Origin of the sequence: Sphingomonas sp. (genome assembly GCF_019746665.1) — a bacterium.
Classification (GTDB): domain Bacteria; phylum Pseudomonadota; class Alphaproteobacteria; order Sphingomonadales; family Sphingomonadaceae; genus Sphingomonas.
Genome location: NZ_JAIERS010000012.1, coordinates 1 through 57,082, shown reverse-complemented (window position 1 = coordinate 57,082; position 57,082 = coordinate 1). Strand labels below are relative to the sequence as shown.

50 protein-coding genes and 1 pseudogene (1 of these 51 cut by a window edge) are annotated in these 57,082 nt (G+C 67.7%); 29 read left to right on the top strand and 22 right to left on the bottom strand.

Features of this window, described 5'->3' with window-relative positions:
• Positions 1–426, top strand: the 3' portion of a protein-coding gene (gene truA / locus K2X73_RS08590) for a tRNA pseudouridine(38-40) synthase TruA (protein WP_294109983.1). Its footprint begins 321 nt before the window's first position; only the last 426 of its 747 coding nucleotides appear in the window; its start codon lies off the left edge, out of view; its stop codon occupies positions 424–426.
• Positions 427–429: 3 nt separating this feature from the next.
• Here the strand turns inward: truA and K2X73_RS08585 are convergent, their stop codons facing one another.
• From K2X73_RS08585 to K2X73_RS08570, 4 genes are all read right to left on the bottom strand, one after another.
• Positions 430–1,833 (bottom strand): nitronate monooxygenase, encoded by a 1,404-nt coding sequence (locus tag K2X73_RS08585; protein WP_294109981.1) that lies wholly within the window; start codon positions 1,831–1,833, stop codon positions 430–432.
• Between the two features lie 79 nt (positions 1,834–1,912).
• A complete protein-coding gene (locus K2X73_RS08580) occupies positions 1,913–3,046 on the bottom strand; it encodes a glycosyltransferase family 4 protein (protein WP_294109979.1) in 1,134 nt (377 codons plus the stop codon).
• A 61-nt stretch (positions 3,047–3,107) separates the two neighbouring features.
• Positions 3,108–4,220 (bottom strand): glycosidase, encoded by a 1,113-nt coding sequence (locus K2X73_RS08575; RefSeq protein WP_294109978.1) that lies wholly within the window; start codon positions 4,218–4,220, stop codon positions 3,108–3,110.
• 82 nt (positions 4,221–4,302) lie between these two features.
• Positions 4,303–5,208 carry an alpha/beta hydrolase gene (locus K2X73_RS08570; protein ID WP_294109977.1) on the bottom strand — a complete coding sequence of 302 codons (906 nt, stop codon included), beginning with the start codon at positions 5,206–5,208 and terminating at the stop codon, positions 4,303–4,305.
• A 37-nt stretch (positions 5,209–5,245) separates the two neighbouring features.
• On the opposite strand from K2X73_RS08570, the gene K2X73_RS08565 reads away from it, so the two are divergent.
• From K2X73_RS08565 to K2X73_RS08535, 7 genes are all read left to right on the top strand, one after another.
• A complete protein-coding gene (locus tag K2X73_RS08565) occupies positions 5,246–6,598 on the top strand; it encodes a protein adenylyltransferase SelO family protein (protein WP_294109976.1) in 1,353 nt (450 codons plus the stop codon).
• A 60-nt stretch (positions 6,599–6,658) separates the two neighbouring features.
• The gene (gene astD, locus K2X73_RS08560; protein WP_294110345.1) at positions 6,659–8,068 is read left to right on the top strand and encodes a succinylglutamate-semialdehyde dehydrogenase; all 1,410 of its coding nucleotides are present in this window, start codon (positions 6,659–6,661) and stop codon (positions 8,066–8,068) included.
• A gap of 104 nt (positions 8,069–8,172) precedes the next feature.
• Entirely contained in the window at positions 8,173–8,961 is a 789-nt protein-coding gene (cobA, locus tag K2X73_RS08555) for a uroporphyrinogen-III C-methyltransferase (protein WP_294109975.1), read from the top strand.
• Positions 8,958–9,257 carry a DUF2849 domain-containing protein gene (locus K2X73_RS08550; RefSeq protein WP_294109974.1) on the top strand — a complete coding sequence of 100 codons (300 nt, stop codon included), beginning with the start codon at positions 8,958–8,960 and terminating at the stop codon, positions 9,255–9,257. Before cobA ends, K2X73_RS08550 begins: the two co-directional genes overlap by 4 nt.
• Positions 9,254–9,730, top strand: a complete 477-nt coding sequence (locus K2X73_RS08545; RefSeq protein ID WP_294109973.1) for a hypothetical protein — start codon at positions 9,254–9,256, stop codon at positions 9,728–9,730. The genes K2X73_RS08550 and K2X73_RS08545 overlap by 4 nt, the downstream gene beginning before the upstream one ends.
• 15 nt (positions 9,731–9,745) lie before the next feature.
• Positions 9,746–11,377, top strand: coding sequence for a nitrite/sulfite reductase (locus K2X73_RS08540; RefSeq protein WP_294109972.1), 1,632 nt, complete (start codon positions 9,746–9,748; stop codon positions 11,375–11,377).
• Complete coding sequence (locus K2X73_RS08535) at positions 11,370–11,810, top strand: DUF934 domain-containing protein (RefSeq protein WP_294109971.1); 441 nt, start codon at positions 11,370–11,372, stop codon at positions 11,808–11,810. Before K2X73_RS08540 ends, K2X73_RS08535 begins: the two co-directional genes overlap by 8 nt.
• Positions 11,811–11,893: 83 nt before the next feature.
• Here K2X73_RS08535 and K2X73_RS08530 read toward each other — a convergent pair whose 3' ends face one another.
• The 4 genes from K2X73_RS08530 to K2X73_RS08515 form a co-directional block, all read right to left on the bottom strand.
• Positions 11,894–12,826 carry an acetyl-CoA carboxylase carboxyltransferase subunit alpha gene (locus K2X73_RS08530; protein WP_294109969.1) on the bottom strand — a complete coding sequence of 311 codons (933 nt, stop codon included), beginning with the start codon at positions 12,824–12,826 and terminating at the stop codon, positions 11,894–11,896.
• Positions 12,823–16,548: an SDR family oxidoreductase gene (locus K2X73_RS08525; RefSeq protein WP_294109968.1), complete on the bottom strand. Its 3,726-nt coding sequence runs from the start codon at positions 16,546–16,548 to the stop codon at positions 12,823–12,825. The genes K2X73_RS08530 and K2X73_RS08525 overlap by 4 nt, the downstream gene beginning before the upstream one ends.
• A gap of 42 nt (positions 16,549–16,590) precedes the next feature.
• Positions 16,591–22,086 carry an AMP-binding protein gene (locus K2X73_RS08520; protein ID WP_294109966.1) on the bottom strand — a complete coding sequence of 1,832 codons (5,496 nt, stop codon included), beginning with the start codon at positions 22,084–22,086 and terminating at the stop codon, positions 16,591–16,593.
• 192 nt (positions 22,087–22,278) lie between these two features.
• Positions 22,279–23,760 (bottom strand): replicative DNA helicase, encoded by a 1,482-nt coding sequence (locus K2X73_RS08515; RefSeq protein WP_294109965.1) that lies wholly within the window; start codon positions 23,758–23,760, stop codon positions 22,279–22,281.
• A 103-nt stretch (positions 23,761–23,863) separates the two neighbouring features.
• On the opposite strand from K2X73_RS08515, the gene K2X73_RS08510 reads away from it, so the two are divergent.
• From K2X73_RS08510 to dcd, 4 genes are read left to right on the top strand one after another with little or no spacing between them, the layout of a single operon-like run.
• Positions 23,864–24,346 (top strand): UPF0262 family protein, encoded by a 483-nt coding sequence (locus K2X73_RS08510; RefSeq protein WP_294109963.1) that lies wholly within the window; start codon positions 23,864–23,866, stop codon positions 24,344–24,346.
• Positions 24,343–25,017, top strand: a complete 675-nt coding sequence (locus K2X73_RS08505; RefSeq protein ID WP_294109961.1) for a GH25 family lysozyme — start codon at positions 24,343–24,345, stop codon at positions 25,015–25,017. Before K2X73_RS08510 ends, K2X73_RS08505 begins: the two co-directional genes overlap by 4 nt.
• On the top strand, positions 25,014–25,448 hold the full coding sequence (cdd, locus tag K2X73_RS08500; protein WP_294109959.1) for a cytidine deaminase: 435 nt from the start codon (positions 25,014–25,016) through the stop codon (positions 25,446–25,448). Before K2X73_RS08505 ends, cdd begins: the two co-directional genes overlap by 4 nt.
• Positions 25,445–25,996: a dCTP deaminase gene (gene dcd / locus K2X73_RS08495; RefSeq protein WP_294109957.1), complete on the top strand. Its 552-nt coding sequence runs from the start codon at positions 25,445–25,447 to the stop codon at positions 25,994–25,996. Before cdd ends, dcd begins: the two co-directional genes overlap by 4 nt.
• 249 nt (positions 25,997–26,245) lie before the next feature.
• On the opposite strand, the gene K2X73_RS08490 is transcribed toward dcd, so the two are convergent.
• From K2X73_RS08490 to K2X73_RS08475, 4 genes are all read right to left on the bottom strand, one after another.
• The gene (locus tag K2X73_RS08490; RefSeq protein WP_294109955.1) at positions 26,246–26,665 is read right to left on the bottom strand and encodes a biopolymer transporter ExbD; all 420 of its coding nucleotides are present in this window, start codon (positions 26,663–26,665) and stop codon (positions 26,246–26,248) included.
• A gap of 16 nt (positions 26,666–26,681) precedes the next feature.
• Positions 26,682–27,167 carry a biopolymer transporter ExbD gene (locus K2X73_RS08485; RefSeq protein ID WP_294109952.1) on the bottom strand — a complete coding sequence of 162 codons (486 nt, stop codon included), beginning with the start codon at positions 27,165–27,167 and terminating at the stop codon, positions 26,682–26,684.
• 58 nt (positions 27,168–27,225) lie between these two features.
• Positions 27,226–28,002, bottom strand: coding sequence for a MotA/TolQ/ExbB proton channel family protein (locus tag K2X73_RS08480; protein ID WP_294109950.1), 777 nt, complete (start codon positions 28,000–28,002; stop codon positions 27,226–27,228).
• 75 nt (positions 28,003–28,077) lie between these two features.
• Complete coding sequence (locus K2X73_RS08475) at positions 28,078–28,776, bottom strand: energy transducer TonB (protein ID WP_294109948.1); 699 nt, start codon at positions 28,774–28,776, stop codon at positions 28,078–28,080.
• A 328-nt stretch (positions 28,777–29,104) separates the two neighbouring features.
• Between K2X73_RS08475 and K2X73_RS08470 the strand changes: the two genes are divergently transcribed.
• Entirely contained in the window at positions 29,105–29,845 is a 741-nt protein-coding gene (locus K2X73_RS08470; protein WP_294109946.1) for a hypothetical protein, read from the top strand.
• On the opposite strand, the gene K2X73_RS08465 is transcribed toward K2X73_RS08470, so the two are convergent.
• From K2X73_RS08465 to K2X73_RS08455, 3 genes are all read right to left on the bottom strand, one after another.
• Positions 29,817–30,113 carry a Rossmann fold domain-containing protein gene (locus K2X73_RS08465; RefSeq protein WP_294109945.1) on the bottom strand — a complete coding sequence of 99 codons (297 nt, stop codon included), beginning with the start codon at positions 30,111–30,113 and terminating at the stop codon, positions 29,817–29,819. The genes K2X73_RS08470 and K2X73_RS08465 overlap by 29 nt on opposite strands.
• The gene (locus tag K2X73_RS08460; protein WP_294109943.1) at positions 30,110–30,478 is read right to left on the bottom strand and encodes a dihydroneopterin aldolase; all 369 of its coding nucleotides are present in this window, start codon (positions 30,476–30,478) and stop codon (positions 30,110–30,112) included. Before K2X73_RS08460 ends, K2X73_RS08465 begins: the two co-directional genes overlap by 4 nt.
• A 62-nt stretch (positions 30,479–30,540) precedes the next feature.
• Positions 30,541–31,173, bottom strand: coding sequence for a glutathione S-transferase N-terminal domain-containing protein (locus K2X73_RS08455; RefSeq protein ID WP_294109942.1), 633 nt, complete (start codon positions 31,171–31,173; stop codon positions 30,541–30,543).
• Between the two features lie 118 nt (positions 31,174–31,291).
• Here K2X73_RS08455 and K2X73_RS08450 point away from each other — a divergent pair, with 118 nt between their 5' ends.
• The 4 genes from K2X73_RS08450 to K2X73_RS08435 are packed head-to-tail and all read left to right on the top strand — an operon-like array spanning position 31,292 to position 34,124.
• On the top strand, positions 31,292–31,744 hold the full coding sequence (locus K2X73_RS08450; RefSeq protein ID WP_294109940.1) for an N-acetyltransferase: 453 nt from the start codon (positions 31,292–31,294) through the stop codon (positions 31,742–31,744).
• 39 nt (positions 31,745–31,783) lie between these two features.
• Positions 31,784–32,338: a DUF1285 domain-containing protein gene (locus K2X73_RS08445; protein ID WP_294109938.1), complete on the top strand. Its 555-nt coding sequence runs from the start codon at positions 31,784–31,786 to the stop codon at positions 32,336–32,338.
• Positions 32,335–32,919: a CoA pyrophosphatase gene (locus K2X73_RS08440; protein ID WP_294109937.1), complete on the top strand. Its 585-nt coding sequence runs from the start codon at positions 32,335–32,337 to the stop codon at positions 32,917–32,919. Before K2X73_RS08445 ends, K2X73_RS08440 begins: the two co-directional genes overlap by 4 nt.
• Complete coding sequence (locus tag K2X73_RS08435) at positions 32,916–34,124, top strand: CCA tRNA nucleotidyltransferase (protein ID WP_294109935.1); 1,209 nt, start codon at positions 32,916–32,918, stop codon at positions 34,122–34,124. The genes K2X73_RS08440 and K2X73_RS08435 overlap by 4 nt, the downstream gene beginning before the upstream one ends.
• Here K2X73_RS08435 and K2X73_RS08430 read toward each other — a convergent pair.
• The 3 genes from K2X73_RS08430 to K2X73_RS08420 form a co-directional block, all read right to left on the bottom strand.
• The gene (locus K2X73_RS08430; protein ID WP_294109933.1) at positions 34,094–35,821 is read right to left on the bottom strand and encodes an EAL domain-containing protein; all 1,728 of its coding nucleotides are present in this window, start codon (positions 35,819–35,821) and stop codon (positions 34,094–34,096) included. The two genes, K2X73_RS08435 and K2X73_RS08430, sit on opposite strands and share 31 nt — an antisense overlap.
• 64 nt (positions 35,822–35,885) lie before the next feature.
• A complete protein-coding gene (parC, locus tag K2X73_RS08425) occupies positions 35,886–38,126 on the bottom strand; it encodes a DNA topoisomerase IV subunit A (protein WP_294109931.1) in 2,241 nt (746 codons plus the stop codon).
• Between the two features lie 34 nt (positions 38,127–38,160).
• Entirely contained in the window at positions 38,161–39,069 is a 909-nt protein-coding gene (locus K2X73_RS08420; RefSeq protein WP_294109929.1) for a LysR substrate-binding domain-containing protein, read from the bottom strand.
• Between the two features lie 321 nt (positions 39,070–39,390).
• Here K2X73_RS08420 and K2X73_RS08415 point away from each other — a divergent pair, with 321 nt between their 5' ends.
• From K2X73_RS08415 to K2X73_RS08385, 7 genes and pseudogenes are all read left to right on the top strand, one after another.
• Positions 39,391–40,206: a hypothetical protein gene (locus K2X73_RS08415; protein WP_294109927.1), complete on the top strand. Its 816-nt coding sequence runs from the start codon at positions 39,391–39,393 to the stop codon at positions 40,204–40,206.
• Between the two features lie 38 nt (positions 40,207–40,244).
• A complete protein-coding gene (locus K2X73_RS08410) occupies positions 40,245–41,117 on the top strand; it encodes an alpha/beta hydrolase (protein ID WP_294109925.1) in 873 nt (290 codons plus the stop codon).
• Complete coding sequence (locus tag K2X73_RS08405; protein ID WP_294109923.1) at positions 41,114–42,322, top strand: aminotransferase class V-fold PLP-dependent enzyme; 1,209 nt, start codon at positions 41,114–41,116, stop codon at positions 42,320–42,322. The genes K2X73_RS08410 and K2X73_RS08405 overlap by 4 nt, the downstream gene beginning before the upstream one ends.
• A 104-nt stretch (positions 42,323–42,426) precedes the next feature.
• Complete coding sequence (purC, locus tag K2X73_RS08400; RefSeq protein ID WP_294109920.1) at positions 42,427–43,206, top strand: phosphoribosylaminoimidazolesuccinocarboxamide synthase; 780 nt, start codon at positions 42,427–42,429, stop codon at positions 43,204–43,206.
• Positions 43,207–43,244: 38 nt separating this feature from the next.
• Entirely contained in the window at positions 43,245–43,475 is a 231-nt protein-coding gene (gene purS, locus K2X73_RS08395) for a phosphoribosylformylglycinamidine synthase subunit PurS (RefSeq protein ID WP_294109918.1), read from the top strand.
• A complete protein-coding gene (gene purQ / locus K2X73_RS08390; RefSeq protein ID WP_294109916.1) occupies positions 43,472–44,140 on the top strand; it encodes a phosphoribosylformylglycinamidine synthase subunit PurQ in 669 nt (222 codons plus the stop codon). Before purS ends, purQ begins: the two co-directional genes overlap by 4 nt.
• Before the next feature lie 69 nt (positions 44,141–44,209).
• Positions 44,210–44,671 (top strand): annotated as a pseudogene (locus K2X73_RS08385) (LysR substrate-binding domain-containing protein); the annotation flags it as partial.
• 255 nt (positions 44,672–44,926) lie between these two features.
• On the opposite strand, the gene K2X73_RS08380 reads toward K2X73_RS08385, so the two are convergent.
• Positions 44,927–45,568 carry a TetR/AcrR family transcriptional regulator gene (locus tag K2X73_RS08380; RefSeq protein WP_294109915.1) on the bottom strand — a complete coding sequence of 214 codons (642 nt, stop codon included), beginning with the start codon at positions 45,566–45,568 and terminating at the stop codon, positions 44,927–44,929.
• A 166-nt stretch (positions 45,569–45,734) separates the two neighbouring features.
• Here K2X73_RS08380 and K2X73_RS08375 point away from each other — a divergent pair, with 166 nt between their 5' ends.
• The 4 genes from K2X73_RS08375 (at position 45,735) to K2X73_RS08360 (ending at position 50,171) form a co-directional block, all read left to right on the top strand.
• On the top strand, positions 45,735–47,567 hold the full coding sequence (locus K2X73_RS08375) for an acyl-CoA dehydrogenase C-terminal domain-containing protein (RefSeq protein WP_294109913.1): 1,833 nt from the start codon (positions 45,735–45,737) through the stop codon (positions 47,565–47,567).
• A gap of 43 nt (positions 47,568–47,610) precedes the next feature.
• Positions 47,611–48,381, top strand: coding sequence for an SDR family oxidoreductase (locus K2X73_RS08370; protein WP_294109911.1), 771 nt, complete (start codon positions 47,611–47,613; stop codon positions 48,379–48,381).
• 43 nt (positions 48,382–48,424) lie between these two features.
• The gene (locus K2X73_RS08365) at positions 48,425–49,210 is read left to right on the top strand and encodes a crotonase/enoyl-CoA hydratase family protein (RefSeq protein WP_294109909.1); all 786 of its coding nucleotides are present in this window, start codon (positions 48,425–48,427) and stop codon (positions 49,208–49,210) included.
• Positions 49,211–49,277: 67 nt separating this feature from the next.
• A complete protein-coding gene (locus tag K2X73_RS08360; RefSeq protein WP_294109907.1) occupies positions 49,278–50,171 on the top strand; it encodes a haloalkane dehalogenase in 894 nt (297 codons plus the stop codon).
• A 131-nt stretch (positions 50,172–50,302) separates the two neighbouring features.
• Here the strand turns inward: K2X73_RS08360 and K2X73_RS08355 are convergent, their stop codons facing one another.
• Genes K2X73_RS08355 through K2X73_RS08345 form a run of 3 tightly spaced genes read right to left on the bottom strand, consistent with a single transcriptional unit; the run spans position 50,303 to position 55,628 of the window.
• The gene (locus K2X73_RS08355) at positions 50,303–51,712 is read right to left on the bottom strand and encodes an HlyD family type I secretion periplasmic adaptor subunit (protein WP_294109905.1); all 1,410 of its coding nucleotides are present in this window, start codon (positions 51,710–51,712) and stop codon (positions 50,303–50,305) included.
• Positions 51,709–53,946, bottom strand: a complete 2,238-nt coding sequence (locus tag K2X73_RS08350; protein WP_294109903.1) for a peptidase domain-containing ABC transporter — start codon at positions 53,944–53,946, stop codon at positions 51,709–51,711. The genes K2X73_RS08355 and K2X73_RS08350 overlap by 4 nt, the downstream gene beginning before the upstream one ends.
• Positions 53,943–55,628 carry an ABC transporter transmembrane domain-containing protein gene (locus tag K2X73_RS08345; protein WP_294109902.1) on the bottom strand — a complete coding sequence of 562 codons (1,686 nt, stop codon included), beginning with the start codon at positions 55,626–55,628 and terminating at the stop codon, positions 53,943–53,945. The genes K2X73_RS08350 and K2X73_RS08345 overlap by 4 nt, the downstream gene beginning before the upstream one ends.
• A gap of 291 nt (positions 55,629–55,919) precedes the next feature.
• On the opposite strand from K2X73_RS08345, the gene K2X73_RS08340 reads away from it, so the two are divergent.
• Positions 55,920–57,082 (top strand): cadherin repeat domain-containing protein (locus K2X73_RS08340; protein WP_294109900.1); only part of this gene is annotated, 1,163 nt, incomplete at its 3' end.

Below are 57,082 nucleotides of genomic sequence, written 5' to 3'. Positions count from 1 at the left end.
GCGCGGCATTACGAGTACCGCATCGTCAACCGCCGCGCGCCGCTCACCTTCGAACGGGGGCTGGCGTGGCGGGTGCCGGTGCCGCTCGACGAAGCGCTGATGGCGCAAGGTGCGGCGGTGCTGGTCGGGCGGCATGACTTCACCACCTTCCGCTCGGTTCACTGCCAGGCCGACAGCCCGGTTGGCACGCTCGACCGGCTGGAGGTGGTGCGCGAGGGCGAGGTGATCCGCGTCTTCGCCTCGGCGCGCTCGTTCCTCCACCATCAGGTGCGCTCGATGGTCGGCTGCCTCGCGCTGGTGGGCCAAGGGAAGTGGACGCCCGACGATCTCCGCGCCGCGCTCGACGCGCGCGACCGCGCCGCGCTCGGCCTCAACGCGCCGCCGGACGGGCTGTTCTTCGTCAGGGCGGACTACCCCGAAAGCTAGGGCTCAATCGCCGCTCAAAATCCGGTCGACCAACTGCTTCACCGTCGGCACGAACCCGTTCGAATAGAACGGGTCCTGCTTGAACTTGTACGCCGCGTGCCCCGCGAACATCAGGTTCTGCTCGGGATCGCCGCCATGGGCGATTTCCTGCAGCGTCTTCTGGATGCAGAAGCTGCGTGGATCGGCCAAGCGCCCGGTCGAGTTCGTCTCGCTATCTGCCCAGGATGAGAATTGGCACTGGCTGAGGCAGCCCATGCAGTCCGCCTGATCCTTGCGGATTTCAGCCTTTTCGGCCGCCGTCACGAACACCAGCGTGTTGTCAGGCGTCTTGAGCGCTTCGGTGAAGCCATGACCGTGCCATTCGCGCGCGCGCTGCAGGTCGTTCAGCGTCACCCAGAAATTCTTACCCTTCACGCCGACATCGAGCTGATACTGATGATCGCCCGCCTGCTCGGTCGAATAGGCGATCTGCCGTTCGGACCGGGCCTCGAGCGCGCGCAGGAAGGGGTTGCGCACCGCGCTCGAATAGAAGCCTGTCGGCGAGAAGCGGTGGAGCAGCACCTCGCCGGGCTCGATCTGGGTGAGCTTTTCCTTCCACGCCTGGGGGATCGGGCTCTCCTGCGTGAGCAGCGGGCGGGTGCCGAATTGGAAGGCGATCGCGCCGAGCTCGGGATTGTCGATCCAATGCTCCCAGTCGCGCAGATACCAGACACCGCCCGCCATCACGATCGGCACGCTGTCCGGAATGCCGCCCTCGCGCATCGTCTCGCGCAGCGCCTTCACCCGCGGATAGGGGTCTTCGGGCGCGCGCGGGTCTTCGGCGTTGGAAAGGCCGTTATGCCCGCCCGCCAGCCAGGGGTCTTCATAGACCACCGCCGCGAGCCATTCGGCGGCCTTCGAATAAGCGCGCTTCCAAAGCGCGCGGAAGGCCCGCGCAGAACTCACGATCGGCAGGTACGACACGCCGTAATGCGAGGCGATTTCGGAAAGCTTGTACGGCATCCCCGCGCCGCAGGTAACGCCCGAGACCATGCCGCGCGTCCGCTCCAGCACGCCGTGGAGCACGCGCTGCGCGCCGCCCATCTCCCACAGTACGTTGATGTTGATCGCGCCCTTGCCGCCGGCGATTTCCCACGCGCGCCGCACCTGCTGCACGGCGCCGTCGATCGCGTATTGGATCAGCTCTTCATGGCGTTCGCGACGGGTGAGCGCGCGATAGATTTGCGGGATGATCTTGCCTTCGGCGTCATAGCTATCGGCATTCACCGCCGAAACCGTGCCGATGCCGCCCGCCGCCGCCCAGGCGCCCGCGCTCGCATGATTGGTCGCCGATACGCCTTTACCGCCTTCGATCAGCGGCCACACTTCCTGGCCGCCATAAAGGATCGGCCGCAAACCCTTGAACACACAGGTCTCCAGTTGGCGCGGTCGCCGCGCCCTGCCACATTTCTAGCACAATTCAGCCGGAAATCGACCCCCAATGCGCTCAGCCAAGCGCGCCCGGCCGTCGCGCCGCCGTGGCGTAAAGCTGGGCATAGGCGGCGATCATTCGATCCTCATCGAATTCCGCCGCCGCCCGCGCCTGGTTCGCCGCACCAACGCGCGCGCGCAATTCGGGGTCCAGAGCCAGCAGTTGGAACGCGTCGCGCAGATGCACTTCGTCGCGGTGGCGGGCGATGAAGGGCAGGTTCTCGGGGGCGACCATCACCGGCACGTCCCCCACCGGCGGCGCGACCACCGGCTTGCCCGCCGCCATCGCCTCGACGATCGAGATCGGGAACTGCTCGCTGGAGGAGGAGAGCGCGACGATATCGAACAGCCCGACATAGCGGTGCGGTTCGGGCAGGAAGCCGGGTAGATGAACACGGTCCGCCATTCCCATCGCGCGCGCGGTTGCCTCGATCCGGGCACGCTCCGGCCCCTCGCCCACGATCACCAGCCGCACCCGGCCCGGCATCCCGCCCACCGCGCGCACGAGCAGCGGCAGGTCCTTTACCTCACGCAGGCCGGCGATCGCGCCGACCAGCAGCTCGCCCTCGCGCCGCTTGATGCCCGCCAGCGCGCGCGGATCGGGCTTGGCGTAGCGCGCCACCTCGATCCCGTTGCTGATCCGGTGGACACGCCCGCGTGGCTGTTTCCAGGTGCCGAGCGCGATATCCTCCAGCACCAGCGATGGCACGACGAGCGCGTGCGCGGCGCCCAGCGCGAAGCGGCGATAAAGGTTGCGCTCACGCTTCAACCCGGTCGCTTCGTCGGCGTTGAAGCCGTCCTCATGATGGACGAGCCCCGGCTGCCCCTTGCCGAACACGCGGCGCGCCATCACCCCGTCGATCGCGCCCCAATTATACGTCAGCACCAGATCGAAGCGCAGCATGTACCGCGCGATCGCCTGATAGCGATCGACCGATGGGCGCCCGGTGAGCGGCAGTTGCTGCTGCGCGATTTCATATTTGATGCCCTTGGCGATCGCGTCGCGCGCGCCGAGCGCTCCGGGGACGCCCGAGATGATCGTGTGCCGCGCACGGTCGCCAAACGCGTTCATCAGCCGCACCGCGCGCGCTTCCTTGCCGCCGAGATCGAAGCTGGAGTGGAGGTGAAGGATATGGAGGGGTTGCGACATGCGCGGGGTTCTTAGCCGGGTGATCCGCGCGCGTCATCTCTTGGCTGAGTGACGTCAATGCTCAGCCGAACGCCCGTTTGTCGATCCACGTCATCCGGCACGCCAGGTCCGCCTCGCCGCTCGCCACCAGATAATGGTCGCCCGCATCGACGATGCCGGTCGTGAAGACGATGTTCTCCAGATACATCCGGTCCTTCAGCGGCTCGGTGAGCGCCGGATTGGGCGTGATGAGCGGGTCATGCTCGGTCCGCAGCACCCGCCAGGGCTCGGCGGCGTCGAGCAGCGACCAATAGGTGCGGTAGATGCCGGCCACGCCCGCGGGCTCGACGCCGTGCCACAGACTCAGCCAGCCCTGGTCGGTCAGCACTGGAGGCGCGCCGCCGCCCATGCGCGCGGTATGGAGCGTCGCCGCGTGCGGGCGCAAACCGGGATGATCGCACGGCTTCCAGTGCAGCGCGTCGGGCGACGACGCGAGGTTGATCGCCGGCCCCGCGCGCCACGTGCTATCCGGCGGATAGGCGAAATACAGGTCGCCGAGCGGCCGGGTCTGCGCCCAGAACCGGCCCTCGATCAGTCCCTCGAACAGCAGCATGTCCTTGTTCTGGTGATCGAGCACGATGCCTTGCCGCTGCCAGTGCAGCGCATCGTCGCTGGTGTAGAGCACCGTGCAGTGCCGCTCGGGGCTCACCGCGCAGACGGTCATGTACCAAAGGTTGCCAATACGGCTGATCCGCGCGTCCTCGATGCCGTAGCATTCATAAGGCGCGCCCGGCGCGAGGGCGTGCGCATAATGTACCGCCTCCACCCGGCGCCCATCGGGCGAAAGCTCGACCGGCAGCAACCAGGAAAGCGATGTGAGCGCCATCACCCGCCATCCCGCCTGGCGCATCGTGAATTTGCGCGGATCGCTGGGATCGACCTGGCCGATCGGCCAAGGATCGAGCCGATAGCGCCCCGCTTCCCAACGGATCGCGTGGATATGCTGATCGCGGACCGGGTGCTTCAACGCCTCCGCCACGCGCACCATCAGCAGCAAATTGCCACTCGGTAGCCGGGTGAGACCCGGGTTGAACGCGCCCAGCACATAGGTCTCGGCATCGATCCGCCCGGCGAGCGGCGACCGCGCGAGATCGACGTCATCGGGGGTGAAGATCAGGGCATCGTGCAGGATCATGCGGGGTTCCAGAGCGCCGAGCCCGCTCCCCTGATGCAGGAGCGGGCTTCAGCGCACGAAACGCCCCGCCGGCCGTTTCGCCTCACGCCACCGCCGCTACCCGGTCTTCACCCGCCGCCACGCGCGCGAGCAGGCGCTCGATTGCCGCCACCGCCTCTGGCTCATCGAGCGTGGGCGCGTGGCCGACGCGCGGCACTGTCACCAGCTCGGCGCCAGCAAGCTCGGCGGCCATGCGCGTGGCGGTATCGGTGGAGAGGATATCCGATCGCTCGCCACGCACGATCGCGACCGGCACGCCTTTCAGCTGATCGAGCGCGCGCCACATATCCGGCCCCGCCTCGTTCCCCGGCAGGCGGAAGGGCTCGGCGATCTTCATGTCGTAATCGAGCACGATCCGGCCGCTGTTGCTCACCCGGTAGAGCCGCTTGGCCATCGCGATCCAGTCGGTAAGGCCGTAATCGGGATAGACGCCCGCGTTCGCCTCCGCGAGCGCGCGCGCGGCATGGACCCAGGTCGGCCAGCTGCTGCTGCGCCCGACATAGCCGCGAATGCGCGCAAGGCCCGCCGGCTCAAGCTCCGGCCCGACATCGTTGAGCACCACGCCCGCCAGCTGCTCATGCGCGGCCCCCGCGAGGAGCATCGCGACGATCCCGCCGAGCGAGGTGCCGATCGCGACGTAGCTCGGCACCGCGAGCTGCTCGAGCAGCGCCTCGACATCCTGCACATAAGTGAGCGGCACATAGCTCATCGGATCGCGCGCATAGCTGCTCTCGCCGCGCCCGCGCAGATCGAGCGCGAGCACCCGCCAGCCCGCATCGCTCAAATGGCGCGCGAGGCGATCGAAATCGCGGGCGTTGCGGGTCAGGCCCGGCAGGCAGAGGATCGGCGGGCGCGCGGCGGCGTTCCGCCCCTCGGGCGGTGCATAATCGCGCGCGTGCAGTCGCAGATTGTCGCGCGACCACCAGTAGAGGTGTTCAAACCGCTCCATGGTTGCGTCTCCATCGCCTCCCGCCCCATATCGCCGCATGAGCAGCCCGCCGCAAGCATTCGCACCCGCCCAAACCATTCTGGAATTGGGCGAGGCTTTTTTCGATCCGGTTTCCCCGGCCAGCTTTCCGCAAGCTACCCTGCGCTTCCGCAACGATCGCTGGGCGGCGCGGGTCAGCTTGGCGCACCTGGATGACGCCGCGTGGATCGATTATTTCGCGCGCTTCACGCCGCTGCCGGGCTCGCTGCCCCAGCCTTTGGCGCTGCGCTATCACGGCCATCAGTTCCGTGTTTACAATCCCGATATCGGCGACGGACGCGGCTTTCTGTTCGCGCAGCTGCGTGACGATCAACGCCGGCTGCTTGATCTGGGCACCAAGGGATCGGGGCAGACGCCCTATAGCCGCTTTGGCGATGGGCGGCTGACGTTGAAGGGCGGGGTGCGCGAAATCCTGGCGACCGAGATGCTGGAGGCGCTGGGGGTCGAAACCTCGAAGACCTTCTCACTGATTGAAACTGGCGAAGCGCTCGATCGCGGGGACGAGCCCTCCCCCACCCGCTCCTCGGTGCTGGTACGCCTGAGCCACGGCCATATTCGTATCGGCACCTTCCAGCGGCTCGCCTATTTCGGCGATACCGACAATCTTGGGCGGCTGACCGATTACGTGCTGCGTCATTATTACGGCGACACCAGCGGCGATCCGGTGCGGCTGCTCGATCTGGTGGTCGATCGCACCGCGCGGCTCGCCGGGCAATATATGGGGGCGGGCTTCGTGCACGGCGTGCTCAACAGCGATAACATCAATGTGACCGGGGAAAGTTTCGATTACGGCCCCTGGCGCTTCGTGCCGCGTTGGGACGCGGGCTTCACCGCCGCCTATTTCGATCATGCCGGGCTCTACGCCTTCGGGCGGCAGGCCGAGGCGATCCACTGGGACGTGTACCAGCTCGCCACCTGCCTTCGCCTGCTGGTCGAGGCCGAGCCATTGATCGAGGTGATGGAGCGGTTCGCGCCGCGCTATCGCGAGGCGCTCACGGCCGCGATACTGTGGCGGCTCGGGGTGAAACCCGGCGCCGACGACGTCGCGCTCGCGGAGGCGATCGAGCGCGGGCTGGCGGCGAGCCAGGTCGATGTTGCGGGCTTTTTCCATCAAAGCTTTGGCGGTGAGATCCCCGAAGCGCTCGGCCCCGCCTTCGCCGAGGCGCGCGGGCTGCTGCTCGGCTATCGCCCGCGCAAGGCGCGCGACGCGTTCTGGCAAGGCCCCACCTGCTCGCTGCTGATCGAGGAGGTCGAAAGCTTGTGGTCGGCGATCGCCGAGCGGGATGATTGGGATCCCTTCAATGCCAAGGTCGAGCAAATTCGGGCGCTTGGCGCGGCGCTCGCCGATTGAGCGCTCTTGGCAAGCCCCCCTGCGCTGGGGCAAAGCGCGTTGCCTGAGAGGACGGGGATGCTGGGACAGGAAATCGTATCGACCGAACCGGCGACGGGGGCGCTGGTGTGGCGCGGGCTGCCGGGCAATGTCGATGAGGAAATAGGTCGTGCTCGGGCAAGCTGGGCCGGCTGGGCCGCGCAACCCCTCGCTTACCGGCTCGAGGCGCTGCGCCGCTTCGCTAATGTCGTGCGCAGCCATTACGATGCCTTCGCCGAACTTATCGCGCGTGAGGCGGGCAAGCCGCTGTGGGAGGCCAAGACCGAAGTCGACGCGGTTATGGCGAAGGTCAATATCTCTGCCACCGCCTATGCCGAACGCACCCCGCAACGGCGGATGGACAGCCAGGCGGGCCGCGTCGCGCTGCGCCACAAGCCGCATGGCGTGCTCGCGGTGCTGGGGCCATACAATTTCCCCGCCCATCTGCCCAACGGCCATATCGTCCCTGCCTTGCTCGCCGGCAACGCGGTGGTGTTCAAGCCGTCGGAGAAGACCCCGGCAGTTGGCGCCTTCCTCGTCAAATGCTTTCACGAGGCGGGCGTGCCCGAAGGCGTGCTGCGTGTGCTGATCGGCGGGCCGGCCGAGGGCAAGGCGCTCGCTGCGCATCCCGATATCGACGGGCTGCTGTTCACCGGCTCGGCGCGCACCGGCATCGCGCTCAACCGCGCCTTCGCCGACAAGCCCGAGAAGATCCTGGCGCTGGAGATGGGCGGCAACAACCCGATCGTGGTTTGGGACGCGCCCGATCTTGCCTCGGCGGCGGTGCTGATCGTGCAATCTGCCTTCACCACCGCCGGCCAGCGCTGCACCGCCGCGCGGCGGCTGATCGTCGACGAACGTCTCCACCAGCCCTTGCTGGGCGAACTGACCAAGCTGCTCGACCGGATGATTATCGGCGCGCCGCTCGATAATCCGCAGCCCTTCATGGGCCCGGTGATCGACAACGAGGCGGCCGACCTGCTGCAGGAAAGCTTTCTCGAGCTCATGTCGCGCGGCGGGCGGCCGCTGCGCCACATGCTGCGGCCAGACGACAACCTCCCCTTCCTCACCCCCGGGCTGATCGACGTGAGCGAGATGAATGATCGCCCCGATGTCGAGCTGTTCGGCCCGGTGCTCCAGATCACCCGGGTGAACGCGTTCGAGGACGCGATCGTCGAGGCAAACAATACCCGCTACGGCCTATCCGCCTCGCTCATCAGCCAAGACCCGGCGCTGTACGACCAGTTCTGGGCCAATGCCCGCGCCGGGATCGTCAACTGGAACAAGCCGACCAATGGCGCGGCGTCGAACGCGCCGTTCGGTGGGGTTGGCTGGTCGGGCAATCACCGGCCAAGCGCCTATTACGCGGCGGATTACTGCGCCTACCCAGTGGTCTCGTCCGAGGCGGAACAGGCGCGCGCGCTGATCGGGATCGGCCTGCGCGACGGGTGAGCTTCGGGGCTTCCTATCGTAAAGCTCGCACGAAAGTTTCGCTTCGCCGCCGCCAACCCAAGCTTGGATTGCCTCGCCACGTCCCCGGGCGCATCCCCCCGGCCATGGCGACTCTGCTCGATCCGGCCGCGCGCGGGCGCGCGATTCTCGTTGGCGCCGGCCCTGGCGACCCCGATCTGCTGACGCTGCGCGCGGTGCGGGCGCTCGCGAGCGCCGATGTGCTGGTGCATGATGGGCTGGTCGATCAGCGCGTGCTCGATCTCGCACCCGCTAGCGCGCATCGCATCTCGGTCGCCAAGCGGCGCGCGCGGCACACCTTGCCGCAGGAATCGATCAACGCGCTGATCGTCGCGCATGTTCGCGCGGGCGACATCGTCGTGCGGCTGAAGGGCGGCGACCCTTTCATCTTCGGGCGCGGCGGCGAGGAGGTCGAAGCGGTGCGCGCCGCTGGCCTCCCGGTCGAGGTGATCCCCGGCGTTTCGGCGGCGCTCGGCTGCGCGGCGGAAGCGATGCTGCCCCTCACCCACCGCGGCTATGCGAGCGCAGTGAGCTTCGTGGCGGGCCAGTGCCAGGGGTTGAACGAGCAGAATTGGGCGGGCCTTGCTGGGCAGGGGCGCACGCTCGTCATCTATATGGGCGTCGCGAGCGCGGCGCAGATCGCCGACAAGCTGATCGCCGATGGGGTCGCGCCCGATATGCCGGTCGCGGTGCTCGAACGCGGTACGCTGCCGGGCGCCCGGGCGATGAAGACCCTGCTCGCCGATCTGGGGGCGATGGTGACGCGGATGGCGATCGGCAGCCCGGCGGTGATCGTGGTTGGCGAAGTGGTCGAACTGTCCGACGCCGCCGATGCGCTGGCGCACTGGGCGCGGGTGGCGGAGGGGGCGGCATGAAGCTGTTGACGGGGCAGGATTTAGCGAGTGGCGACGTGATCTGGTGGGCGGGCGACGGCTGGTCGCGGCTGGTTCAGGACGCGGTCGATGTCGGCGATACCGGCGACGCGATCGCCAAGCGCGAAGAAGGCGCCCGCCGTGTGAACGTGCCTTATCTGATCGACGCGACCCGCGAGGCCGACGGCCATATCCGCCCCGCGCACATCAAGGACCGGGTGCGCGCGCTGGGGCCGACCGTGCGGCCGGACCTGACGCTGAAGCCCGCCGATACCGATGCGGGCGCTTGGGTGATATGAACGGCCCGCTCCTGCCACTCGCCGCGCTCGTGCTCGCGGCCCAAGCTGCGACCGCGGCCGAGGCCGAACTCGCCACCCCGACGGCCGCCACGCAACCGGCGACGCGCCACATCACGCAAACCTATCTGCGCGCGCAGCCCGGCAAGCGCGCCGCGTTGATCGAGTATATCAAGCGTAACTGGTTCGCGATGGACCGCATCGGCATCGCGCGTGGGCTGTTCACCAGCTATTCGCTGCTCGAGCGCGCGGAGGGCGATGAAGCCGACTGGGATGTGATCGTGATGGTCGGCTATCCGACGCCCGAGGGGCATGACGCGCCCGGCGTCGCCGAGGCATTCCGCGCGATCCGCGCCGCGCACCGCGAAGAGAAGATCGACGGGCTTGGCTTCGCCCAACTGGGGGTTATCGTCCGCCATTATCCGCTGGTCGTCGCCGACCAGAGCGATGGGGCGCCCGCCGCCCGCCTCAATTGAACGAAGGCCCGACTCATGTACCAATATGACCAATATGATCAGGCGATCGTCGACGCGCGGGTCGAGGAGTTTCGCGATCAGGTGAAACGCCGCTTGGCGGGCGCGCTGTCGGAAGACCAGTTCAAGCCGCTTCGGCTGATGAACGGCCTGTACCTGCAACTCCACGCCTATATGCTGCGCGTCGCGATCCCCTATGGCACGCTTTCGGGCAAGCAGATGCGGATGCTCGCCGACATCGCCGAGCGCTATGATCGCGGCTATGGCCATTTCACCACGCGCCAGAACATCCAGTATAACTGGATCAAGCTGAGCGAAGCGCCCGACATTCTCGCCGATCTCGCCAGCGTCGAGATGCACGCCATCCAGACGAGCGGCAATTGCATCCGCAACATCAGCTCGGACCAGTTCGCGGGCGCCGCCGCCGATGAGGTCGCCGATCCGCGCCCCTGGGCCGAATTGCTGCGCCAATGGAGCAGCTTCCACCCCGAATTCAGCTATTTGCCGCGCAAGTTCAAGATCGCGGTGATCGCGAGCGACGAGGATCGCGCCGCGATGCGGCTGCACGATATCGGCATCCAGCTGGTGCGCCGCGATGGCGAACTGGGCGCCCGCGTCTTCGTCGGCGGCGGGATGGGGCGCACGCCGATGATCGCGGTGGAGATCAAGGACTTCGTTCCCGCGACCGAGTTGCTGAGCTATCTGGAAGCGTGCCTGCGTGTCTACAACCGCTACGGCCGGCGGGACAATATCTACAAGGCGCGGATCAAGATCCTGATCCACGAACTCGGCGCGGAGGAATATCGCCGCCAGGTGGAGGCGGAATTTGCCCGGCTGCGCCACGAGGGCATCGATCCGCCGCTCGCCGAGCTCGAGCGGATCAGCGCTTTCTTCGCCCCGCCCGCGTTCGAAACCGGCTTGAGCGACGCGATTGACCTAAACGACCCCGATTTCGCCGACTGGGCGCGCCAGAATGTCAGCGCGCATCAGGCACCCGGCTATGCGATCGCGACCATCAGCCTGAAGCCCGTGGGGGGCATCCCCGGCGATGCCTCGGCCGAGCAGATGCGCGTCGTCGCCGACCTCGCCGAGCGTTATTCCTTCGACGAGGTGCGGGTGACTCATGCGCAGAATCTCGTCCTGCCGCATGTCCGCAAGGCCGACCTGCCGGCCTTGTTCGCGGCACTCGCCGCAGCGGGGCTCGCGACCGCCAATCTCGACCTGATCAGCGACATCATCGCCTGCCCGGGGCTCGATTATTGCAGCCTCGCGAACGCCCGCTCGATCCCGGTCGCGCAGAAGATCGCGCAGCGTTTCGCCGACCTTGATCGCCAGCGCACGCTCGGCGAGCTGAAGCTGAAGATCAGCGGCTGTATCAACGCCTGCGGCCATCATCACGCCGGGCACATTGGCATCCTGGGCGTCGACCGCAAAGGTACCGAGAATTACCAGCTTCTCCTCGGGGGATCGGGCGCGGAGGATGTGTCGCTTGGGCGGATCACCGGGCCAGGCTTCGACGAGGACGGCATTGTCGACGCGGTCGAGCGCGTCACCGACCTGTACGTCCAAGCGCGTGAGGACGGCGAGCGCTTCATCGACACCTATCGCCGGCTGGGGTTCGAGCCGTTCAAGGAGGCGATCTATGGCTGATACGCTACTGCGCTTGCGCGACGACGAGCCGCAAGAAGAGCCGGCGATCACGCTCGATGCCTTTCTCGCCGGCCAGAACAACGCGACCGCGGTGCGGATCGAGGCTGGCGACGATGCCCGGGCGCTGATTCCGGCGCTCGATCGCCTCGCGCTGATCGAGGTGAGCTTCCCCAGCTTTCGTGACGGGCGCGGCTATTCGGCGGCGCGCATCCTGCGCGAGGCAGGCTATGCCGGCGAGCTGCGCGCGGCGGGGGACGTGCTGGTCGATCAGATCGCCTTCATGCGCCGCTGCGGGTTCGACAGTTTCGCGCCGGAAAGCCCGGTCGATGCCGCGACGCTCGCGGCTAGTCTGACGCGCTACGAGCATGTCTATCAGAGCGCGGCTGATGCGCGGGTGCCGGTATGGCAGCTGCGGCATGGCTGCGCTGCTTGACGCTGCTTGCTCGCGCTGAGTTCGCCGAAGAAAGTGAACGGCGATAGCTTCTTCGCTGCAAGGGGAGGTTCGTTCTCAGTCCCCTATAGCCGTCCCATCGCCAGGAAACGCTGCCGCCGCTCGACCCGGCGCGCCTCCAGAGTGAGCGCGCGCAACGCCTGCAACTCCTCGCCCAGCGCGATGCCCAGCCGTTTGATCGCCACCCCCGGCTGGCGGTGCGCGCCGCCCACGGGCTCGTAAACGATCCGGTCGATCACTTTCAGCCGCAGCAGATCGGCGGCGGTGATCCGCATCGCCTCGGCGGCATCTGGCGCGCGTTCGGCTGAACGCCACAGGATCGAGGCGCAGCCTTCGGGGCTGATCACCGAATAGACCGCGTGCTCGAACATCAGCACTCGGTCCCCGGCCGCGAGCGCGACCGCGCCGCCCGATCCGCCTTCGCCCGTAATCACCGCGATCAGCGGGCTCGCCACGCCCAGGCAACGCTCGGTCGCGCGCGCGATCGCCTCGGCCTGGCCACGCGCCTCGGCGTCGATCCCCGGAAAGGCGCCCGGGGTATCGACCAAGGTGATCACCGGCAGGCCAAACCGGTCGGCAAGATCGAGCAGGCGGATCGCCTTGCGATAGCCCTCGGGCCGCGCCATGCCGAAGTTGTGCTTGAGCCGCGCGGCGGTATCGCGGCCCTTGGCGTTGCCGATCACCATCACCGGCCGCCCCTGGAACCGCGCGAGCCCACCGATCAGCGCCGGATCGTCGGCGAAGGCACGGTCGCCGCCCAGCGGCATGAAGTCATCGAACAGTCCGGCGATGAAATCGTGGATTTGCGGTCGCTTGGGATGGCGCGCGACCAGCGTGCGCTGCCACGGCGTGAGCTGGGCATAAGTGTAATCGAGCAGCCGCTCGGCGCGTTCCTCTAGCTGGCGCCCCTCGACCTCGGGCGCCCCTTCGGCACGCAGTTCGGCCGCCCGCCGCTCAAGCGCCTCGATCGCCTTTTCGAAGGGCAGATAGTCGCTCACACCGTCATCGACATCCCGCGATAGATGCGCGCACGGTAGCGCGAGTCCTCGGCATCGGGAAGCGGCGCGCCGAGCAGCAACACCGCACGGGCGAAGCGCTTCACTTCCTCCAGATGCTCGTCGAGATCGCGTGGCTCTTCGGAACGGACGCGGCGGGTTAGGTTGATCTGGTTGACGGGCACGTCGTGCACCAGCCGCTCATTCTCAACCGCCAGCGTCGCGGTGAAGGCGTGGAGCGTCGTCTTGATGAAATTGGCGAGCGCGAAGGCCGGGCTGGTATCGCCCATCGGCACATCGGGGGAAGTGAGCACCAGTTGGCAGCCGTCATAGAGCGATGCCTTCCGCGCGACCCGGAATTGCTGCGTCAGGTTGGCGGCGACCACCCCACGGAACGCCTCGGGCGTCAGCGGCGCGTCGAGCGCGAATAACTGCTGCGGCAGCGGTTCGGCGGGGGTGGAGAGGATCGTGGTCGGCCTTCCCCATTGCACCAGGGCCGAATCCATCGCGACCTCGATCGCATCGCCGTAGACCATCGTTTCGACCGCCCCTTCGGGAAGATCGTCAAGCTGGGCCTCGATCGCCGACAAGCCGCCGGGGCTCGCCGCCATCAGGACCACACGCGCGACATGGCAATCGCTGACGAAGGCGCGCGCCACCTCGGCCAGGTAATCGGTGAGATGCTCGCCGATCACCCACACGGTGCGGCCGCGCATCTGATCGAGCCGCTCCTGCTTCGGCCCACCGAACAGCTCGCGCTCGGTGGTCGAGCGTTCGACTGACAGCCCGCCCGAGGGCATGAAGGTCTCGCCCGACACCGCCCGGTCGGCCAGGAAGAACACGGTCGCCTGGGCCACGTCGGTTTCCGTCGGCATCTTGCCGAGATAAAGCTGCGAGAGCACGCCGCCGCCGACCTTCTTCGCCTCGATCGCGATGCGCTCGGCGGGCAGGAAGGGCGCGTCATCGGGCGGGGTGCGGAGCAGCCAATCGCTGTTGGCCTCCTTGGTATCGGGGCGATCGGACCAGCCGGGCGCGTCGAGCAGATAGCCGGCTTGCCGGAGTCGCGACACCAGCCGCGCGGCGATGGCGGGGGTCAGCAGATAGCGATCCCAGCTGCAGACCCCGTCGCCCTCGCGGGCGCATGCAAGCGCCAGATCGCGCAGTTCGCGGGGGTTGTTGGGATCGTGCGACATCCGCACCGTATCGTTGCGCGACAGGCGGGAGAGGACCGCCTCCACCCTTATCCCGCGGCGCAGCGCCTTGACGACGGCCGCATGGACCGCGTTCAGCCGCTTGTTTTCGAGAATGAGCTTGCCCCGCCGCTCGAACAGTCCGGGCTTACCGCCGGTTCCCGCGAGCCGATCGCCATCGACCGGACCCGGCGCGATCGCGTTGAACTGGATTTCCGGCCCGAGATAACGCGCCATCGACTCGACCATCGCGCGCTGCCCCGATTTCGAGACCGCGTAATCGGCACGGTTGGGATATGCCACCGCCAGATATTTCTCGCCCCCGAAATAGGACGAGACGTTGAGGATATAGCCCGATCCCTGCGCCTTCATCAGCGGCACGACATCGTGGATCAGCAGGAAATTGCTGATGAGGTTGGCGTCGAGGGTATAGTTCCAGGCGTCGACGCTCATATCGACGACCATTTCCTCGGCACCCGCGACGCCGGCATTGTTGATTAGATAATCGATCCGCCCGAACGCCTTGATCGTCGCCTGGACCGCTTTTCGCAGCGAAGTGAAGTCGCTGACGTCGACATTCGCCATCGTCTGCACCCGCCGCTCGACGCCCGCGAAGCCGATATCCTCCAGTTCGCTCACGATCCGGGCGCGCGCGACCGCCAGTTCGCTTTCGCGCCGGGCGACCATCATCACCTTGCCGCCCGCGAGCGCCAACAGCCGCGCGACCTGGCCGCCAATCCCCGCCGAACCGCCGGTGATGAGCGCCACCTTGCCAAGATGCAGCCCGGTGATATTCTCGCTGAACCCCGGCATCGCGTTGCGCGCGCCGGTCGCCTCGCCGATGCTGCTTGGCAGATAGAGCGTCACATCGCGGATCTTGCTTTCCTTCAGCAGGATGCGGGCGGCGTGGCCGGCGGTGAAGCGGATATTTTCGGCCTCGCCGTTGGTGAAGCGGACGATCTGGTTCCCCCATTCGGCCTGACGGCGCCGGCCATGCGCGACGTCGATCTCGGACTCGTCGCGCCACACCCGGATCAGCTGCTCGACACCGGCGCGCAGCATGTTCGCGTAGACATCGCCGCGCCCGTCGCTCGCGTTCGAGACGAAGGCGAAGCGCGGTGGCTGGAGCAGCCGGTCGTGGCGCTTCCAATAGCGGCTCATCGTGCGGGCGAGCGCGATCGCGCCGGTCAGCTCGATGTCGAGGAAACGGTCGACCATCTCGCGTTCCGCGCCCACCAGACTGCCCTGCACTTCCTCGGGCGCGAGCGCCGGCAGGAACAGCGCGGCGGTGATCGGCATCTGTTCGGCGGTGTAATCCTCCAGTGCCTTTTCCATCGCCGCTGGCTCGGTACGGTTGAAGCGGACGATCGTCAGCTTGTCACCAATCCCTTCGGCCTTGGCGCGCGCCTGGGCGATCGCGACATCGGCTTGGCGCGCGAGCCCGAGCAACACCTGGGCGCCGCAGCCAATCTGGACGCGAGCGATCTCCAGCGCGTCTTCCCAACCATCGCCGGCGACCATCAGCACCGCGAGGCCGGTGCCGTCCATCGAGCGCATCGTCGGGCGCGAGAGATAGGTCGAGCGCTGCTCCTTGCGCACGGTCATACCGTGCGTCACCTCGAAATCATGGCCGTTATAGGCGGCGGACTCGTCGCTGCCGAGAAACACGCAGGTCGCGGCGATATCGTCTGGCGTCGGGAAGGTTTTCGCGCGCGCATTCCCGCCGGTCGCGCGCTCCAGCGACATCATGTCAAAGAATTGGGTGGCGGTGGTGCCCGGCTCGTCGCCGCGCATCTTGTCCATCGTCGCGAACACGCTGCGGATGCGCTCGCTTTCGATCGGGCCGGGATAAACGAGGTTCACCCGCACCCCGCGCGGCCCCAGCTCCAGCGACAATTCGCGCGACCAGGCATTGAGCGCCGCCTTGGGCACGACATAGGCGGTGCGCGCATAATAGGGCGTGCGCGAAAAGATGGTCGAGACGTTGATGATCGACCCACCCTCGATCATCGCCGGCGCCGCCTCGCGCGCGACATGCCACGCGACGCCGAGCAGGCTGCGCATCGCGTCGCCCACGGTCTCAGCGTCGGTTGAGCCAGATTTCTGGAGCGCGGCGAGTTCGGCGGCGTCGAGCGGCAGCGCTTCGAGCGGCTGCTTCGGCCCGGCCGAGCCGGCATTGTTCACCAGAATGTCGATCCGCCCGAACCGCTCGACCACCTCGGCGATCGCCGCGCGGACCGAGGCCGGATCGGCGCCGTCGAGAGTCACCGTCGCCAGCTGGTCCGATGCGATCCCCAGTTCGACACGGATTGCCTGCGCGGCGGCATCGGTACGGCTGGGCGTACGCCCGGTCATCACCACTGTGGCGCCTTCGGCGAGATAGCGGCGAACGATATAGCCGCCGATATTGCCCGCCGCGCCCGTGACGACCGCGATTTTGCCCGCAAGCCGACCGGCGGGAGAGAGCGCCGCGTCCATCGGCGCCGCCTTGGTCTTGGGCTTCGCCGCGCGCTCGGCGATCGTGCTTTTGGCCATGCTGGTCTCCGGGCTTGGGGGTGTCAGGGGGCGCGGCTGCGCTCAATCGGGCGGGGTGCTTTCCTGCGCCGCCCACATTTCGAGCAGCTCGTCACGGCTGCGCAGGCCAAGCGCGGGGAGCGCGTGGTTGACAACATAAGTCGCGCCGGCATGGACATTGTCCCACATCGCCTGATGAGCTTGCGGCAACTCGTTCCAGGCGACGACGCTCGGCTCGGTTACCTCGAGCAGGCCGGCGGCGATCATGTCGTTCATGCGCGCGACTTCATAGGCGTTGCACAGATGGGTGCCGAGGATCGACGCGGTCGGCATCAGGATCTTGCGTTGACGCGTCCACACCTGGGGGGCGTAGAAGGTGAAGCGGCGCCCTTGCAGATCTTCGGCGAAGACGACGCGGCCGGTGAAGGGTTTAACCAGCGAGGTCGAGACGCCAAGCGTATCCTGCCCCGCGCGCTCGAAGATAAGATCGGGCGCGCCACGCGGATTGTCGGCCGAGCGCAGGATGCGACCGACCGCGCCGCCGAACGGCTTCATCACCCGATCCTGATAATCGCGGACCGCCGCCTTGAAGCGATCGATATCGGCCTTGGCGTCGGGCAGGCGTGGCATGGTATCGGGCCACAGGAAATTGCCGCCCTCGGTCCGCCGGATCGTCTCGAGGCTGACGATGCCCTCGATCGCCTCCTCCAGCCCTAGCGATTGCAGGAACTCCCGCTGGCCATCGGTGGTGGTGGCGACCACACTGCGCGCGTTGAAGCGGCGCGCGGCCTCGATAATCTCCAGCCCCATTTGGTCGAGTAGCTCGGTCGAGCCGGGGCCGTAATAGAGCAGCACCGCCTCGCCGCCGCGCAAGCTTGCATGGCGCAGCATCTCCTCCGGGCTCGCAGCCCCCGGCTTGCCCATGAAGCTGAAGTGATAGCCCGACGAAGCGCCATAGAAGGCAAGCGTCCCTCCTTCGGCGAGCAGCTGGAAGCTGCGCGGGAAGGCGGTTTCGCCCGCATGGCTCACGACATAATCGGCGAGCGCCCCGTCGTTGAGCGCGCGATAGGCGGCGATGAGCGGCGCGCCCGCTGCCTCCCACACCCGCGCTTCGGCTACGTTCTCGGGCACAACCGTGAACAAGGCGGCGAGCGCGGGATCCTTGCGGTTGATCGCTCCGACTGCCCCCTGCCCCGCGACGAACTCCGCACGCTCGGGCGAGGAGACGAGCCCGGTCACCTGCAACCCGGTCCGCACCGCGCTGCGCAGTGCATCAAGACCAGTCCCGGTCGCCGATCCTTCGACGAACAGCCGTCGCCCCGGCGCGATCTTCAAGGTGGTGAACAGGCAGCGCGCCACAGTGCCCAGGTTCAGCACATAGCTCCCCGCCTGCTCCAGCGTGAGATCGGGCGGGATGGCGTGCATCTGCGGCGCCTGCACGCTCAGGAACTGCGCATGGCTGCCGGTTTCGGTCTCATAGCCCTGGATCGAGAAATCGGCGAACATCGGATCATTGCCGACCTGGGGGGAGAGCAGATCATTGGTGCCCGAATAGACCGTCACCAAATCGCCGACCTTCACCCGCCCCTCGGCGCGTGCCTCGCTGCCGAGCGCTGCGACGAGCGCGATGCCGCCCGATCCGGTGATCTGCACATCCTCTTCATGCGCGTCGAACGGCGAGACGGGGATGCCGGTCAGCGCCCAGATGTCGTTGAAGTTCACCTCGCTCGTCAGCATGTAGAGCAGGGCTTCGTTGGGCGCCGGTTCAGGCACTTTCACGATCAGTTCATGCTCATGGGTGGCGGGCGGGCCGAAGCGCGGCGCGCCGGTATCGGGATCGCGCGCGACGCCAAAGGCATATTGCCAGGCCGGGATCGGAGTGACGCCAGGGTAGAAGGGCGCGCCCACCGGCAGCAATTCGCCCGCCGCCTGCAGCGCCGCGCCGCGCGGGGCGTGTTCGGCGTCGATCCACACCCCGTCGCGTCGCACCGGCAGCGGCGGGCTCACCTTGTCGATGAACTGGCGGATGCCGGTCTTGCCGCCCTGCGGATCGACGATCGCCTCGGCGAACAGCCGCGCCTCTCGCGCGAGTCCTGCGGCCATGCCATGCGCCAGCCCGGTCCGCACTGCATCGAGCGCGCGCGCGCCTGCTTCCCCCCTTCCGGCCCAATCGAGTTGGCGGAGGATACGCTGCAAGAAGCCGTCCTCCAGCACCATATCGAGGGATGCTTCAGAAGCCGTTTCCCATTCGCGGGTCGCCGCTTGCCGCGCAGCATAAGCTTTGCCGAGCGCACTGTTCGTGCCTTCGCGCACATAATCCCGAACCAGCGCATGGGCCTCCGCGAGCGCATCCCGCCGGCCATCGACCAACATATCGATCAACCCGATTTGCTGCGCCTTTGCTGCATCGATGCTGCGGCCGCCCAGGATCAGATCGAGCGCATCGCGCAAGCCCTCCGCTCCACGCCGATCGAGCAGCAGGCGCGGCAGGCGCTGGGTGCCGCCATAACCGGGGAGCAGCCGCAGCCTGATTTCAGGCTGGCCGAAGCGCGCGGTCGGCTCGGCGACGCGGTAGTGGCAGGCCAGCGCGAACTCCATCCCGCCGCCGAGCGCCACGCCTTGCACTGCGGCGATGCATGGCTTGCCCATCGTCTCGATCTTGCGGAAGGCGAGCTGGGCGTTGTTGGGCAGCACCATCGCCTCGTCGAGGCTATGGATTTCCTCCAGCATCTGGCGGATGTCGGCGCCCGCGACGAACGAACTGGTGCCTTGGCCCGTGAACACCACCGCGACAACATCGTCCTTGCGCGACAGATGCTCGACGACGATCACCAGCTCGTCGATCGCGCGCTCGTTGAGCGCGTTGACCGGCGGGTTGGTGACGGTGACGGTCGCCACCCGCTTGCCCGGCGCGACCTGATTATACTGCACGAGGAAGTAGCGGTAGCGATCGAACAGCGCCTGGTTCTCGGCGAGCTGCTGACGGCGTTGCCAGCGCTCGATCGCGGATTTAATCTCGACGAGCGCCTCGGGATTACGCAGCGTCGTCGCGTCGCCCACCGCGCCGCCTTCGACCAGCGCACGCACCATGCGGCGCATATATTTGCCGCTGCGCGTCTCGGGGAATTGCGACACCTCGATAATGTCCGAAGGCACCGCGACCGCGCCTTTCTCGGTGCGGACCAGCTCGAACAGCCTGCGCTTGTCGTCGAGCGTCAGCTTGCGCCCCGCGACCGGTACCACGAAAGCGAGCGGGGTAAGCCCCTTTTCGCGGTGCGGGGCGCCGACCACCAGCACATTGCCGACAGGTGAGTCGGGATCGAGCGCCTTGTCGCGCAGGATCGCGCCCTCGATCTCCTCGGTGCCCATCCGGTGGCCCGAGACATTGATCACATCGTCACTGCGGCCGTGGAAGCTGAATGATCCGCCCGCATGGCGCACCGCGAAATCGCCCTGGGTATAGGCCCAGGCGCCGCGCCAGCGCCGCCAATAGCCGCCGGCCCAACGCTCGGCATCGCCACGCCAGCCCGCGGCGACGGCGCCGTCGCTTACCTTGAAATTGGCGGCGTCGCCCCAGATCGTGCGGGCGAGATAGGGATAGGGCACGGTGATGACGACATCGCCCTTCTCCCCCGTCTCAGCCGGCCGCCAAGCCGTCCCCTCGCCTTCATGCCGCGCGAAAGGCGCCGCTGCAGGGGCGGCCGCCTCATCCTCCACCCATACGTCGCCAACGATCCAGGGCAGCGGATAGGCATGGGCATTGGCTTCGAGCGGGAAATCGGCGTTCCCATAAAAATGGGTCCAGGCGATGCCGCCATGCTCGGTCGCCCAATAGCTGTTGATATACTGCTGCACGACATGCGCCATCCCGAACGCCTGAACAGCCGGCGAGGTGGGCTCGGCGCAGAAGGTCGCGACGCGCAAACTCGACAGGTCGTATCGCTCGATATCGGCAAGATTGGCGGGGTCGGCCATCACCGACTTTAGAAACGTGACGCCGGCCTTGAAGATGCTCACCCGGTGCCGCTCGATCATCGCGGCGAAGCGCCCCGCATGGGGAAAGACGGGCGATCCTTCGGACACCAGGCTCGTCACCCGCGTCAGCAACGCGGCGGCGATCATATAGCTTTGGCCGGTGATCCAACCCGGATCGGCCACGACATACATCGTATCGCCCGGCCGGGCGTCGAACGCGACCCGCATCGTGTGCGCGATGCCGGCGGAATAGCCGCCATGGACATGCACCACGCCCTTGGGCTTCCCCGTCGAGCCCGAGGTGTAGATGAAGAACATCGGGAATTCGGCATCGACCGGCAGCGGCTTGGAACTCGCCCAGATAGCGCGGACGAAATCGCGATCGTCGAGCGCCAGCATATCGGCCTGGCTTTCCACCGCGAAACCGGCGGCGCGGGCTGCCGCGAGAATGTCGCCAAGCGCTTCGGCGGTCAGCGCGTGCGCCCAATGGTCACGCTCCTCGCGCCAGATCACATCGCCCTGGCCGGTGTGGCGGACGACGATCACCGCTTCAACCCGGGGCGGCAGCGTGACCAACGCCGAGGCGATCGCGATGCGCAGCCGCGCCGCGTCGGCCGCGCTCAGCCGCCCGTCCTTGCCAAGCGCCGCCAGCGCCCGCCCGACCCCGCGCATGATGTCCGATCGCTCGACCGTCACTTCGCCGGCAAGCGTTTCGGCGACGGTCGCGCGGATCCGCTCGGCGTCTTCCTCGGCCAAACCAAGATCAAGCTCGGCGAGTACCGTCAAAGCGGTGGCGACCGGCACGAAATTATCCAGCGCCGGATCGGTATAGGCGTTCTTGAACGCGGCGACCTGCGCATTGCGATAGCTGCCGTCGGAGGTGACGATCACTTTCGCGCCGGCGTCGCAGATACGGTCCGAAAGCGTCTTGTCGCTGAACCCGCCGAACACCGCCGTATAGACGACGCCGAGCCGCTTGGCGCCTTCGGTCCAGAAGATTTGCGGCATGATGCTCGGCATGTTGAGCACCAGCCGATCGCCGGGCTTCAGCCCGAGCTTAGCGAGCGCCAGCGCGCACTTGACGCTTTCGAGCAGCAACTGCTTGCGCGAGACGGTGAAGCAATCGACCGGCGCCCCCCGTCCCCCCTCGGCCGCCATGTCCCAGCGGTCGCCCTCGAAGATCAGCGCGGTCTCGGCACCGTGCCCGGCAAGCACATGACGATCGACCTCGTTGAACGCACCATTGGTGCGCGCCCCCGTGAACCAGCGCCAGTGCGGCGCGTCGCTTGCATCGAATGCGTTAGTCCACGGGGCGAAACCGATGGGAAGATCAGGGGCGACGGGCGCGCCCGTGCCGGCATCCCATCCGCGCCACGTTCCGTCCGCATCGCGCTGCAGCCAGGCATCGCCCACGCGCCAATGCAGCGCCTCGGCCGCGATCGCACCGTGGAACGCGCCCGGATCGGCGAGGACGGCGGCGCGCATCGCCTCCCAATCGGCGCGCGTGCGCACAGGATTAGTCAGAGCGACCGGCGCCTTATCGGCGCTTGCGTGCAGCGTTTCGGGCGCGAGATCAGCCGACATGGCGCGCGCTCCGAGCGATCAACGCGGCACGATAACGCGACACCCAGGGAAAAATGCGGGCCAAGGCCATACAGTCCCACTCCATCGGTAGACGGGACGTGCCAGCGCTTTACGCGGCTACTGTCTGGCTCACGTGATCATCAACTACATCATGTCCAGCGTGGTTTAGCAAGCCACAATGACGACGGTACGCTAGCCTACTGGCGCGCCTGGGCCGGCATAGTCGCTGAAGCGCGTCACTTCGCGATCGAAGAACAAGGTCGCTTTGCCGGTCGCGCCGTGGCGATGCTTGGAGATCAGCAGCTCCGAAATGCCCTGGATGCGGTTCCCCTCCTCCAGCCAAGCCATATAGGCGTCGCTCGATCGGTCGGTGGGCTCGCGCGCGGCGTGGTAATAATCGTCGCGATAGACGAACCACACCATGTCCGCGTCTTGCTCGATCGAGCCCGATTCACGCAGGTCGGAGAGTTGCGGGCGCTTGTCCTCGCGCTGCTCGACCGCGCGGCTGAGCTGCGACAACGCGACCACCGCGACGTTCAGATCTTTCGCCATCGTCTTCAATCCGCGCGAGATTTCACTGATCTCCTGCACGCGATTGTCGCCACCCCGCGCGCTACCCGACAGTAGCTGGAGATAATCGACCACCACCAGCCCGATCTCACCCTCGAACTTGCGTTGCAGCCGGCGCATCCGCGTGTGCAGCCCGGCGATCGAGAGGCCTGCGGTATCGTCAATGTACAGCGGCAGGTTTTGCAGTTCGATCGACGCCTGGATCAGCCGCTGCATTTCCTGCGAATTAAGCGTGCCCATGCGTAGTTTCTCACTGGAGACGCGCGATTGCTCGGCGAGAATGCGCGTCGCGAGCTGGTCGGCCGACATTTCCAGGCTGAAGAACGCCACCCGCGAGCCGACAGAGCGGCTGCCCTCGATTCCGTCCTCGCGGTCGCGCAGATAGCGCTGCGCGGCGTTAAAGGCGATGTTGGTGGCGAGCGAGGTCTTGCCCATGCCCGGCCGCCCGGCGAGGATCACCAGGTCCGACCGATGCAATCCGCCCGTCTTGCCGTTGACCGAATCGAGCCCGGTCGTGATGCCCGACAGGCTCCCGCCCGCATTCTGCGCGCGCTCGACCATCTGTAGCGCGAGCGTGGCGGCGGCGCCGAACGTCTTCACCGACTTCTGGCTCTCGGTGTCGCCCGAGATGCGGAACAGCGACTCCTCTGCCTCCTCGATCTGCTTCTTGGGGTTGACCTCGCTCGAGGTATCGAACGCCTTGTCGACCAGCTCGCGCCCGACGCCGATCAGCGTACGCAGCATCGCCAGATCCTTGATCTGCCCGGCGAAATCGCGCGCGCCGATCAGCGCGGCACCGCTTCCGGTCAGCTGCGCGAGATAGCTCGGGCCGCCCAGCGCCTGCATCCCGGCATCCTGCTCGAACATAGGTTTCAGCGTCACTGGCGTGGCGAGCAGCCCGGCGCGGCGCAGCTTCTTCACCGCCTCGAACACGCGGCCGTGGAGCGGATCGTAGAAATGCTCGGCATCGAGCAACTCGACCATGTCGTCCGCCACCCGCGCGTCGATCAGCATCGCGCCGAGCAGAGCGGCCTCCGCCTCGACATTGTGCGGCAGCGCGCGGGCGGGCGCGGCGGTGGGGGGAGCAGCAAAAGCGGTCGCCATCCCGCCCCCTTCTCACTCCGCCGCGCCGGGCTCAAGCGCGCGTTGGATTGAAACACGTGGATAAGGTTGATTCGCGCGCCGGTTCGCCCGATAGGCTGAAGCCATGGTCGATCCCCGCATCATCGACATCACCCTCGACGAGCATACGATCCTGTGGCGCAACGCCGATATCGAGCAGGAGCGGCGGATCGCGATCTTCGATCTGATCGAGGGTAATTATTTCAAGCCCGCGCGTGAATATCCGGATGGTTATTCCGGGCCGTACCGCATCGCGCTGTCGGTGGAGGAAGGGAGGCTCGCCATCTCGATCGCGCGCGAGGATGGCAGCGCGCTTGAGACTTATGTGCTCGGGCTCGGCCGCTTCCGCCGCCCGATCAAGGACTATTTCGCGATCTGCGACAGCTATTATCAGGCGATCCGCCATGCGACGCCGCAACAGATCGAAACGGTCGACATGGCGCGGCGCGGGGTCCACAACGAGGCAGCCGAGCTGCTCAAGGAGCGGCTGGAAGGCAAGATCGAGATCGATTTTGATACCGCCCGCCGCCTGTTTACCCTGATCTGCGTGCTTCACATCAAGGGATGAAGCGCTGGCTGCCCGTCATCGCCGCCGGCGCGATCGGCCTTGGCTGCCTGGGCTTGGCCGGCTGGCGGCTCGCGGAAAGCTGGGCGCCGTCGCGCGAGCGCTACCCCTTCCAGGGCATGGACGTTCGCGGCGGCGAGGGGCCGTTCGAATGGCGCCAGTTGAAGGCAGCGGGCGCGGCGTTCGTCTATCACGTCGCGACCGAGGGCATCGCTCGCGACCCAGCGTTCGAGAGCGATTGGGAGGCGCTCGCCGAGGCCGGACTGGGCCGCGGCGCGATCCATGTCTATTCCCTATGCGCCCCCGCGCGCGCGCAGGCCGAGGCGTTCCTGGCGCTGGTGCCGCGCAGTCCCGACGCGCTGCCGCCCGCGCTCGCGCTCGATTTCGATCCCGCCTGCCCCCGCCGGCCCGAGCGCGCCGCGCTGATTGCGGAGTTGCGCCAGATGCTCGGCGCGATCGAGGCCCATGCCGGCCATGCCGCGTTGCTCCGCGTCTCCCCCGCGTTCGAGCGCGCTTATCAGGTGAGCGCGGCACTGCCCTGCCCCGTCTGGGAAACCGGCAACCTGCTCGCCCCCGATTATGCCGCCCGACCCTGGCGAATGTGGCAGGCGAGCGACTTTCACCGGATCGAGGGCGCCCCCGCGCCCGTCCATTGGGACGTGATCGCACCATGAACGACCTGATCGCCGCCGCGCGCGCCGCCGCGGCCCATGCCTATGCGCCCTATTCAAATTTCGCGGTGGGTGCGGCACTGCGGCTCGCCGATGGCGGCATCATCACCGGCGCCAATTTCGAGAATGCGAGCTACGGCCTGTCGCTCTGCGCCGAGACGGTGGCGCTGGCGAGCGCCAACAGCGGCGGCCAACTGCGTGCGGTGCGCGAGGTCGCGGTGATCGGCGGGGTGATGCGCGCCGAAGGATTGGGCGATGCCGGGATCGTCACCCCCTGTGGTCGCTGCCGCCAAATCCTGAATGAGGCGGCACAACTGAGCGGCCACGACCTGCCGATCCACTGCGCCAGCGTCGCGGGCGCGGTCGTCACCCATAAACTTTCGACGTTGCTACCCCATGCCTTCGGGCCGGCCAATCTGGGAGTCGACGCATGATCATGGCCGACCGCTGGATCCGCGAGCAGGCGCTCGCCCACGGCATGATCGAGCCGTTCGTTGAGCGCCAGGTGCGCGAGGGCTGCATCAGCTATGGCTTGTCGAGCTATGGCTATGACGCGCGGGTGGCCGACGAGTTCAAGATTTTCACCAATGTCGATTCGGCGGTGGTCGATCCCAAGAACTTTGCCGCGAATAGCTTCGTCGATCGCCAGACCGACGTGTGCGTGATCCCGCCCAACAGCTTCGCGCTCGCCCGTACGGTCGAATATTTCCGGGTACCGCGCGACGTGCTGGTGATCTGCCTCGGTAAATCGACCTATGCACGCTGCGGGATCATTGTGAACGTCACCCCTTTGGAGCCCGGCTGGGAGGGGCATGTGACGCTCGAATTCTCGAACACGACCCCGCTGCCGGCGCGCATCTATGCGAACGAGGGCGCGTGCCAGTTCCTGTTTCTGCAAGGCAACGAGCCCTGCGAGGTGAGCTACGCCGACCGCGCGGGCAAATATATGGGCCAGCGCGGGGTGACGTTGCCCAAATTGTGAAGGTCGGGCTCCGCCTCAAGGCGTTTCTTGGTTCGTGCAGAGGCGCAGAGGGCGGCGATCTCAGGAGCGCGCGAAGCGTTTATCGTCATAACGGCGAGGCGCCTTCGGTGACTTGGGGAGGCCCCAAGCCCCCTCCTCTTTGCGTCCTCTGCGCCTCTGCGCCTCTGCGCGAACCAATCAGCCGGCCTGCCCATAAGAAAAGGGCGGCGCGAAAGCCTCGCCCCGCCCCTTCACAACTGAGTGCAACAATCAGAAATCGTTGCGATACTGCTCGTTGCCGACAAACCCCAGCTTGCCGACGCCCGACCGCTTGACCACCGCGAGCACACGATCGACAACTTCATAGCGCGCTTCAGGCTCGGGCTGGAATTGCAGCTCGGGCTCGGGATCGAGCGACTTTGACTGCTCGAGGAACTGCGCCAGCGTCTGGTCGTCGACCGGCTGGCCGTTCCACAGCGTGACGCCCGCCGCGTTGATCACGATCTTGTTCTTCACCGGATCAACGGTCTGCGGATTGCTCTTCTGCGGAAGATCGACCTTCACCGCATGGGTCGGGATCGGAAGCGTGATGATGAACATGATAAGGAGCACGAGCAACACGTCGATCAACGGCGTGGTGTTCATTTCCATCATCGGTTCGCCATCATCGGAACCGCCGCTCATTGCCATGATCTGTTACTCCTGATCACTGCCGCTCGGCGAGCGCGGAGCCCGGCGGCGGCTGCGAGATGAAGCCGACCTTGGGATAGCCGGCCTTCTGCATGGTGAAGATGGTGCCGCCGATGCACTTGTACGGCGTGTCGACGTCGCCGCGGATATGTGCCTCGGGCAGGTTGTCGGCGGTGAGGCTGTCACCCATTCGCTCGACGTCGGCCTTGAGCTTGGCCACCGCGCGGTCGAGCAGTTCCTGGCTGCTGACCTTGGTCAGGTTCCAGAACACCTCGCAAGTGCCGCCGGGGCCGCCGCGCACCGCGAGCGAAATATTCTCCGGCTTGGTCACGGTCGGGTCGTACCGAACCTCGGGCAGCTTCACCTTCACCGACTGCACCGCGACGGGCACCGCGATCAGGAAGATGATGAGCAGCACGAGCATCACGTCCACGAGCGGCGTCGTGTTGATGTCCGACAGGGGCTTATCGGCGGAGCCTCCTCCGCCAGTGCTGATCGCCATTTGCGAACTATCCTATGTGTGAACAGCCCCGGGCCGCGCGCGACCCGGGGCGAAGCAGTTACGCCGCGGTCGGCTTGGCGGGCGCGGCCGCCGGCTTGGCGGGGGCCGCCGCGGGCTTCGCGCCGCGCGTCACCGGGCGCACCGCGCCGTTGGAGGCAAGGAAGCCGAGCACGTCGTTCGAGAAGGCGTTCAGGTCCTCGGCGATCTGCTTGTTGCGGCGCTGCAGGAAGTTGTAGCCGAGCACCGCCGGCACCGCGACGACCAGACCGAAAGCGGTCATGATCAGCGCTTCACCCACCGGCCCCGCGACCTTGTCGATCGACGGGTCGCCCGACGAACCGATCTTGATCAGCGCGCGATAGATACCGACCACGGTGCCGAATAGCCCGATGAACGGCGCGGTCGCGCCGACGGTCGCGAGGAAGGCGAGACCACCGCCGAGCGACGAATTGATCGTGGCTTCCGAGCGTGCGAGCGAGCCATGCAGCCAGTCATGCGCTTCGACCGGATCGGTGAGCTTGCCGTGCTGCTCCTGCGCGGCGAGGCCGTCATCGACGATCTGGCGATAGGCCGAGTTCGGCTCCAGCTTGGCCGCGCCCTCGCGCAGGCTGGTCAGGTTCCAGAAGCCCGAACGGACGCGCTTGGTCTGCGCGTTGATCTTCGACTGCTCGAAAATCTTCACGAAGAAGATGTAGAGCGAAACGAACAGCATGAGCGTGAGGATGCCCGCCACGGACCAGGCGATCACGCCGCCCTGCTGCAGCGCTTCCCAGAAGCCATACGGATTTTCGTTCTTCGCGCCCCCGGCGGCGGCGGTGAGGATGGTGGTCAGCATAGTGTTTTCCTTATCGGTCGATCATGGCCAGAAAAAAGGATGCCGGCGCCACGGTCAAGCAGCGCCGGCGGTTCATTATTCGTCGCGCAGCTGCCAGCGCACCGGCAGCGTATAGTTCGATTCGACGGCGTTGCCCTCGGTGTCCTTCGCCGGGGTGAAACGGCCGCTCCGCGTCGCGACACGGCAGGTGACGGCGTCGAGCTCGCCGTTGCCGCTGGAGGTGGTGACGTTGCACCCCGTCACGCGCCCGTTGGTGCCGATCGTCAGCGCGACAACCACGCGCCCCTGCACGCCCTCGCGCTTGGCCGAGGCGGGGTAATAGTCCTCGGTGAACCAATCGCCCGGGTTGCCGCGCGGCGAGGCGCGGCTGGCGAGGCTCGGCTTGGGCGGTGCGGGCGGGGCGACGACCACCGGCGCCGGCGGCGCGGCGGTCACCGTCACCGGCGCGGCCGGCGGCGGGGTCGCGGTGGTGACGATATTCACCGGCGGCGCGGGCGTTTGCACGATCGCGGGCGGCGCGACTACCGGCGGCGAGGTCGGCTGCGGGGTATCCGGCGGCGGCGGCGGCGGCTCGTCCGGCGGCGGCGGCGGCGGCGGTGGCGGCGGCGGCGGTGGCGGCGCGACGTCGAAGGTGTTCAGCTGTTCGCTAACCTTTTTGACGTATTGGAACGCCAGGCCGGTGACGAACGCGTAGCCCAACACCGCCATAAGGATGACGACGACGACGACCGCCACCAACCTTGTGCCGCTGTTATCGCGATCTGCATAAGCCATTCAGGTACGAAACTCCGTTTTTATCCGGCAACCCTGCCCCGTGTCCGGCCCTGCCCCAGGGTCGGCCGCGGCCGGGAGCCGTGAGCCTTTATATCCTACAGAGCCCGAGTCTCTATCGCCCACTCGAAACCCATGCAAACGCTTTGTCGGACGCAACAAACGTACAATCCCTGGTTGGCCGATTTATTTCTGTATCAAAAACACTTCCTACGCTAACGGCGCGGGTATGTCCCGCGTTCCCGCCCTCGCGTTTTTGACAGCGTTTACCGCGCTCTTCGCGCCGCCATCCGCGGTTCTCGGCCAAAATCCGCCACTTGCGGCAGCGCCGGTGCCACCCCCGCCTTACGCCTTTGTTGCGGATTTGCTGCGCACCTCGCCCAGCGTGATCGACGCGGTGGTGCGCTCGGCGGGCCGGTTGAAACCGGCGGAATCGCCAGGGCTCGCGCCAGGATTCGTCCGGTTAGACGTCACCGCCGACGTGCTCGCGCAGATCCGCGGCCGCGAATCACTGCCAGCGCGCGTTAACTATCTGGTCGATGTGCCGCTCGACGCGCGAGGCCGGCCGCCCAAGCTGAAGGGCCAGCGCGTACTGCTGTTCGCCGCCCCCGTCGCGGGCAAGGCGGACCAAATCCAGCTAATCGGCAAGCGCGGCCAGCAGGCCTGGACGCCGAGCTTCGACGCGCGCCTGCGCGAGATCGCCCGCGCGCTCGTCGCGCCCGACGCGCCGCCGGAGATCACCGGCATCGGCAATGTCTTCCACGTGCCCGGCAGCCTGCCTGGCGAGGGTGAAACCCAGATTTTCCTGACGACCAAGGACAGCCGCCCGGTATCGCTGAGCGTGTTGCGGCGCCCTGGCGAGCAGCCGCGCTGGGCGGTGGCGCTGAGCGAGATCGTCGATGAAGCCGCCGCTCCGCCGGCGCGCGATACGCTGCTCTGGTATCGGCTCGCCTGCTTCCTGCCGCCGGCGCTCCCCGACCGGGCGGTGCAGGCGCTCGGCGCACCGGACGCGGCCGCAGCACGCGAGGATTATACCCTGGTTCTCAATCAGTTGGGGCGCTGCGAGCGCTGAGGGCAAGGACCTGCCCAGTGGTGCAGTCGGCGGCCTCCAGAAAGGCGAGCGCCTGCTCCACATCCGCCGCCGCCACGCCTGCGCCGCAATCGACCGCGTTGACCCGCGCCGGGGTGCGCTCGATCGCGAGCGGACCGATCGCGGCGCTCGCCAGGGCGCGCTCGAGCACGCCGAGGTCGGCGCCGAGCACTACCACGACGTCCCCGGGCGCCGCGCGCACCGCCTCGAGCAACGCGGGGCAATCCGCGGTCGCCTCGATCCGCGTCATCGCCGGTGGCGCGTGAGAGTGATGCCGATCGATTCGCCCGCCTCGGCGATCGCGAGCTTGACGATCTTAACCCGCACCCAGCGCAACCGCTGATCCTGCAGCAGCAGGGTTTCGCAAATATGATCGGCGACCGCCTCGATCAGGGTGAAATGGACCCCCTCGGGCAGCGCCGTGGTCGCGGCGCGTTTCAGGTCGAGATAGTTCTTGGAGGCTGAAAGCGGCGTGCCTGGCGCGTAATGCGGCTCGCAATCGAGTTCGGCGGTGATCGAGATGCGCAGCGGCTGGGGCAGATGGGTCTCTTCCGAATAAATGCCGGTGAGCACCATCGCATCGATATCGTGCACCTCCAGCTCGAGCCGATCCACGCCTGTCTCCTTCGCCAAAGCGCGGCCCCTTAGAGCATCGCGACGCGGCGCGCAAAGTGGGATCAGGCCTGGGCGCACGGCCGGGCGCTCGCGGCGGCATACCAGCGGCCGAGCGCCGAATCGGGCGCGGGCTGGGGCAGCTTGGCGGTCTTGGCGAAATCCATCGTCACCAGCGCGCTGATATCGGCGAAGCTGAAGAAGTCGCCCGCGATCCAGGGGCTCTGCGCCAGCCGCGTCTCCAGCGTGTGGAGAAAGGCGCCCCACATGATCGTGCCGCGTGTCGCGAGTTCGGGGATCAGCGGGATCGGCGGCCACTGGCCGGGCACCCCCCGCCCCTCCATCGCCGGGCGGCTGTTGCGGAACACATAGACGGCCGCCGCATAGCCATCGCTTTCGATCCGCCTTGTCCAGCTCTCGATCCGGGCGCTGTCGAGCGCTGTCGCGCCGAAGAGCGGTGGTTCGGGGTGCAGCGTTTCGAAATAGCGGCAGATCGCGCTCGATTCGCAGATCACCTCGCCCGAATCGAGTTCGAGCGCGGGCACCACCCCGCGCGGGTTCACGCGCAGATAGGCTTCCTGGAAATGCTCGCCCTGGCGCAGGTCGATCGTCACCCGCTCGACCTCGATTCCCTTTTCCGCCAGATAGATGCGGACGCGGCGCGGGCTCGGCGCCCAGGGCGAATCATAAAGTTTCATCGACATCTCCCGCCCCGGCTTGCGTTGCCGGCGGCCAAGGCTATGGCGCGCGCGCGCCGCCGTCCACTTCCCCCACCATTTTCGGAGACCTGCCATCGCGCCCCAGCCGCTCGCCACCGTGCCGCTCCCCGCGATCGAGGCGCTGCTCGATCGTGCGTTCGGGGCGGACCGGCGGCGACGCACCGCCTATGCGATTCGCGCCGATGCCGCGCCGCTCGCGGGGTTGAGCTTCGCGCTGAGCGACGCGGGCGGGTTGATCGCGGCGCTGCTCGCCTTTCCCATTACCCTCGCCGTTGACGATGGGACGCGCGTGCCGCTGGTGATGGTCGGCCCGGTCGCGGTGGCGCCCGAGCGGCAGAGCGAAGGCCATGGCGCGGCGCTGATGCGCGCGCTGCTCGCCGCCGCCGGCGACGCCCCGCTGATGCTGATCGGCGATCCCGAATATTATGGCCGCTTCGGCTTCACCGCCGCGCGCACCGGCCAGTGGCGCGCGCCCGGGCCGGTCGAGCGCCACCGCCTGCTCGCGCGCGGCCCGGTAGCGGACCAAGCCGGGATGCTCGGCCCGGCGTGAGGCTTTACGCTGGCGGCGCGGCTGCTTAAGTCGCGAGCCATGCCGATGCCGCCACCCCCCGATCTCGCCGCGCTGTCGCTCGCCGATGTCGCGCGGCTGGTCGAGGAGCAGCGCCTGCCGCCGGTCGAGCGCTGGAACCCGGCGCATTGCGGGCATAGCGACATGCGGATCGCCCGCGACGGCCAATGGTATCATCAGGGCAGCCCGATCGGGCGCGAGGCAATGGTTCGGCTCTTTTCCCGCCTGCTACGGCGCGAGGCGGATGGCGGCTTCGTATTGGTGACGCCGGTCGAGAAGCTGACGATCGACGTCGAGGACGCGCCCTTCGTCGCGGTGGAGATGAAGGCGGAAGGGGAAGGCGACGCCGCACGGCTCGCGTTCCGGCTCAACACCGGCGATCTGGTGACGGCGGGGCCGGACCATCCCCTGCGCCTCGCCGCCACGCCCGAGGGGCCGCGCCCCTATCTGCATGTGCGCGGCGGGCTGGAGGCGGTGCTGGCGCGCCCCGTTTATTACGAACTCGCCGAGCGCGCGATCGAGAGCGATGGCGGGGTTTGGAGCGACGGCGCCTTCTTCGCGCTCGACCCGGCATGAGCCTTGAAGCGCGCCTGCGCTCGGCGCTCGCCGGGGCGCCCCCCGCCGATCTGCTGCTGAGCGACGCGCGCGAGCCGATCGCGGAGGGACCGCCGCTGACCGAAGCGGCGGTGCTGGTGCCGATCACCGATCGCGCCGAACCGGGCGTGGTGCTGACCCAACGGCTGGCGACGATGCGCCGTCACCCCGGGCAGGTCGCCTTTCCCGGCGGGCGGATCGATCCCGAGGATGCCGACGCCGTCGCCGCCGCGTTGCGCGAGGCCGAGGAAGAGATCGCCCTTCCCCGCCACCTGCCCCGGGTGATCGGCGCGGCGGATCGCTACCACACCGGCACCGGCTATGCCGTCACCCCGATCGTCGCGATCGTGCCGCCCGATCTCGATTTCACCCCCAATGCGGGCGAAGTCGCCGATGTGTTCGAGGTGCCGCTCGACTTTCTGCTCGATCCGGCCAATCACCGCGTCGCCAGCCTGATGTGGCAGGGGCGTGAGCGGACTTTCTTCGAAATGTATTGGGGCGAACGACGCATCTGGGGGGCGACCGCGGCGATGATCGTCAATCTCGCGCGGCGATTGGCATGAGCGTGGTGCTGCCGCCCGCCGCGTGGCGCGACCGGGCGGGCCTCGCCGCGCTGTGCGCCGCGCTCGATGCCGGGGCGGACGGGGCGCGCTTCGTCGGCGGCGTGGTGCGCGATACGTTGCTCGGGCTGCCCGTCCACGACATCGACATCGCGACGAGGTTCGGCCCGCAAGCGGTGATCGAGCGGGTGCGCGCGGCGGGGCTGAAAGCGGTGCCGACCGGCCTCGCCCACGGCACGATCACCGCCGTGCTGCCCGATGGTCCGGTCGAGGTGACGACGCTGCGCCGCGATGTCAGCACCGATGGCCGCCACGCCGAGGTCGCCTTCACCGACGATTGGCGCGAGGACGCGGCGCGGCGCGATTTCACGATCAACGCGCTCTACGCTGATCCGTCGAGCGGCGCGGTGCATGATTATTTCGGCGGGCTCGACGATCTGGCGGTGCGGCGGGTGCGCTTCATCGGCGACCCGCTCCAGCGCATCGCCGAGGATCACTTGCGCATCCTGCGCTTCTTCCGCTTCTCGGCGCGGTTCGGCGCGGCGATCGACCCCGGCGGGCTCGCCGCCTGCACCGCGCGCGCCAACGACCTGATGGCTTTGAGCCGCGAGCGCGTGGCGGACGAGCTGCTCAAGCTGCTGGTCGCCGCCGCCGCGCCGGAGACGGTCGCGCTGATGATCGCGCACGGGATTTTTCGCCCGGTGCTGCCCGAGATCATCAGCGCGGATCGACTGGCGAGAGTCGCCACGTTCGAGCGCGCCGTGGGCCTTCCCCCCCATGCGATCCGCAGGCTCGCGGCGCTGTTGCCGGACGATCCGGCGCTCGCGGACACCATCGGCGCGCGGCTGAAGCTCTCCAACGCGCAACGCAAGCGGCTGATCGCGGCGGTCGAGCCGGTGCTCGCCACGCCCCGGGCGCTCGCTTATCAGCTGGGGCTCGAAGGGGCCGCCGATCGGCTCGCGCTGCACGCGGCGGCCGATGAGGCGCTATCGAGCTGGCGGATCATCGCCGATTGGCCGGTGCCGCGCCTGCCGCTGTCGGGCGGCGAGCTGGTCGCGCGCGGCCTGCGCAAAGGCCCCGATGTCGCGCGCACGCTCCGCGCGATCGAGGCGCGCTGGGTGGCGGAGGATTTTCCGGGCGGGGACCGTTTCGCCGCCATCCGCGACGAGGGCGTCGCTCAGGCGCTGGCGGCGCTCAACAGCGCATAGGCTTCATCCGCTTCGAGCGGGCGGGCATAGAGATAGCCCTGGCCATAGCTGCACCCCAAGGCGGCGAGCGTCTGGGCAAGCTCGTTGGTCTCGATTCCCTCGGCGGTGGTGTGCATCCCCAGCGCCTGGGCGAGGCCGAGGATCGCGCGCACGATCGCGATCTTGTCGCGATCGGCGAGCATCCCGGTCACGAAGCTGCGATCCATCTTGAGCACGTCGATCGGCAGCTTCTGCAGATAGGCAAGGTTCGAATAGCCGGTGCCGAAATCGTCCATCGCCAGCGTCGCGCCGAGCCGCTTCAGCGCCTGCATCGTCTGCGCGACGCGGTCGGGATCGCCGATCAGCGCGCTTTCGGTGAGCTCCAGGGTCAGCCGCTTGCCGTCGAGCCCGGCGCCGGCGAGCGCCTGCTCCACCGCGAGCGGCACATTGTCGCGCTGGAGCTGGATCGCCGAGATATTCACCGCGACGCGCACCCCGCAATCGCCGCCCGCGCGCCGATCCCATTCAGCGAGCGTGCGCGCGGCTTCGGCCAGCGCCCAGCGCCCGAGCGGCACGATCAGCCCCGATTCTTCGGCGACGGGGATGAAATCGGCGGGCGAATGATCCTGCCCGTCATCGGTCCGCCAGCGGCTCAGCGCCTCGAAGCTGGTGATCTTGCCGGTAGAAAGATCGATGATCGGCTGGAACGTGAGCCGCAGTTTCTGCGCGTCGATCGCGCGGCGCAGCGCCGTTTCCAGCCCGAATTGCTCGCGCGCTGCGGCGAAGGCGCCGCGATGATAGGCCTCGGCGACCCCGCTCGTCTTGGAACGCTTCACCGCGAACTGGGCGTGGCGGATCAGATCCTCGGCGTCGTCGATCGGATCGGCGCCAAAGGCGATGCCGATCGAGCACGACACCCGGATCTCGAAATCGGCCAGGCGGAACGGCGTGGTGAGCGCCGCCTGGATGCGCTTGGCGACATGAGCCGCGTCGTCGCGCCCTGTTTCGAGCGAGAGCAGGATGCCGAACTCGTCGCCGCCCAGGCGGGCGAGCGTGTCGCCGCTGCGCAGCGCGCCCCGGATGCGGCGGGCGACGGTGATCAGCAGCTCGTCCCCGGCGAGCGAGCCGAGGCAGGCATTCACCCGGCTGAAGCGATCGAGGTTCACCACCACCACCGCATAGTTGGCGCGGGTGTGCGGATCGGCGCCCAAGGTCTGCTCGAGCAGGTCGGTGAACCCCGCGCGGTTGGGCAGGCCGGAGAGGCTGTCGGTCAGCATCTCGCGGCGCAGATTGGCCTCGGTGCGGCGCTGCGCGGTGTGATCGAGCAAGGTCACCAGGCAGCGCGGGCACCCCTCGCGCTCGACCGCGCGGGCGAGATGCACCTCGTAATAGCGTGCCTCGACCGCCTCGCCGAATTGCCAGGGGAAGTGATCGCGCGCGTCGCCACCCGCCAGGAAGGCCTGGATGCGCCCCGCCAGCAGCGAGACCAACGGCGGGCGCTCGTCCTCGCCGCTGATCCGGGCGGAGAGATAGGCGTCGTTGCTCGCCTCGATGCGGAACCGGCCGTTGGCCAGCCGCAGCACCACCGCCGGGATCGGCAGCAGCTCGACCGCGCGGCGCGTCATCATGTCGAGTTCGGACGCGGCAAACGGCTCCGCCGCCGCGATTGGAAGCGGATCGAGTGCAGTAAGCGACCGGGGCACACGTGGAGCCATCATTTCAGCGGCTAATCTCAAAGGATTAAGACGCTGTGAACCGCGCCCTTGGGGAAAATGCGGGGGGTCAGCGCGCCCCGAAGCTATTGTCGCGCGGGAAGCCGGTGGGCGGCATCCGCCCCGCCGCGCCGCGCGCCGCGCGCCAGGCGTTCATGTCCGCCTCGGTCCGGGTCCGCCCGGTTTCGCCCCCCATCGCCCAGCTGAGCCCGGCGGCGTAGGTGAAGCTCGTCACGTCCGACAGCCCGCCATCGCGATAGCGTTGCAGCTGCACCCCCTGCCCGCGTGTCATCTCCGGCAGTTCGGCGAGCGGGAAGACGAGCAGCTTGCGGTTGTCGCCGATCACGCCAACATAATCATGCGCGGGGCCGATCGGGTGGACGCGGCGCAGCTTGGCGCCGGGGCGCGGGGTGACGACCGTCTTGCCCTTGCGCGTCTCCGCCACCAGTTCTCGCGCGAGGGCGATGAAGCCGCGCCCGTCGCTCGCCGCCAGCAGCAGCCGCTCGGCCTGGCTCACCGGCAACAGCGCGACGATGCCGGTGTCGCTCTCCAGGTCGATCATCAGTCGCACCGGCTCGCCAAAGCCGCGCCCGCCGGGCAGCTTGTCGGCGGCGAGCGTGTAGAAGCGCCCGGTCTCGGCGGCGAGCAGCAGCTTGTCGGTGGTCTGCGCGTGGAAGGCGAAGCCGGGGCCGTCGCCCTCCTTGAACTTCAGCGCTTCGGCCGAGGCGAGATCGATATGCCCCTTCATCGCGCGCACCCAGCCGCGCTGCGAGAGGATGACGGTGATCGGCTCGCGCTCGATCATCGCCTCCAGCGGGATTTCGCGGACCGGCCCCGCCTCGCTGATCTCGGTCCGGCGCTTGCCGAGCGCGGTTTCGGGGCCATAGCGATCGCGAATCACCGCCATGTCCGCCTTCAGCCGCGCGCGCTGCAACGCCTCGCTCGCCAGCAGCTCCTCGAGCCCCTGGCGCTCGGCGACGAGCGTGTCGCGCTCGCCGCGCAGCTCCATCTCCTCCAGCTTGCGCAAGGATCGCAGCCGCATGTTCAGGATCGCCTCGGCCTGGCGATCGGTGAGGGAGAACTCGGCGATCATCACCGACTTGGGTTCATCCTCGGTGCGGATGATCTCGATCACGCGGTCGAGGTTCAGATAAGCGACGAGATAGCCGTCGAGCAGCTCCACCCGGTCGGCGATCTTGCCAAGCCGGTGGCGGGTGCGGCGTTCGAGCACGACGAACTGGTGCGCCACCCAGGCCTGGAGCGCGGCCTTCAGGCTCATCACGCGCGGCGTGCGCTGCGCATCGAGCACGTTGAGGTTGAGCGGAACCTTCACTTCCAGATCGGAGAGGCGGAACAGGCTCTCCATCAGCGTGTCGGCATCGACCGTGCGGGCGCGCGGTTCGAGGACGATGCGGATTTCGGCGTCGGATTCGTCGTTCACGTCCGCCAGGATCGGCAGCTTCTTGTCGTTGACGATCGTCGCCAGCGCCTCGATCAGCTTGCCCTTCTGGACCCCATAGGGGATTTCGGTGACGATCGCCGCCCAGGTGCCCCGGCCGTGATCCTCGACGTGCCACTTGGCCCGCACCCGGAACGCGCCGCGCCCGGTGGCGTAGGTCTCGGCGATGGCCGCGGCGCTATCGACCACGCGCCCGCCGGTCGGGAAATCGGGCCCCTGGACGAAGGCGAGCACGTCCGCCTCGGGATCATCGACCAGCGCGATCGCGGCGTTGAGCAGTTCGGCGGCGTTGTGCGGCGGGATGCTGGTCGCCATGCCGACCGCGATGCCGCTCGCGCCGTTCGCCAGCAGATTGGGGAACATGCCCGGGAACAGTTCGGGCTCCTGCTCCTCGCCATTATAGGTCGGGCGGAAATCGGTGGCGTCGTCGTCGAGCCCCGCCATCAGGTCGATCGCGACCTGGGTCAGCCGGCACTCAGTATAGCGATAGGCGGCGGCGCCATCGCCGTCGATGTTGCCGAAATTGCCCTGCCCGTCGACGAGCGGATAGCGCAGCGCGAAATCCTGCGCCAAGCGCACCATCGCGTCATAGACGCTCGCATCGCCATGCGGGTGGTATTTGCCGATCACGTCGCCGACGACGCGCGCGCACTTCTTATAGCCCTGCGCCGGATCGAGCCGCAGCGCGCGCATCGCCCAGAGCAGGCGGCGATGCACCGGCTTCAACCCATCGCGCACATCGGGCAGCGAGCGCGCGGTGATCGTCGAGAGCGCATAGACGAGATAGCGTTCGGATAGCGCGGTATCGAAAGGCGTATCCTGGATCGGGGTCGGCAGCGTATCGGTGGTCATTGCGTGTCGCCGTAGCAGGGCGGCACGCGCCGCGCTATCCTGGGGCGAATACGCCGAAGGGATCGTCGCAGGCCGCGATCTCCGCCGCGAGCCAGGCGCGCAACGCGCGCACCTTGCCGCTGCGTGCGCGTTCGGGCGGGCAGCACAGCCAATAGGAATCAGGCGCATAAGCGACCTTGGCGAACGGCGCGACCAGCTGGCCGGCGGCGATCTGCGGTCCCCAAAGGCCGACGTTGAGGATCGCGACCCCTTCTCCCGCCAGCGCCGCCGATCCTTCGAGCAATTGCGATTCGAAGCTCATCCGCCCGGCTTGCGGCGCCGGTGGGCCGCCGCCCGCGGCCTCCGCCCAAAAATCCCACCAGCAATCATCGGGCGACAGCCGGGGCAGCGCCATGACATCGTCGGGCGTCGTGACGCGGGGATGGCGTTGGAGCAGCGCCGGGCTCGCAAGCGGCATCAGGCCGGTGCGCATCAGGCGCCGCGCCTCCAGCCCCGGTGGCGGCTGGCGCGCGACGCGGATCGCCACATCCGCCTCGCCACGGCCGAGATCGAGCATCGCGTCGCTCATCAGCAGCCGCACGGCGAGTTCGGGATGGCGCTGCTGGAAACGCGACACGCGCGGCGCGAGCCAGTTGGTCGCGAAGCTGATGCTCGCGGTGATCACCAGCCGCGCGGCATCGTCGCGCGCGGCGGCGAAAGCGGCGTCGAGCGCATCGAACGCGGCGCTGATCCGCGGCGCGATCTGCTCGCCGAGCGGCGTCAGCGCCACCGAGCGACCGTTGCGGGTGAACAGCGGCGCCCCCAGCCGCTCCTCCAGCAGCTTGATCTGGTAGCTGATGCCCGCCTGGCTGATGCCCAGTTCCTCGCCCGCGCGCGAAAAGTGGCGCAGCCGGGCGGCGGCTTCAAAGGCCCGAATGGCGGCGAGCGGCGGCAGCGAGCGCATCGCTATTCATAAGTGTGGCTTGTGTTGAAGGTCCAGCCTTTTGTTGGCGCCATCGCGTCTGGCGATGGCACAAGGCCGCCGACGATGTGGAGACCGGCCTTGAACAACGACTATGAAAGCGCCGCCTGGGCTGAGCATCATCGTGCCCTGAGCGCAGCTATTCACAAGACTGCCCTATCGCTCGTACGCTTGCTGCGGGGACGCGGGGAAACGCGGCACCGATCTGCCCTGCCCAAATAAGGCGAAAATGGGGCAAAAGCGCTTTCTCCTATTCAAACGATAGGATATACGCGCATCGCAACGATGAGCGGAGAGGATGCGATGCGTCGACTTCTGATGCTGGTGGCAATCGCCCTTGCGGGCTGTAACAAAGTGGAGAGCAATACCGCCGGCGAGGCGCTCGAGGATCGGGTCGCGATCGCCACGCCGGGGGTGAGGGCGGTCGCCGGGCGCAGCTTCAGCTATGATTACAGCTTCGCCGCCCCCGCCGCGCAGATCGCCGCCGCGCAGGAGCGCCATGCCCAGGCGTGCGAGGCGCTGGGGCCGGACCAATGCGTGGTGACCAGCATGACGCTCGACAACGGCAAGCCGCAGGCGCCCCGCGCCACGCTCGATCTGGCGATCGCCCCCCAGCTCGCGCGCGGCTTCGGCAGCAAGGCGAGCGCCACGCTCGGCCAGCTGGGCGGCAGGCTCCTTTCGGCGCGGATCGAGTCGGAGGATCAGCAGTCACGACTGACCGATCTGGCCGCCGCCCAGGAGAGCCAACGGGCGGAACTGGCGGAGATCGCGCGTCGCCTCGCCCAGCCCGGGCTGCCGGCCCGCGAGCGGGTCGAGCTGCAGCAACGCGCCCAGAATCTGCGCGCCAATGGCCGCGAGCAGGCGGTGGCAACGCGCTCGGCCCGCGCCCAGCTGGCGGTGACGCCGATGCATTTCGATTATCGCCCGCTCGCGACCGGGTGGTTCGATGGCGATAGCCCGCTCGCCAATGGCTATGCGATCGGGCGCGACAGCCTGAGCGCGCTGCTGGCACTGATGCTGCTCCTCGTCGCGGGCGGCTTGCCCTGGGTGTTGGTGGCGGCGGCGCTGTTCCTCGCCTGGCGGTGGGGCCGGCGGCGGCTCAACGCGGCATTGGCTTGAGCTTGGCAGGCGGCGCGGTGCTCGGCTACGGCACGGTCATGCGCCGCCTTGCCCTCGCCGCCGCCATGCTGCTTCTGGGCGGCATGGCCGATTGGAAACCGCTGACCTGGCCGGACCTGACGAGCCGTCCGCGCCCGGCGCCCCAGGCGACGATCGCCTATGGCCCGGCACCCGAGCAGAAGGTCGATGTCTGGGTTCCCGCCGGGCCGGGGCCGCACAAGACCGTGCTGATGGTTCATGGTGGCTGCTGGCAGACGAGCATCGCCGATCGCAGCCTGATGAACTGGCTTGCGGAGGATTTGCGCGGGCGCGGCTATGCGGTGTGGAACGTCGATTATCGTGGAATCGATCGCGCGGGCGGCGGCTATCCCGGCACCTTCGCCGATGTCGCCGCCGCCGCCGACGCGCTGAGGGCCAACGCGGCGCGGTTCAAGCTGGATACGCGGCGCATCGTCGCGGTCGGCCATTCGGCGGGCGGGCATCTCGCGCTGTGGCTCGCCGGGCGCGGCAAGCTGCCCGCCGACAGCCCGCTGCGGAGCGCGAGCCCGCTGCCGATCGCGGCGGTGGTGAGCCTGGGTGGCCTGCCCGATCTGGAAGCCGTCGCGGCGAGCCCCGACAATGGCTGCGGCACCGAAGTCGTCGGCAAGCTGGTCGGCGAGCGACCCAATGCCTTCGCCGATACCTCGGTCCCGCGCCTGCTCCCGCTCGGCGCCGAACAGTGGATCGTCGCGGGGGAGAATGACCGGATCATCCCGATGCGGCTGAACCTGGGCTATTTTGAAGCGGCGCGGGCGGCGGGCGATCCGGTCGCGCTGGTGCGGGTGCCGCAGACCGGCCATGTCGAACTGATCGCGCCCGAAAGCACCGCCTGGAAGCAGAGCGTCACCCTGATCGCGCGGAGTTTCGAGTGACGCTGGACGAGGCGCGCGCGCTTGACGCGGCCGATCCGCTCGCGCCTTTTCGCGCGCGCTTCGCATTGCCCGAAGGCGTGATCTATCTCGACGGCAACTCACTCGGCCCCCTGCCCCACGACGCTCGTGCGGCGGTGGCCGAGCTGACCGAGCGGCAATGGGGTGAACGCCTGAACCGCGGCTGGAATGAAGGCTGGATCGACGCGCCAACCCGCATCGGCGACAAGATCGCCCGGTTGATCGGCGCCGCGCCCGGCGAGGTGATCGCGTGCGATTCGACCTCGGTGAACCTTTACAAGCTGATCGTCGCCGCGCTGCGCGCGCGGCCCGGCGTGTTGCTGAGCGAGGCCGGGAACTTCCCGACCGATCTCCACATCGCCGAGGGCGCGGTGGCGGCGGTGCCGGGCGCGGCACTGCGCGTCGTCGAGCGCGACCAGCTCGCCGGGGCGCTCGATGAAAGCGTGTCGCTGCTGCTGCTCACCCATGTCCATTACAAGACCGCCGCGCGATTCGATCTCGCCGCCTGGACCGCGCAAGCTCACGCGGTCGGGGCGCGCGTGCTTTGGGATTTGAGCCACAGCATCGGCGCGGTGCCGATCGACCTGAACGCGGCGGGCGCCGATCTCGCGGTCGGTTGCGGCTATAAATTTCTGAACGGTGGCCCGGGCGCGCCGGCCTGGCTGTTCGTCGCCGGGCGCCATCAGGCCGCGCTCCACAATCCGCTCTCGGGGTGGATGGGCCATGCCGCGCCGTTCGACTTCACCGATGGCTACGCCCCCGCCCCCGGCATCCGCCGCTGGCTGGCCGGCACCCCGCCGATCATCGGCCTCGCCGCGCTCGAAGCGGGAGTCGAGCTGATGCTCGAAGCCGATCCCGCGCTGCTCGCCGCCAAGAGCGCGCGGCTGTTCGATCAACTCGCCGCCACCGCCGATGGCCTGGGGCTGGAAGTCGTCTCGCCGCGCGATCCGGCACGGCGCGGCAGCCATATCGCGCTCCGCCACGCCCACGCCCATGAACTGTGCCAGGCGCTGATCGAGCGCGGCGTGATCGGCGATTTCCGCACGCCCGACATTCTGCGGCTGGGCCTGACCCCGCTCTATCTGTCGCACGAAGACGTGGCGCGCGCGGGCATGATTTTGGCCGAGGTGATCGCTCGGGGCGCCTGGGCGGAGCCGCGCTTCGCCACCCGTCGCGCGGTGACCTGAAGCCTGACCGCCGTTGCGCGGGGGCTGGAACCGCGCTATATACGAGCCCCTTAGCCCCGGCCCCGCGCTCCCTGCGGCCGGGGCGTTGCATTTCAGGAACAGCCATGGCCCGGCGCCGCCAGATTTACGAAGGCAAAGCGAAGATCCTCTATGAGGGGCCCGAACCCGGCACGCTGATCCAGTATTTCAAGGACGACGCGACCGCCTTCAACGCGCAGAAAAAGGGCACGATCAACGGCAAGGGCGTGCTCAACAACCGGATTTCGGGGCATGTCTTCACCCTGCTCGCGATGATCGGGGTGCCGACGCACTTCATTCGCCGGCTCAACATGCGCGAACAGCTGATCCGCCAGGTGGAAATCATCCCGATCGAGGTGGTGGTGCGCAACGTCGCCGCCGGCTCGCTGTCGAAGCGGCTCGGGATCGAGGAGGGCACCCCGCTGCCCCGCACGATCATCGAATATTATTACAAGGACGACGCGCTCGGCGATCCAATGATCACCGAGGAACATATCGCCTGCTTCGGCTGGGCCAGCCAGGAAGAGATGCACGACATCGCCGATCTGGCGATCCGGGTGAATGATTTCCTCTCCGGCCTGTTCGGCGGCGTCGGCATCCGGCTGATCGACTTCAAGCTCGAATTTGGCCGCATCTGGGACAATGACTATAGCCGCATCATCCTGGCGGACGAGATCAGCCCCGATGGCTGCCGCTTGTGGGACATGGCGACCGGCGAAAAGCTCGACAAGGATCGCTTCCGGCGCGATCTGGGGGGCGAGATGGAGGCCTATCAGGAGGTCGCGCGCCGTTTGGGCCTGCTCCCCGAGGGCGCGGACAACACCGTGCTCGACCTGGAAACCCACCGCAAGCAGCGCGGCAAGTAAGGTTGCGCGGCGGCGCGGCGCACGGCATAGCGCGCGCCATGAAACTGCGCATCATCGTCAGCCTGAAACCCGGCGTGCTCGATCCCCAGGGCCGCGCGATCCACAAGGCGTTGGACGGCCTGGGCTTCGCCGGCGTGGCCGATGTCCGCGCCGGCAAGGTGTTCGAGCTCGAGGTCGCCGACGATACCAGCGATGACCAGATCGACGCGATGTGCCGCCAGCTGCTCGCCAACACCGTGATCGAGAATTACCGGGTCGAGCGGGCGTGAAAACCGCGGTCATCGTCTTCCCGGGCTCCAATTGCGATCGCGACATGGCGGTCGCGCTCCAGGCGGTGACGGGCACGAAGCCGGCGATGGTGTGGCATGGCGACACCGAATTGCCCGAAGGCCTCGGCCTGATCGCCCTGCCCGGCGGCTTCTCCTACGGGGACTATCTGCGCTGCGGCGCGATCGCGGCGCGATCGGCGATCGTGCCGGCGATCGTCGCGGCGGCGGAGCGCGGCGTGCCGGTGCTGGGGGTGTGCAACGGTTTCCAGGTGCTCACCGAAATCGGCCTGCTCCACGGCGCGCTGATGCGCAACGCGGGCCTGAACTTCGTCTGCCGCGACGTGGCGCTCACCGTGGAGAATGCGCAAAGCCTGTTCACCAGCCGTTGCCGCGCAGGCGAGCGCATCGTGATCCCGGTCGCGCATCATGACGGCAATTACTTCGCCGATGCCGAGACGCTCGACCGGCTGGAGGGCGAAGGCCGCGTCGCGCTGCGCTATGCCGAGCAGGTCAACGGGTCGGCGCGCGACATCGCGGGCGTGCTCAACGCGCGCGGCAATGTGCTCGGCATGATGCCGCACCCCGAGCGCCGGATCGAGCCCGCGCATGGCGGCACCGACGGGCGGCGATTGCTCGAAGGCGTGCTGGCGGCGGTAAACGCCTGAGCCGCTGGCGCGGACCAGGAGCCACGGCAACCCGTAGAACGGTGTGCGGCAGCCGCCGCCCCCAAACATATCGCGCGGCCCGCGCCAGCGCGGATCGCCACGACCGAAATCGTCGCGAACTGGATTGTGTTGCCGTATCTCGCCCGCCCTACTCACCCGCCGAGGCTCGCGATCGACGCCGCGCCCGCCGAGCGCGACCTGCTCGACGGCGAGGTGACGCTCGCCGTCCGCTTCAGGCGGCCAGTCAAGGGTCCGTATCGGATCAGCAAGCTCGGCGCTATTCGGATGGCGCTTTACGCCGCCCGCAACGCCGATGCGGAAGGACTTGGCTTTATCGGCTGGACAGACGCGTTCGAGAATATCGGCCTGTCGCGCTGGCTGCGCGCCAGCTTCGGCGACGCGCCACCCACGCTCGCGCTGACGACGATCGAAGCGCACCGCGCGGCGGCTCTCGCCGGGCTGGGGATCGCCGGCCTGCCGCTGTTCGTCGCGGACAGGGGCTGCACCAACGGGCGCGAGATCAGCTTCATCGACCTCGATTACGCGACGCTGCCGCGGACGATCGCCGACCATTCGCCGACCGGCGAACTGCCCGTCCTCAAGCTCGACGGCGTCGTCCACACCGCCAAGACGGTTGCGATCGCCGAGTATCTCGACAACGTCACCGGGCTTGGCCTGCTGCCTGGTGATGCCGTGATGCGCCACAAGGTGCGCGAGCGCGAGCAGAGGGCGGGCGCGTTGCTCGACACGATGCGCCTGACCTTTCGGCGCGATGCCCAATGGGGTTTACATCAGGGTCTTTCCTGTCGCTTCGGGCGTCGGCTCGGTCGGCCGGTCGGGCTCGATTTGCCCGTCGAGCGTAAGGATCACGTTGCGCGCCGCGAGCAGGATCTGGTCGGCCTTCGGGTCGCCGGCGAAGACGCGCGACAGGATGATCGCGCCGACCATCGTCGACCAAGCGCCCATCGCGAAGTCCCGCGCGCGCGCCGGATCGTCCGAGGCTGACGTACTGGCGGCGGCCATGCTCTCGAAATAGCGATCCAACTTGGCCATCATGATCTTGCGGGTCAGCGCCCCGCTGCGCGCGACCTCGCCCGACAGCGACGATACCGCGCAGCCGGCGGCGGGGCCATCGCGGTGCGCGCGGCTGAGATAGCCGTTGACGATCGATTTCACCGTGCGCTTGCCGCCGCTGCGATTGCCCGCGGCCGAGGCTGCCTCGCCATCCTGCAAGGCACGCTCCAGCGCCGCCGCGATCAGCGCGTCGCGCGATGCGAAATGGACGTAGAAGGCGCCGTGGGTCAGCCCGGCCTGCTTCATCAGATCGGCGATGCTGATCGCGTCGATGCCGCGCTCGCGGATGATCTGCCCGGCGATGCTCAGAATGCGCTCCCGGCTCTGCGCCTTTTCCGCCCGTGAATGACCCATGCCCGTTCCTCAATTCCTTCGGCTTGACTCTCTGCATGATGCTTATCATGCTGTTGCAAGCACGGTCACCAATAGCGAGTTTGACGATAAAAAGCGAACGACACGCCCCAGCGAGCATGGCGAAGATCATGCAGATGGGGTGATGGTCAAGGCGGGAGAGAAGACGATGGCTCGATCGAGCGGCATCCCGGTGGATGAGTTCATGTTCCTGCTGCACGATGTGCTGCGCATCGATCGGCGCGGCGATCTGCCGGGCTTCGCCGATCTCACCCCCGATCTCACTCGGCCGATCGTGGAAGCGATGGCGGAGTTCGCCAGCGGCGTGCTCGAACCGCTCAACGCCGTCGGCGATCGTCATGGCTGCACCCTGGAAAACGGCGTGGTGCGGACGCCGCCGGGCTTTGGCGATGCCTATCACGCTTATTGCGGCGCGGGGTGGAACCGCCTCACCGTCAGCGCGGCGCTCGGCGGCGAGGGCTTGCCCGGGGTGATCGGCACCGCGGTGAACGAGATTGCTTCCTGCGCCAATGCCGCGCTGCTCCTCTATCCCGGCCTCACCCGCGGCGCGATGCACAGCATCGCCCGCGCCGGGTCCGATTGGATGCGCGCGCATATCGTTCCCCAGATGGTCCGGGGCACCTGGACCGGCACGATGTGCCTCACCGAACCCGCCTGCGGCACTGATCTGCGGCTGATGGCGACGCGGGCCACGCCGCTGCCCGACGGCCGCTTCAGCATCGACGGCACCAAGATCTTCATCTCGGGCGGCGACCATGATCTGACCGACAATGTCATCCATCTGGTGCTCGCCAAGCTGCCCGACGCCGATGGTCGCTATGTCGATGATCTGGCGACGGTGGCACTGTTCCTGGTCCCCAAGATGGAATTGGACGACGAGGGCCGGCTGACCGGGCGTCGCAACGGCATCTCGGTCGGCGGGCTCGAGGCCAAGATGGGCCTGAAGGGCAGCGCGACGACCGTGCTCAACTTCGATGGCGCGATCGGGTGGAAGCTCGGCAGCACCAAGGCCGATGCCCCGGCGGCGTCGAAGTCGAGCGGGATGAGCGCGATGTTCGACATGATGAACGGCGCGCGGCTTGGCACCGGGGTCCAGGCGATCGCGACCGCCGCCGCCGCTTATGCCAAAAGCGCGAGTTACGCGAAGGAGCGGCTGTCGGGCCGGGCCGCCGATCCCGCCGCACGCGGAAGTGGCCGTGCCGATCCGATCATCGTCCATCCCGACGTGCGCAGGATGCTGCTGAAGCAGGCGGCCTTTCTGGAAGGGGCGCGGGCGCTTGCGCTGTGGGTATCGCTGCTGCTCGACGAACAGGCGCTCAGCCCCGACGCCGATCGCCGCGCGACCGCCGGCGCGCTCGCCTCGCTGATGACGCCGGTGGTGAAGGCTTACTGCAGCGACAAAGCGTTCGAAGCCTCCAATCTCGCCGTCCAGGTCTTTGGCGGCCACGGCTATATCCGCGACAATGGCGTCGAGCAGCAGGTCCGCGACGGACGCATCTTCCAGCTTTACGAGGGCGCCAACGGCATTCAGGCGCTTGATCTCGTCACCCGCAAACTGCCCGCGCAAGGCGGGCGCGGCGTCGCGAGCTTCATCGAGGAGATCGAAGCGCTGCTCGGCGCGATGGCGGCGCACGAGACGCTGCGCCACCAAAGCGCGGCACTCGCCACCGGGTTCGCCGGGTTGCGGCAGGCGCTCGCGCTGCTGGCGGCGGCGGGCGAGGATCGGAACGCGATCGGCGCGATCGCCAGCGACGTCCTCGCGATCTTCGGCATCGTCGCGATCGGCTTCATGTGGGGGCGGATCGGGGTGGCGGCGCTCGAAGCGCTCGCCCGGCAGGACGGCGATCCGGCGTTCCTGGAGCGCAAGATCACCATCGGCAATTTCTGGGCACTGCGCGAAATGCCGCAGATCGACACTCACCTCGCCGCCGCGCGCACCGGCGCCGCGCCGCTGATGGCGCTCGCCGCCGCCGATTTCTGACCGCCCGTCTCCAGGCCACCTCCTTGCAGGAAGGACTTTGATCGTGACCGACCCCACCAAACTGTTCGATCTTACCGGCAAGACCGCGCTCATCACCGGCGGCTCGCGCGGGCTCGGCGTCCAGATCGCCGAGGCGCTCGGCGATTTCGGCGCGCGGCTGGTGATCTCGTCACGCAAGGAAGCCGATCTGGCGGAGGCGCAGGCGCATCTCCAGGGCCGGGGAATCGACGTATCCTATGTGGTGGCCGACAATAGCCGCGAGGAGGCGATCTTCGCGCTCGCCGACAGCGCGATCGACCGGCTGGGCAAGGTGGACATTCTCGTCAACAATGCCGGAGCGAGCTGGGGCGCGCCGACCGAGGACCACCCCATCGATGCGTTCGACAAGATCATGAATCTCAACATCCGCGCGCTGTTCATCCTGTCGCAGCGGATCGCCAAGCTGTCGATGATCCCCAACCGCTATGGCCGGATCATCAACATGGCCTCGATCGCGGGGCTGCGCGGGGCCGATGGGCTGATCGCCTACAATACCAGCAAGGGCGCGGTCATCAATTTCACCCGCGCGCTGGCGGCATCCTGGGGCCGATACGGCATCACCGCCAATGCCATCGCGCCCGGCATGTTCCCCTCGCGCATGACCAAGGGCACGTTCGAGAAACTGGGTGTCGAGCATTTCGCCAAGGCCGCGCCGCTTGGCCGCATCGGCGACGATCAGGATCTGAAGGGCACCGTGCTGCTGTTCGCCAGCGACGCCGGCAAGCACATCACCGGGCAGACGCTGGCGGTCGATGGCGGCGTCACCTCGGTGTGACACCCCCCTGCCCCTACCACCGACAACAAGGAGAGAGACGGCCATGACCGAGCAAAGCGCCGCGCAGGTACGCCACGAGCGCCACGATCACATTCTGAAGATCATCATCGACAATCCCGCCAAGAAGAACGCCTTCATTCCCGAGATGATGGAGCAGCTCGCCGCCGCGCTGACGCTGCTCGACCAGGACGATGCGCTGTGGGCGGGCGTGCTGTGCGCCGAGGGCGAGCATTTCACCGCCGGGCTCGACATGCCCAAATTCTTCGGTCCCGGCGCCACCGCCAAGCCGCTCGCCGAGGGGCAGATCGATCCGTTCGGGCTGAAGAACCAGTGCCGCAAGCCGATCGTGACGGCGGTGCAAGGCATCTGCTTCACCATCGGCATCGAACTGGCGCTGGCGGGAGACATCGTCGTCGCCGCCGATGACAGCCGCTTCTGCCAGATGGAATCGAAGCGCGGCATCGCGCCCTTGGGCGGCGCGCATTTCCGCTACATCACCCGCGCCGGCTGGGGGAATGCCATGTACCACCTGTTCCTGTGCGACGAGTTCGGCGCGCAGGAGGCCTATCGGATCGGGCTGGTGCAGGAAGTGGTGCCGGCCGGTACGCAGGTGGAGCGCGCGATGACGCTGGCGCGGACGATCGTCGCCAACGCGCCGCTCGGCATCCAGGTGACCAAGGAGGCGGGACGCAAATATATCGAGGGTGGCGAGCAGGCGGCGATCGCGGCGGTGGCGACCGTGCGCGACCGGGTGATGGGCAGCGCCGATGCGGCCGAGGGGATCATGTCGTTCATGCAGCGCCGCCCCGCCGTGTTCCAGGGCCGCTAGCGCGGGTCGCGATTGAAGCGTACGCTACAGCCGTGCGCGCGTTAATCGGATCATGGAGATCATCGCGATGACCATCCCCCTGTCAGAACAACCCTTCGCCGCCAAGCGGACCCGAGACGTGCTGGGCCGCCAGATGGCCTATATCGACGAGGGGAGCGGCCGCTCGGTCGTCTTCCAGCACGGCAACCCGACTTCCAGCTATCTGTGGCGCAACATCATGCGCGGCTGCGAGGGGCTTGGGCGGCTCGTCGCGTGCGACCTGATCGGCATGGGCGATTCCGAAAAGATCTCCGGCGAAGGCGACGCCCGCTACAGCTGGGACGTGCATTATGCCCATCTGAGCGCGCTGTGGGATCAACTCGATCTGGGCGACGATATCCTGCTCGTCATCCATGACTGGGGTTCCTCGCTCGGCCTGCAATGGGCGATGGATCATGCCGACCGGGTGAGCGGGATCGTCTATATGGAGGCGATCGTCACGCCGATGACCTGGACGCACTGGCCCGAAAACGCCCGGGCGATCTTCGAAGGGTTCCGCTCGCCGGCGGGGGAAAAGCTGATCTTCGAGAAGAACCTGTTCATCGAGGGCGTGTTGCGCGGATCGGTGATGCGCGAGCTGAGCGCGGCCGAGATGGACGAATATCGCCGTCCGTTCGTGGCCGGCGGCGAGGATCGCCGGCCGATGCTCGCCTGGCCACGCCAGATCCCGCTCGACGGCGAGCCGCGCGAAATCGTCGAAAAAGCGCGCCGCTACGGCGAATTTCACCGCACCAGCCCGACGCCGAAGCTGTTCATCAACGCCGATCCGGGCTCGATCCTGGTCGGCCCCGCGCGCGATTATTGCCGGAGCTGGGCCAATCAGCGCGAAGTCACCGTGCCCGGCCTGCATTTTCTGCAGGAGGACAGCGCGGCGGAGATCGCGGCCGCCATCCGAAGCTTCGCGGCCTCGCTCGAAAGCTGAGCGGCGCCCCGCGGCGGCGGGGCGCGACTCGGCGAATGCCGCGCTGTCTAGCCGAGCGGATCGGGCTTCAGCACGTCCCCTTGTATTCGCACGCCGAGGGGGCGTGGTTTAAAAGCGTCCTACGCTAATCTTCAGCGTTCGTGAAACGCGCCATCCAGCGCGCGCGAAACCGGCTTGAACAGATATTCGGTCAGCGTCTTCGAGCCTGTCTTGATGTCGGCGACCACCGTCATGCCCGGCTTCAGAACGAAATTCTGCTGCCTGGCGCCGACATAGTTGTGCATCAGCCGCAACCGTGCCTTGAAATAGCTATTGCCCTTGTCATCGACGAACGACGATGCCGACACGTAATCGACCACACCGTTCACCCCACCGTTGCGCGCGAAATCATAGGTCGCGACCTTGACGACCGCTTTGCTGCCAACGCGGACATGGCCGATCTCGGCCGGGGACACGCGCACCATCGCGACCATCGGCCCGCTTTGCGGCACTACCTCGGCGATCACGCCGCCGGGGGCGATCACCTGGCGCAGGCTGATCGCGGTCAGACCCTTGACGACACCCGCCATCGGCGCGCGGACCACCAGCCGCTGTGCCTGGCTTTCCAGCCGCTTCACTTCCTGATCGGCCTGGGCGAGCTGCCCGGCGACCGAGGCATAATCGTTGAGCGCATCGGCCCGCAGCCGCTGGTCGATCTCGCGCCCGTTGCGCTGTGCCTCCAGCACCGAACTTTCGGAGCGGCGGCGATCGCCGATCGTTTCCGCCAGGCTACCTTCAAGCCGGGTCAATTCGCGTTCCTGCGCCAGATAGGCGAGCGAAGAGATCAACCCGCGATCGACGAGCGGCTTGCGCGCGGCCATCTCGCGTTTCAGCAGCTCGATCTGGCGGCGCAGTCCTTCTTCCCGGCCGCGCAACGCTTCCACCTCATGGCGCTTTTCGGTCGCCTGCGACGCCGCGACGGCGAGCTGCGCCGCACGGCTTTCCCGCTGCGCCGAGAGCACGACCGCCTCGCCCGCCGCCAGATCGGCGGCCGGGGTGCCCGATGCGGCGCGGCGGCGCCCGGTGCTGAACGCAAGCAGGCGATCGGACTGGAGCGCCAGCGCATCGCGGCGCGCCTTCGCCCGCTGCAGGTCGGCCAGCACGGCCGCGCCATCCAGCGTGACGATCGGATCGCCCTTTTTCACCTCGGCACCGTCGGTCGCGTCGATCCGGTCGATGATGCCGCCTTCCAGATGCTGCACGGGTTGCACCTGCAGACGCGGCAGCACCTCGCCAGGCGCCGAGACCAGCTCATCGAGCGGGACCAGCGACGCCCAGGCGGCGAACGCCATGATCGTGACCGACACCAGCCACACCACCCGGCTCGAGGCGCGGGGCGGCGGCAGTTCGGCGAGCGCGATCGAGCGCGGCAACAGCTGTTGGCTGCGCGTCATATCGGCACCCTCGCCGCGAAAGACATTGGCGACGCGGCTGAGCGTCGTCATGCCGCTCAATGGCCGCGCGGTCGCATGGGCGTCGGAAAAGTCGACCGGAGCATTCATGCTGCCGCTCCCTGCTGCATCCGTCGGGCCATGTATTCGGGCATGATGGTCTCCGGGGTTCCCAGGCCGGTAACCTGGCCCTGTTCGAGAACGAGGATCTGATCGGCGAGCGCCATGTGGCTCGGCCGGTGCGTCACCAGCATGATCGTGGTCTTTCCCTTCAGCCTGAGCAGCATCCGCTCGAACGCCTGGCTAGCCTCGGCATCGAGCAGCTGCGCCGATTCATCGAGCAGCAGGAGCCGCGATTGCTTCACCAGCGCCCGCGCGATCGCCAGCCCCTGGCGCAAGCCGGCGCTGAACCGCTCGCGCGAATGATCGTCGACATGGGTGTCGAAACCTTCGGGCAGCGCGCGGATAGCGTCGAGAATACCGATTGTCGCGCAGGCCTGCTCCACTTCCTCGAGCGTGGCGATCGGGTTCCCCAGGCGCAGATTCTGGAGGATCGAGCCGTGAAACAGCTCGGCATTCTGGGGTACGTAGCCAATCGCCCGCCGCATCGCGACCGCGTCGGACTGGCGAATGTCGACCCCGTCGATGAAGATGCCGCCCGCCTGGGGCCGGTGCAACGCCAGGATCAGCGACAGCAAGGTCGATTTGCCCGAGCTGTTGCCGCCAGTGATCGCGACGAAGGAGCCGGGCGGCACCTTGAAGCTCACCCCCAGCAACGCCGGATCGGCGGCGGCGCTGTAGCGGAAGCTCACGCGATCGAAGCGCACTTCGCCGACGATGTTGCGTTGGATGCGGCCCGTCCGCCGGCGCGTTTCGGTCGGCAGGCGCATCAGGTGGTTGAGCTGCTTGGCGGAAAGCTTGGCCTGTTCCAGCCGCAACAGCGCCAGGAACAGGCTGTGAATCGGCGAGATCAGCCGCCACACCAGCGTCATCGTCGCGATCATGCCGCCGAGCGACATATCGCCGTCGATCACGCGGAGCGCCGACCAGGCGATCACGCTCGCCCCCGCCGCCATCGTGATCGCCTGGGTAACCGTTTGCAGTTGCTGGCTGAGCTGGGTGACGCGGAAATGCGAATAGGCGAGGTTGCCCGAAAGTTCGTCGAAGCGCTTCTTCCAAAGCGCCTCGACCGAAAGCTGCTTCACCGTCGCCATGTTGTTGAGCATGTCGATCAGGAAGGAATGGCGCTTGGCACGCGCGACCGACGACCGCCGCAGCGCGCGCCGCAGCGCCGGCTCGATCAACAGGCCGGCCAAGCCATAGAGCGCGATCATCACCACCGGCACCCAGACGACCGGGCCGGCGATGAACCAGATCACGCCCACGAACAGCAAAATGAACGGCAGCTCCAGCGCCACGCTCGCCATCGGGCCGGTGAACAGATCGCGGATGCTGTCGAACTCGCGCAGCCGCGACATCTGGCCGCTGACCGGCGCGCCGTCGATCGCGGCGGTCGGCAGTTCGATCAGCTGGCGGAAGGTCGCGGTGGCGACCAGCGTTTCCACCCGGGCGCCCACATGCGCGACGATCCGCGCGCGCACCTGATGCAGCACCGCGTCGGCCAGCACGAACACGCCCATGCCCAGCGCCAGGAACAGCAGGGTGCCGCCGTTCCGGGTGGGGATAACCTTGTCGTAAACTGCCATCATGAAGAACGAGGCGCTGATCGCGATGCAGTTGGTGAACAGCGAAATCGCCAGCAATTGCCGGAACGAGGGCGCAAACCGGCCGAACAGCCGCGCCGTCCAGCTACGGGAATGGGGCTGCTCGTCCTTGGTTCGATCGTCGACGCGGCGGACAACGGTATGGAGCACCCCGTCCAGGTCGCGCGGGGCGACCTCGCGCTCAAGCTGGCCTGCGCCGTCCCAAATGCGCCAGCCGGTCTCGGTTTCGCCCAACACCACCAGCGGCTCGCCCCCGCGCGTCACCAGCAGCGCCGGCATCAGCCGGGGGTCGACGGCGCCGCGCCGCACCTTGGTGCTACGACAGACAAATCCCAGCGTCGCCAGGACGTTGAGCAAATCGGTCAGCGACAGTGATTTGGCGAAGTAGGGTAGAGCCTCCGCCAAATCCCGGGGATGGCTGCGCCAGCCGAGCGCGCTGAGCCACGGGACCAAACACGCCGCGAACGGCCCGTGCGAGCCCAGATCGGCGCCGGTGCCGCCGCATAGCGTTTCCGCCAGCCGGTGCGGCGCCGCGGTGAGCAGCGCCTCGGCGCCCAGCCGCTCGCTCAGCTGTTGCTGCAACGCGCGCGCGTCGATGGGCTCGGCCGCGTTCTGGCTCATCCCCGCCCTCCGGCGGGAACGCCGGCGGCCGGCTGGATCCGCCGCTCCCGGATCTCGAAATGGCGATCGGCGATCGCGAGCAGCGAGGGACGGAAGCTGACGATGACGATGCCGCAGTCCTGCTTGTAAGAGGCCAGCAGTTCACGGACCAGCTTGTCCCCATGTTGATCGAGCGACATGTTGGCTTCGTCGAACAGGATCAGCTCGGGCTGGCCGACCAGCGCGCGCACCATGCCGATGCGCTGGATCACCCCGCTCGGCAGGATATGCGAGCGCCCGTCGCCGACCTGCATCTCATAGCCATCCGCCAGCGCCGCGAAGAAGCGGTCGAGCCCAAGCCGGGCCGCGAGCTCGAGCGCCTGATCGAGATTGGCGTCGACGTCGAAGCGGGTGAGGTTGTCGAGCACCGTGCCCTGCAACAACATGCAGTGCTGCGGGATGACGGCAATCCGCCGGCGCAGCGACTGGTGATCGAAGTCATCGATTGGGCGGTCGTTGACGCGGATCTCGCCGACCCCCGCCGCCAGATCGCCCGCCAGCAAACGGATCAAGGTCGTCTTGCCGCTGCCGTTGGCGCCCGAGATCGAGATCGTTTCCCCGCGCTGGATTGACAGCGCGACGCCTTCGAACACCGGCGCCGCCGCGCCTTCATAGGCGAAGTGAACGTCGGCCACCGTCGCCGACTGGAAGTGATCAAGCGCGATCGCCGCCGCCGCGTTTTCGCGCGGCATCGCGACCACCTTCTCCAGGTTCTGCACGTTGATGCGCACCGACTGGAAGCGGTGCCACAGCCCCAGCGCGCGCAGCAGCGGCTGGACCGAACGGCCCGACAACATGGTAACCGCCGCGAGCGCGCCGACGCTCATCTGGTCGTTGATGACGAACCATGCCCCCGCCGCGCCAACCGCGATCGAGGTCGCCAGCGAGAAGCTCGCCGAATAGCTCTCGGCGAGGCTGCTGAGATAATTGACCCGCCATGCCGGCGTCGCGCAGCCCGCGATCAGGCGTTCGTAGCGGCGCTGCAGCGCCTGCTCCATCGCGAGCGCCTTCGCCGAATGGATCGAGGACAACACCTCGAAAATGAAGTTGTAGCGCCGATCGTCGAATTCCTTGCGCGACACCAGCGCCCGATGGAGCGCGTCGCCGGTCACCCAAGCCAGCGCGCCATAGATCGCGACCATCGCCAGCGGCACGAGCACCAACCAGCCGGCGATGTAGTACATCAACGCCATGAAAATGATGATGAAGATGCCATCGGCGAACAGGAACGCCAGCTGCTGGCTGTAGAAATCGCGTACCGGCTCAACGCTGTTCATCCGCGTCATGTGAACCCCGATCGGCTGCGCTTCCACCGCGCGCAGCGGCGCATCGAGCAGGCAGGCGACCAGGTGCGTGGAGGTCTTGTGATCGAAGCGCGCGCCGTTCCAGGCGATAATGATCGATCGCGCGATCCGCAGCGCCGCCTCGCACAACAACGCCGCCAGCAGCCCGATCACGATCATCGCGAGCGTTTCGACCGCGGCCCTGGGAATGATCCGGTCGAACAGCTGCAACATAGCGAGCGGCAAGGCGAGACCCAGAATGTTGAGCACCACCGCGGACAGCAGCAGGCCGCGCTTCCATATGCCCATCACAGCGGCGATATCGGCAAAGCTCCGCCACCCGCTCGTCGGCGGGGTCATTCCCGTCTCGGCGTGTGCTTCCGCTTGCACCGCAATCGCTCCCGTTATGGTCGACGGTCAGTGCCGCCACGGTGCGGGGCTATCGCGGAATGGTTAATGATCCGTCCAGCGTCGGCCCAAAGCGGGTCGGGCCGGCCCCGGCTGCTTCGTGGGCAAATTTTTAACGGCACCACCGCTATCGTTACGCGGATAGCGTGTTCGCGGCAGGGTCGGACGCGCGGAGCCCAGCCGCCGCCGGCATCGCGCCAGGCCGCGATGCGCCGGGCTCCATGACGGGAGGCGGCGACTGGCGTGAGCAGCCAAGACGGAAAGGACATCGCGACCGCGCGGCAGATGCTGGAAACCATCGCCGGCAAAACTTCCGACGGCGCAAATCGGCTGAACAACCGGCTCATCAACACCGCGCCGATCGCGGTGACCTCCTCGATCCTGCCCGACGTAACGCTGCTGCACCTTGGCACGCATAGCCTAGCCAGCTGGTCGTCCGCCGCTGGCGCGGTCACGTCCAGCAAAGCTTTCGCCCTGCGCCCGCCTGTCTCGGTGCTGGAGGGGCTTGCTCCGGGAACCGCGCTGGAAAATCCGCTGCCGCACAGCGCGTCGCCGGGGCGGGGCGTGGCTGCGCCGGTACTCGCGCCGATCGAGGTGGGCGCGCTGCTGCCCCGGGCTGCGCGGACGGGGTTCGCGGCGGTGACCGATACGCCGCCGATCGCGACCGCCGCGGCCCCGATCGCCAATCTAGCGATGGGCGCCGCGCGTTTGCCGATCGAAGCCTTTGGTGGCGGCGAGCACGGCCCCTCGGCCCCCGCCACGTCCGAAACCCCGGCGAACCACGCGCCGCTGATCGGCTCGAGCGATCAGGCGAGCGTCGTCGAGAATGCGGCCGGCATCGTCTATGTCGTGCGCGCGAGCGACCAGGACGCCGGCGCGATCATCACCTACAGCCTCTCGGGCGACGACGCCGACCTGTTCACGATCGACCCCGCGACCGGCGAGGTGCGGTTCAAGGCCGCCCCCGACTACGAGACCCCGCGCGACCGCGATGGCGACAACGTCTACAGCATCGTCGTCCATGCCAGCGACGGGAGCATCACCAGCAGCAAGCCGGTGACCATCGCGGTCACCAACCAGAATGAAGCCCCGGTGGTGACCTCGCCCGGACAAGCCAGCTTCACCGAGAACGGCGCTGGCGTCGTGTACACCGCGCAAGCCACCGACCCCGACGCGGGGACCACCCTCACCTACTCGCTAAGCGGTGACGACGCCGAGCTGTTCACCATCGACCCCACGACCGGCGAGGTGCGGTTCAAGGCGGCGCCGGACTACGAGACCCCGCGCGACCGGGATGGCGACAACGTCTACAGCATCGTCGTCCACGCGAGCGACGGCAGCATCACCAGCAGCAGGCCGGTGACCATCGCGGTCACCAACCAGAACGAAGCCCCGGTGGTGACCTC

What these genes read in the sequence shown, in the direction of transcription:
- K2X73_RS08540 (WP_294109972.1), top strand. Translation starts at nt 9,746, where the DNA reads ATGTACCAATATGACCAATATGATCAGGCGATCGTCGACGCGCGGGTC.
- K2X73_RS08520 (WP_294109966.1), bottom strand. Translation starts at nt 22,086, where the DNA reads ATGTCGGCTGATCTCGCGCCCGAAACGCTGCACGCAAGCGCCGATAAG.
- K2X73_RS08445 (WP_294109938.1), top strand. Translation starts at nt 31,784, where the DNA reads ATGCCGATGCCGCCACCCCCCGATCTCGCCGCGCTGTCGCTCGCCGAT.
- K2X73_RS08515 (WP_294109965.1), bottom strand. Translation starts at nt 23,760, where the DNA reads ATGGCGACCGCTTTTGCTGCTCCCCCCACCGCCGCGCCCGCCCGCGCG.
- K2X73_RS08490 (WP_294109955.1), bottom strand. Translation starts at nt 26,665, where the DNA reads ATGGCAATGAGCGGCGGTTCCGATGATGGCGAACCGATGATGGAAATG.
- K2X73_RS08565 (WP_294109976.1), top strand. Translation starts at nt 5,246, where the DNA reads ATGAGCAGCCCGCCGCAAGCATTCGCACCCGCCCAAACCATTCTGGAA.
- dcd (WP_294109957.1), top strand. Translation starts at nt 25,445, where the DNA reads ATGATCATGGCCGACCGCTGGATCCGCGAGCAGGCGCTCGCCCACGGC.
- K2X73_RS08580 (WP_294109979.1), bottom strand. Translation starts at nt 3,046, where the DNA reads ATGTCGCAACCCCTCCATATCCTTCACCTCCACTCCAGCTTCGATCTC.
- cobA (WP_294109975.1), top strand. Translation starts at nt 8,173, where the DNA reads ATGGCGACTCTGCTCGATCCGGCCGCGCGCGGGCGCGCGATTCTCGTT.
- K2X73_RS08415 (WP_294109927.1), top strand. Translation starts at nt 39,391, where the DNA reads ATGCGTCGACTTCTGATGCTGGTGGCAATCGCCCTTGCGGGCTGTAAC.
- K2X73_RS08440 (WP_294109937.1), top strand. Translation starts at nt 32,335, where the DNA reads ATGAGCCTTGAAGCGCGCCTGCGCTCGGCGCTCGCCGGGGCGCCCCCC.
- K2X73_RS08430 (WP_294109933.1), bottom strand. Translation starts at nt 35,821, where the DNA reads ATGATGGCTCCACGTGTGCCCCGGTCGCTTACTGCACTCGATCCGCTT.
- K2X73_RS08360 (WP_294109907.1), top strand. Translation starts at nt 49,278, where the DNA reads ATGACCATCCCCCTGTCAGAACAACCCTTCGCCGCCAAGCGGACCCGA.
- K2X73_RS08570 (WP_294109977.1), bottom strand. Translation starts at nt 5,208, where the DNA reads ATGGAGCGGTTTGAACACCTCTACTGGTGGTCGCGCGACAATCTGCGA.
- K2X73_RS08525 (WP_294109968.1), bottom strand. Translation starts at nt 16,548, where the DNA reads ATGGCCAAAAGCACGATCGCCGAGCGCGCGGCGAAGCCCAAGACCAAG.
- purC (WP_294109920.1), top strand. Translation starts at nt 42,427, where the DNA reads ATGGCCCGGCGCCGCCAGATTTACGAAGGCAAAGCGAAGATCCTCTAT.
- K2X73_RS08465 (WP_294109945.1), bottom strand. Translation starts at nt 30,113, where the DNA reads ATGACGCGGATCGAGGCGACCGCGGATTGCCCCGCGTTGCTCGAGGCG.
- K2X73_RS08455 (WP_294109942.1), bottom strand. Translation starts at nt 31,173, where the DNA reads ATGAAACTTTATGATTCGCCCTGGGCGCCGAGCCCGCGCCGCGTCCGC.
- K2X73_RS08375 (WP_294109913.1), top strand. Translation starts at nt 45,735, where the DNA reads ATGGCTCGATCGAGCGGCATCCCGGTGGATGAGTTCATGTTCCTGCTG.
- K2X73_RS08350 (WP_294109903.1), bottom strand. Translation starts at nt 53,946, where the DNA reads ATGAGCCAGAACGCGGCCGAGCCCATCGACGCGCGCGCGTTGCAGCAA.
- K2X73_RS08485 (WP_294109952.1), bottom strand. Translation starts at nt 27,167, where the DNA reads ATGGCGATCAGCACTGGCGGAGGAGGCTCCGCCGATAAGCCCCTGTCG.
- K2X73_RS08535 (WP_294109971.1), top strand. Translation starts at nt 11,370, where the DNA reads ATGGCTGATACGCTACTGCGCTTGCGCGACGACGAGCCGCAAGAAGAG.
- K2X73_RS08365 (WP_294109909.1), top strand. Translation starts at nt 48,425, where the DNA reads ATGACCGAGCAAAGCGCCGCGCAGGTACGCCACGAGCGCCACGATCAC.
- K2X73_RS08420 (WP_294109929.1), bottom strand. Translation starts at nt 39,069, where the DNA reads ATGCGCTCGCTGCCGCCGCTCGCCGCCATTCGGGCCTTTGAAGCCGCC.
- K2X73_RS08505 (WP_294109961.1), top strand. Translation starts at nt 24,343, where the DNA reads ATGAAGCGCTGGCTGCCCGTCATCGCCGCCGGCGCGATCGGCCTTGGC.
- K2X73_RS08575 (WP_294109978.1), bottom strand. Translation starts at nt 4,220, where the DNA reads ATGATCCTGCACGATGCCCTGATCTTCACCCCCGATGACGTCGATCTC.
- K2X73_RS08510 (WP_294109963.1), top strand. Translation starts at nt 23,864, where the DNA reads ATGGTCGATCCCCGCATCATCGACATCACCCTCGACGAGCATACGATC.
- cdd (WP_294109959.1), top strand. Translation starts at nt 25,014, where the DNA reads ATGAACGACCTGATCGCCGCCGCGCGCGCCGCCGCGGCCCATGCCTAT.
- parC (WP_294109931.1), bottom strand. Translation starts at nt 38,126, where the DNA reads ATGACCACCGATACGCTGCCGACCCCGATCCAGGATACGCCTTTCGAT.
- K2X73_RS08475 (WP_294109948.1), bottom strand. Translation starts at nt 28,776, where the DNA reads ATGGCTTATGCAGATCGCGATAACAGCGGCACAAGGTTGGTGGCGGTC.
- K2X73_RS08355 (WP_294109905.1), bottom strand. Translation starts at nt 51,712, where the DNA reads ATGAATGCTCCGGTCGACTTTTCCGACGCCCATGCGACCGCGCGGCCA.
- K2X73_RS08410 (WP_294109925.1), top strand. Translation starts at nt 40,245, where the DNA reads ATGCGCCGCCTTGCCCTCGCCGCCGCCATGCTGCTTCTGGGCGGCATG.
- purS (WP_294109918.1), top strand. Translation starts at nt 43,245, where the DNA reads ATGAAACTGCGCATCATCGTCAGCCTGAAACCCGGCGTGCTCGATCCC.
- K2X73_RS08345 (WP_294109902.1), bottom strand. Translation starts at nt 55,628, where the DNA reads ATGACCCCGCCGACGAGCGGGTGGCGGAGCTTTGCCGATATCGCCGCT.
- K2X73_RS08550 (WP_294109974.1), top strand. Translation starts at nt 8,958, where the DNA reads ATGAAGCTGTTGACGGGGCAGGATTTAGCGAGTGGCGACGTGATCTGG.
- K2X73_RS08545 (WP_294109973.1), top strand. Translation starts at nt 9,254, where the DNA reads ATGAACGGCCCGCTCCTGCCACTCGCCGCGCTCGTGCTCGCGGCCCAA.
- K2X73_RS08480 (WP_294109950.1), bottom strand. Translation starts at nt 28,002, where the DNA reads ATGCTGACCACCATCCTCACCGCCGCCGCCGGGGGCGCGAAGAACGAA.
- K2X73_RS08380 (WP_294109915.1), bottom strand. Translation starts at nt 45,568, where the DNA reads ATGGGTCATTCACGGGCGGAAAAGGCGCAGAGCCGGGAGCGCATTCTG.
- K2X73_RS08435 (WP_294109935.1), top strand. Translation starts at nt 32,916, where the DNA reads ATGAGCGTGGTGCTGCCGCCCGCCGCGTGGCGCGACCGGGCGGGCCTC.